Consider the following 55925-nt stretch of genomic DNA (forward strand, 5'->3'; position numbering starts at 1 on the left):
TCCGCCCCCCGCGCAGACCTCGCGGCGCGGAATCATGCGCCCCTTCAACAACTTCCTCGAACGGTGGGTTCCCTCCGCCCTGGTCTTCGCCATCGTCCTGACCATCATCGTCGCAGTCCTGGCCCTGCTCCTGACTGATTCCGGTCCCGTGGCCATCATCAAGGGCTGGGGTGACGGGCTTTCGGGACTGCTCGCCTTCATGACGCAGATGGCACTCATCCTGCTGCTCGGGCACATGCTCGCCAACACTCGTCCGGTGCGATTGCTTCTGGGAAAGCTGGCGCGGGTACCTCGATCTCCGGTCTACGCCTACACCTTCGTCTTCGTGGTCGCGGCGTTGGCAAGCCTCATCACCTGGGGGCTGGGCCTGGTGGTCGGCGCCCTGCTGGCACGGGAGGTCGCGGTGCAGGCGCGAAAGCGCGGCATGAAGGTGCACTTTCCATTGCTGGTGGCCGCCGGCTATTCGGGATATGTCGTCTGGCACATGGGGTATTCCGGCTCGGGCCCCCTGACCGCCGCCACCGAGGGCTCCTTCATGCACGAGGCGGCCGGCCGCGTCGTACCGGTCACCGAGACCACGTTCACGCCGTGGAACATGCTGGCTGCCCTGGCCGTCATCATCGTGTGCGGCTCGCTGTTCCTCCTGATCGCTCCCAAGAAGAACGATCCGGTGACCGAACTGCCCGGCGAGGTCGGCTCCGAAGCTTATGACCCAGGTGAAGAGGATGTGGTGACGCCTGCAGACCGCATTGATGCCTCGCGGGTTCTGACGCTGCTTGTCGGCCTGGCGCTGGCGGCCTACCTGGTCATCCACTTCTCCTCAGGCGGAACCCTGACGCTGGACATCGTCAACTGGTCCTTCCTGACGCTGATCCTCCTGCTGGTGCGCAATCCGTTCGAGATCATCCATCTGACTGCGAAGGCGGCGTCCAACGTCGGTGAGATCCTGCTCCAGTTCCCGCTGTACGCCGGGATCCTGGGCATCATGACAGTGACCGGACTCATCCAGGTGTTCTCCGACGCATTCGTGGCGATCGCGAACCCGACGACCTTTGGCATGCTCGCCTTCCTGTCCGCCGGGCTGGTGAACTTCTTCGTGCCCTCGGGTGGAGGTCAATTCGCGGTGCAGGGGCCGATCATGCTCAACGCCGCCGATCAGATGGGCGTGGACCAGTCGATCGCGATCATGGCAGTGGCGTACGGCGACCAGTGGACGAACATGATCCAGCCGTTCTGGGCGCTCCCGGTGCTCGCCATCGCCGGCCTGAAGATGCGTGACATCCTCGGCTACACCTCGGTCACCTTGGCCGGTTCCGGAGTCGTGCTGCTGGTGACAATGCTGCTCGTGAGCCTGTGAGCGAGAGATGGTGAGCCTGAAGTCGCCGGCAGCAAAGGCGGCACGGACGGGAACGCCGACCTGACGACATGACACCGAAGCCGATCACGATGGTCGAGATTCCGCCCGGGTCCGCTGTCATCTCGGACCAGCGGACCGGTGAGAGCTGGACCGTCGATGTCGACGGCTTCCTCCTCGCGTCGACCCCGGTCACGGTCGGGCAGTACAGGTCACTCGCCGAGGCGACCGCGGCTGCCGATGCAGGCCAGGTGAGCGAGGCTGTCGGCACAGCCGAACCGGCCCGGCAGGGGTCCGGCGCCGACCGCGCTGACACCGCCGACTCCTTACCGATCACCGAGGTCTCCTGGCTGGACGCCGTCGCATTCTGCAATCGGCTGTCGGAGAGCGAGGGCCGGACCCCGGCCTACCTGGTCCGCGACGGTGACGTCCGATGGATCGCGAGCAGCGACGGCTACCGCTTGCCGACCGAAGCCGAGTGGGTCCATGCGTGCCGGGCCGGCTCCTCGGGCCCGCGCTATGGCGACCTCGACACCATCGCCTGGTACCGTGCAAACTCTCGCGGATCGGCGCAGCCTGTGGGCGGCAGGGCTCCTAACGCATGGGGTCTCTACGACATGCTCGGCAATGTCTTCGAGTGGTGCTGGGACCTCTATGATCCGGCGGTCTACGGCACGTATCGCGTCCTCAAGGGCGGCGGCTGGGCGGATCCTCCATGGAGTTGCCGGGCCGGTGTCCGACGCCGCAGCATGGAAACCTTCGCAATCGACGACGTGGGGTTCCGAGTGGCACGTTCGTCAGCTCCGCGCTCTTCGTAAGCCGGCCCCGCGCTCCTCGTGCGCCCTCACCGCGTTCCTCGCGCGTCGGCCAATCCCTCGCGCCTCGCGGTCCAGCTTTCCGAGAACTCAGCGATGACCTCGGTGACGGTCCGGAGCAGCACGTCGAACCCGGGCTTCTCCGCCGGAAAGTGACCGCAGCCGGGCAGCTCTACATAGCGCGTCTCCACTGGCAGACGGTCGAGGTAGTTGCGGCTGACCTCGGGAGGCGTCCAGCGGTCCTCTGCCGGGTGGACGAGCACAACCGGAGCCCCCGCATACTCCTCCGCGGGCACCGCCGGGCCGCCTTCGAGCAGTCCGGCGAACCAGCCGAGGGGCATCCGGACTCCGCCGCCCCGGCCATCTGCCATCACCTCGGCGCTGAGGGCGGGGTCGTTGGAGACGTCTTCCATCGGAGTCACGAGCTTCATCGGGATTCGGGCCGATTCGGCGCGGCCGTGGACGGCGCTCACGAGCATGTTGCTCAGAGGCACCAGCAGCGGACTGCGGACCACGTGCTTCTGCACGTCCGGGTCCGAGAGGTCCAGCAAGCACGTCGCGATCACTGTGCTGACCTGGGGCACGACCGCGGCGACATCGAGCGCGAGCATTCCGCCCATGCTGGCGCCCAACAGAATGAGCGGTCTGTCGTCCTCGGCGAGCAGCCCTTCGACCAGGTCGACGAGCAGGTCCTGCCAGTCGGCATAGGTGACGCGACTGTCGGCCAGCGGCTGCGTCCTTCCGTACCCGGGAAGGTCGGCGACCGTGACGTGGGCGCCGAGGTGCGCGATGTGGGCTGCGATCGGCCACATCGCCGCCGTATTGCCGCCGCCGCCATGGATGATCACGACACGCACGTCTGCCCTCGGGTCGCCGATGTGTTCCCGGTGTACGCACCAACGCCGCCAGCGCCAGACGTCGGAGGTTCTCCGGGTACCCGAAGGGACCGGACGGAAGTGCTTCTCGTAACGGCTGTCCAGTTGAGGGGCAGACATACGGCGACTGTAGCAACGGTGCGTGCGACGCAGGGTCGCTCTTTCGACCGCCGGCACTCCCAAGCCATGCGAGAATATGCAGTTTATGTCAAATATCCTTGACATGATGTCGCATACTCATTACATTCAAGGTGTCACATATCTTTGACACCCAGGAGGATCGATGTCTTCCGAACCCACACGTTCCGAACACACGCCATCCGCGCGCTCGCCCTCCGGTCACCCGCCGTCCGAGAAGGCTCGGATCAGCCTGGCTCCCGAGGAGCGCAGCGCCTGGATCATGCTCGTGCTTGCCGTCATCGGGTACCCGATATACCTCGCCCTGCTATTCACCGGCCCCTCCGGTACCGCCGAGCGCGGATCGACCGCCGCCGGACCGGAATTGACCGACCTGTCATTCGCCGGTCCGATGCTGTGGACCATCGGCGGCTCGGTCGTCGTCTCGGTCATCCTCCACGCCGCCTCCGGAGTCTTCACCGACGGTGAGGCCGGCGGTCGCGATGAGCGCGACCGCCAGATCGGCCGCTGGGCCGAGCTCATCGGTCAGTCGTTCGTCGTCACCGGAGCACTGTCCGGTTTGGTCCTCGCGATGCTGCGCGCCGATGTGTTCTGGATCGCCAACGCGATCTACCTCTGCTTCTTCCTCTCCGCGATCCTCGGATCGATCGCGAAGATCATCGCCTACCGGACGGGGTTCTCCGCGACATGGTGAGGAGGCGACGCGTTCAAGGAGACGCAGTGAGGGGGGGCGACGTGGTGAAGGCGACCCGCGTGCGCAACGACATCCGCAGGCTGCGCTTCGAAGCCGGCGAGGTGACCCAGGCCGCTCTGGCCAAACAGGTCGGAGTCACCCGACAGACCCTGATCGCCATCGAGCAGGGCCGCTATGCACCGTCGCTGGAGACCGCATTCAGGATCGCGCGGGCCTTCGGGGTCGGACTCGAAGACGTGTTCCAGTACCCCTCCGACAATGAGGATTGAGAACAATGACTGCATCGACGACAACCACAATGAACGCCATCGTGCAGACTCGCTACGGTGGCCCCGAGGCACTCGTCAGGGCCGAAGTCCCCGTCCCAGCGCCCGGACCGGGCGAGGTGATCGTCCGCGTGGTGGCCGCAGGGCTCGATGCCGGGCTGGTCCACTTGCTCGAAGGTCGGCCGCGTCCGGTCCGCTGGGCGATGCCCTTGCGCGGGACCCGAGTGCTCGGCAGCGACTTCTCCGGCACCATCCACGCCCTCGGCCCGGACGTCAGCGGACTGGCCGTCGGCCAGCAGGTGTTCGGCACCGCCCAGATGGGGGCCGGGTCCCTGGCTGAGTACGCCCGCGCGCGGGTCGACAAACTGGCGCCGAAGCCCGCGGGACTGAGCCACGAGGAGGCCGCCGCAGTGCCGGTCTCGGCGACCACCGCACTGCGCGCAGTCCGTGACGCCGCACAGGTGCAAGCCGGCCAGCGAGTGCTGATCCTCGGCGTGGCCGGCGGTGTCGGGCACTTTGCCGCTCAGCTCGCAGTCGGCCGCGGATCAGAGGTCACCGGCGCCTGCAGTACGGCCAAGGTCGCGCTGGCCGAACGGCTCGGAATCGCCCGGGCAATCGACTATACGCGGAGCGATCCGCTGTCGGCCGGACCGTTCGACGCCATCATCGACACCGGCGGACATCGCAGTCTGCAGGATCTGCGCCGCGCGCTCGGCGAGCACGGGACGCTGGTCCTCGTCGGCTCCGAACCCGAAGGCGACCCCCTCGGCGGCCTCGGCCGAGGGTTGCGTGCCGCGCTGCTCAATCCGCTGAGCAGACAGAAGCTCGTCACACTGCTGTCCACCGAGCACCGCGACGCACTGCGCGACCTCACTGCCGAAATCGACGCCGACCGGCTGCGCCCGGTCATCGACCGCGTCTTCCCCCTGGCGGAGACGGCCGATGCCGTGCGGCGCCTCGGTCGCGGCAAGGGCACCGCCAAGACAGTGATCCGGGTGGCACCCAACTCCTGACTGCAACTGCCCTGCCGTGCCCTGCACTGCGACGACGACTGCCCTGCCCCGGGATGGTGACGGCGCGCAGTCAGCCGCGGCGCTTGAACTCCACCTCGACGAACGCGCACTCGCTGCCGGACAGGTTGCGGACGTTGTGGGTGCTGCCGACGGGACGCGAGTACGAGGCGCCGGGCACCAGGTCGTTGTCATACTCGCCGTCCGGCGTCTGGATCCGCAGCGTCCCGAACGATGTCGGGACGACGACGTATTCGAGTTCATGGGTGTGCATACCCGTCTGCGTTCCCGGCGGGAAACGCCACTCCGTCACCCGAGTGAACTCGTTGTCGATCTGCACAGTCGCAATCGCGGTCGTCTCCTGGCTCATGAGGCGATTCTAACCAGAGCCCGTGACCGGCGTCGCATCTCAGTAGGCCCCCGAATCTCAGCCGGCTCCCGCATCTCAGCCGGGCCCCGCATCGTCCGCCACGTCCGCCCCACTCGCAGCGTCCACGGCACTCACAGCATCTGCCCCACCCGCGGCATTCGCGGCGTCCGCCGAATTCGCAGCGTCCGCCGCGGCGATGAGCTTCATCATCGTCGAGTGGACGACGACGAGTTCACTCTCGCTCATCCCGAGGCGCGCGATCATCTGACCCGGGATCGCCTCGGCGGCTGTGCGCAGCTGCCGACCGGCGTCGGTGAGGACGAGCGCCAGCGATCGCTCGTCGGCTTCGTCCCGCCGCCGTTCGATGTAGCCGAGCGCCGCCAGCCGCTTGGTCAGCGGGGAGAGCGTGCCCGGATCGAGGTGCAGCCGTGCGCTGAGCTGCTTGATCGACAGCGGGGCGTGCTGCCACAGCGCGAGCATGACGAGGTACTGCGGATGCGTGAGCTTGAGCGGCTCGAGCACCGGCCGGTACGCCGCGACGACGCTGCGCGAGGCCAGCGAGAGGGCGAAGCAGACCTGGCTCTCCAGCGCCAGCGGATCGGCGAGGGTCGGCTCGTCGAGGGCCGGCTCGTCGAGGGCCGGATGGTCGAGGATCGGGTCGTTCACCGACTGGCTCCGATCACGCATTGCCCGACTGGCTCTCCAGCCAATTCTCGTGCAGCTGGCGACGTCGTTCGTACTCGCGCTTGAGCTGGACGCGGGGGTCCCGGTTGTCGTTGGTCGTGGCGGGGCCCACGATGTGCACGATGATGTACTGGAACCAGAAGCCCACCTTGTAGGCCCACCCGAAGCTGTCCTGACCACGCGGCTTGTCCACCGAGGTCTCCATTCAGTTGATCTGCAGAATTCAGCTGGTCTGCACGCAAATAGTTTGTGCACCAATCATATCGGCGGGAGCTTCCCCTGCGCTCACGGCCCCTCCGGGATCGCTCACGGCCCTTCCGGGAGCGGGCGCGATCACCGTTCGGCGCAGCCGCGATCAGCCGCCGGCAGAAGCCTCCTGCAGCGGCCAGACCTCGACAACGCCCTGAGCGACCGCGCACGGTGTGGCTGACACCATCGCAATCGCATCCTCGAGGCTCGCCGCCTCGATCAGCGCGAACCCGGCGACCGGAAGCGAGGACTGCATGAACGGACCGGCCGTGCGCTCGGCCCCGGAGTCATCGTGGTTCCGGACCTGGACGGGATGCCCGGCGATGCCCATGCGAACTCCCGCGGCGCGCAGGCTGTCGTCGTGGGCATGGGCCCGGTCGCGCACCTCGGGGGCGGTTCGGTCGTATCCGTCCTGATCTCCGTATCCGATGGTGACGAACATTGGCATGGTGCACATCTCCCTCTGCAGTCGAGCCACGAGCCGGGCGCGCGGGCCGGTCATCCGGCATCACCGGTCGCGCACCGTCCGCGGCGCCGAATCCCGGCTGTTCCAGTGTGCCGACAATCCGGATCATGCAACAGACCTGGACCCGGCACCCCGAATGCCCAGCCGGTGCGAGGCGACCCGGCACCCCGAATGCCCAGCCGGCGCGAGGCGACCCAGTGCCCCGAATGCCCAGCCGGTGCTAGCGTGGCCGGCAGCACGTGAGATTGTCATGCACACCGTGGAGGGGCAATGCGGATTCTGGTCGTCGGCGGCACCGGGACCATCGGCGCGGCGGTGGTGCAGGCGCTGACCGGCTCCGACACCGAAGTCATCTCCGTCTCCCGCTCCTCCGAGCCTGCGGTCGACATCACCGACACCACGTCGATCTCGGCGATGTACGAGGCAGTCGGCACCGTCGATGCCATCGTCTCCACCACCGGCGCTGCTCCCTTCGTCGCGACATCCGAGGCCACTCCCGAACAGTTCGCCGCCGGGTTCGCCGACAAGCTGGGCGGGCAGATCAACCTGACGCTGCTGGGACTGCCGCACCTGCGCGACGGCGGATCCATCACGCTCATCACCGGGATCCTCGCCCAGCATCCCGTGAAGAACAGCGTCATCGCCGGAACCGTCAACGGCGGGATCGAGGCGTTCGCCGTCAGCGCCGCCACCGATCTGCCCCGCGGCATTCGCATCAACGTGGTCAGCCCCAACGTCATCGAGGAGGCGCTGCCCAGTTACGGATCCGCCTTCCCCGGCTTCCATCCCGTGCCCGCAGCCCAGGCGGCCCAGGCCTTCGTCCGCTCGGTCCACGGAGTGGAGACCGGACAGGTGTTCCGGGTATGGCGCTGAGCAACGCGCGTGCATCGTCATGAGCGGCGCGGCAGGACGTGACGCGACTGGTCCCGCGCACGAGGATGACCGCTGGCTGGTGATCAACGGCAGGCGTTGGCGGCGGACCGATCCGGCGCTGCCCGCCGGCGTCGTGGATCGGCTGAAGTCACACCTCGGGCGCGGCCGCTCCGGGGTGCGCGCGGCGAAAGGTGCCGACGACGCCGAGGCGGTCCGCCGGGCACGCAGAATCGTGAACTTGGCGAACCACGGGCTCGGCGAGCGCGGGCCGTATTGGTGGGACGCGCCCGAACAGGATCGGCGGTCGCGAGCCGAGGAGGCGCTGGCAGAACTCGACGCGCTAGCCGAGGGCGGCCGCGCCGAGGGCCGCGGCGACGGTGCTACTTCGGATCGAGCCTCCTCCGCCCGGTAGTCTTCAGCGCTTCCGGCTTCAGTGCCTCCCTCTTCAGCACTTCGTCGAGCCTGCGATATTGGCCCTCCTTGACCAGGCGGTATTGGTCGATCCAGGAGGTGAGGGCTTCCAGCATCTCCGGGTTGAGGTGGACCGGTCGCCGCTGAGCGTCGCGAGTGCGGGTGACCAGGCCCGCCGACTCGAGCACGCTGATGTGCTTCGACACCGCCTGCTTGGAGATCACGAAGGGCTCGGCGAGCTCGTTGACCGTCGCCGGACCGCGGCTCAGTCGCGCAACGATCGACCGCCGAATCGGGTCCGCAAGCGCCATGAAACCCCGGTCGAGGCGGTTCTCCGCATCATCAGGCGTGCAGCTCTCCGCGTCATCGCCCACGTGCACTCTCCCTGCTGGTCGCCCGATCCTGCAACAGGTCCAATGGGCAGGAGACAGCACCATCCCTCCTGCCACTGAGGCGCAGACCCTCAATCAGGGTCACGCCGCCGACTTCGCAAGGAGCTCGTCGAGCTGCTCGTAGCCCTGCTTCATTCCCTCCTCCATGCCCGAGGAAGCCATGCCGTCCCGAGCCTCCACTGTCGGGTAGACGGCGTGCCCGGACAGGCGGGTTCTGCCGTCGCCGAGGTCCTCGAAGGTCAGAGTCTCGATCGAGACGACGTCCGGGAAGCCGAGGAACTCGAAGGTCTGAATGACCTTGTCGTTCTCTCGCACGGTGTGGAACGTGCCGCGGAACTCGTACCTGTCCCCCGTCGGGGCGACGTGCGTGTATTCGTAGCCTCCGCCGGGGCGGAAGTCGAAGCGCCCGACTTCCATCTCCAGGTCGCGCGGACCCAGCCATTGGCTCATCAGTTCGGCCGAGGCGTGGGCTCGGTAGACATCCGCGACCGGGTAGTCGAACTCGCGGGTGAAGTCGATGAACGGGACGCCGTCGGGAACGGTGACCTGCAGTGCGCTGCTCATGGGATCCTCCTTGATTCCTCCGGTCGCTCCAGGGGCGACAGGTGCGGTGGCAGTGCTCGATCGAGAGGTCGGGTGAGGCGTTGAACTGTCCTCTCGCGCGGTTCGCACAGTGAAGTCCTGATCGCCGCGACCCGATCCTCTCAGCAACCAAATCGTTTATCAACGATTTGGTTGATAACAAGTGTGCGCCCGTCGAATGCTCGTGTCAATACCCTCGTGTCTGAACGTCCGAGCAAATGCCTCGTGCCTGAAGGCCGAGTCCATACCCGCGTCCCGGAAGGTGATCCAATCCAAAGGTTCGTGCCTGGCAGTCCGCCCCCCTGTGGAGCCCCACCGATGAGCACCGCCATCTCACCGGTGACCCGAGGATGACGGCTGTGGAAGGGCGACCATCACGTCTGAACCTCGTGAAACCATGTCCTCATGAGCTCCGAAACCCCGCTGCCGTATGTGGATCACGACGCGATCGTGCGCTTCGTGGGCAGAGCTGCCGCGGACCGCGCCCGGGTCTATTCGGTCCGATCCGCCGTCCGGGAGATCCACTGGGACGCGGAGCACTCCGAGCTGCTGGCCCGGGTGCAGGGCACGGACCCGGAACCGTACTCGACGCGCATCCTGCTCTCGGAGATCAACGCCGAGGGAACGAGGGTAGACGACAGAACGGGAGAAGACGACGGAGCGGAGGAAGACAGAGCGGGAGACGGCAGGGACGCGATCGGAACCGAAATCACGCGTCGTTCAGCTGAAGCAGACGCGGCAGACTTCCCCGAGAATGCGGATGGTCATACCGGGAGCAACCAGGGCTGGGGCCGGCCGCAACGACGGCAGCGCAAGCCCGATCGCCTGCTGCGGTGTCGGCCCATCGCCTCGCACTGCAGCTGCTTCGTCGGCCTGGAATGCAAGCACGCCGCCGCCGTCCTCTACTCGGCCAACCTGCAGGCGCTCCAGCCGCACCTGGCCCGCCTCGACGCCGATGACTCGCGCCTCGACGCCGATGACTCCCGGGCCGACGACGGTGAATCCCGGTCCCCCGCTGGTGATTCCTGGACCAATGGCAACGATTCCGAGGGCCATACTGGCCATTCGCGGGCCGACGACGGTGATTCCTGGCCCGACGGCGGCGAATCCCCGACCGGGGTCGGCGCCTTCCTCGCGGATTGGACCACCACCATCAACAGCGGCGGCAGCGCGGTTGAACGCCCTGGCACCACTGCCAGCCCAGGCACCGACCCGTCTGAAATCTGGGGCGGCCCGAATGCGAGCGACCCGAGTAGCGGCAGCACCGGCACCGTGAGCCCACCGACCGCTCCCCACTGGCGCTCCGTCCTGAGCCAGGTGACCGCGCCCGCCGCCCCGGTGATCCCTCCGACTCCCCTGGCGATCGGCTTCGAGCTCAAGGCGCCGCCGTCGCGCGCCTGGTACGACCCGAAGTCCACCGGTCCGCTGGCCGTCGAGCAGATCCTCGGCGGAGCGGAGGCGCTCATCGAGATCCGACCGCTCAAACAGGGACACAGGAACCGCTGGATCCGCGGCGGACTGGACTGGCGCAACTTCCTGCATTCGGGCGCAACCTACAACTTCGACCCCGAACAGGTGGCGCTGCTCGGGCAGCTCTACCGGCTCAACCTCTCCGAGCGGCAGGGCTACCCGGCCGGGGACGGCAAGGCGCTGACGCTGTCCCAGTTCAGCACGTCGCTCGTCTGGTCCCTGCTGGCCCAGATCCGCCAGAGCGGCATCGAGTTCGTCGGGCAGGGCAACGTGGGCACGGTGGCCCTCGGCGCCTCGGCGCAGGTGCGGCTCGACGTCCGCGCTGCCCGCGATGACAGCACGGGCCTGCCCCCCGAATTCGACGAGGGTGACCTGTCGGTGCGCCCGTTCGTCGAGATCGACGACACCGTGCTCGCGTTCCCGCGCCCCATCGGCACCACCGGCTTTGCGGAGGTGCAGGCGTCGGTCCTGGGCACCCGGAAGGCGGCAGTCGACCTGCTGATCGCACCCCTGGCGGCACCCGTTCCCCAGGCGGTCGGCCACCTCCTCGGGCAGCCGCCGCTGCGCATCCCCCGCGCCGAATCCGAGGAGTTCCTCCACGAGGTCTACCCGCAGCTGCGCACGGCCATCCCCGTCGTCAGCGACGAATCCGTTGACCTCCCCGAATTCGCGCCGCCCAATCTGCGCCTGCGCGCGGAGTTCGGAAAGGGCGATGCGCTCACCCTGCGCTGGTCCTGGGAGTATCACGATCCGGATCGGGAAGTGCCGATCGACGACTCCGGCGACGAACGGCGCGACACCGAGGTCGAAAGGACGGTGCTCGACGAGCTCAAGCAGTTCTGGCCCTCCCTCGGCGAGCGCGAGCGCGAGGATCTCACGGGCATCGACACCGCGGAGTTCACCGAGCACATCCTGCCCGAACTGGAATCCCAGGAGACGGTGGAGGTCGAGATCTTCGGCGAGCGCCCCGACTACCGGGAGGCCCGTTCGGCGCCGCGAGTGAGCGTGAGCACCGGTGAGACGAGCCAGACGGATTGGTTCGACCTCGGCATCGAGATCAGCATCGACGGGCGGGTCATTCCGTTCGTGTCGGTATTCAAGGCGCTGGCCAATGGTCAGGACAAGCTCCTGCTGCCGGACAAGACCTACTTCTCCCTTGATCACCCGGCGTTCGAACCGCTCCGGAAGCTCATCGCCGAGGCCGAGGCGCTGGGCGAATGGGAGCCCGAGGCGCCGAAGATCAGCCGGTACCAGATCAGCTTCTGGGACGAGCTCGAAGAGCTCGCCGACGAGACCGAGCAGGCCTTGAGCTGGCGTCGGCTCGCCGACGGCCTGCGGGATCTCACCACCGTTCCCGAGGTGCCGGTCCCCGATTCCGTTCGCGCGCAGCTGCGCCACTATCAGGTCGACGGCTTCCGCTGGCTGGCGTTCCTCTACGATCACAGCCTCGGTGGGATCCTGGCCGACGACATGGGACTGGGCAAGACCCTGCAGACGCTGGCCCTCATCGCACACGCACGGCAGCAGGGCGGCCCTCACTACGGCGCAGCCGGGACTGCCCACTTTGGGACGGACCCTTCTGGGAAGGACCGCTCCGGGAACGACCACTATGGGCATGGCCCCGCTGAGAAGGAACCTGCGGGGAAGGATCCCTTCACGGCCGAACGTCGCGCCAACGCATTCGCCGGCATCGAGGCGTCGCCCATTGTCATCGACGAGGACGGCCGGCTGATCCGGCCACCGTTCCTCGTCGTGGCGCCGGCCTCGGTGGTCTCGGTGTGGCGGTCGGAGGCCGCGCGCTTCGTGCCCGACCTGCGGGTGAAGGTGCTCGACACGACCTCGAAGAAGCGCGGCACCACGATCGTGGACGAGGTCGCGAACATGGACATCGTCGTCACGTCCTACGCCCTGCTGCGCCTCGATCAGGCGGAGTTCGCCGCCCTGGAGTGGGACGGGCTGGTCCTCGATGAGGCGCAGTTCGTGAAGAATCGGCAGTCGCGGGTCCACCTGGCGGCCAAGTCGATTCCGGCGCCGTTCCGACTCGCGATCACCGGCACTCCGATGGAGAACTCCCTCGAGGACCTGTGGTCGCTGCTGTCCATCACCGCGCCCGGGCTGTTCGCCTCGGCCTCGAAGTTCCGCAGCGAGTACATCCAGCCGATCGCCTCCGGCCGTGCGCCCGAGCGCATGCAGCGCCTGCGGCGGCGCGTGAAGCCGTTCATGCTGCGACGCAGCAAGAACCTGGTCGCAGCGGACCTTCCCACCAAGCAGGAGCAGGTGACCCGAGTCGAGCTGCTGCCCAGACATCGCAAGCTCTACGAGCAGGTGCTGCAGCGAGAGCGGAAGAAGGTGCTGGGACTGGTCAAGGACCTCGACCGCAACCGCTTCATCGTGTTCCGATCGCTGACGCTGCTGCGCATGATGGCGCTCGACCCAGTGATCGTGGACGAGAAGTACCGGGGGATTCCATCGAGCAAGCTCGAAGCCCTGTTCGCGGACCTGGATTCGATCGTGGCGGAGGGTCACCGGGTGGTGGTGTTCAGTCAGTTCACGTCGTTCCTCGGGCGGATCGGCGAACACCTGACCGCCCGAGGCGTCGCGTACGACTACCTCGACGGCGCCACCCGCAGCCGGGCGAAGGTGGTCGAGAGCTTCAAGACGGGCACCGCCCCGATCTTCCTCATCAGCCTCAAGGCCGGGGGTTTCGGTCTGACCCTGACCGAGGCGGATTATGTGTTCCTGCTCGATCCGTGGTGGAACCCGGCTGCTGAGGCTCAGGCAGTCGACCGCACCCATCGAATCGGGCAGACGAGGAACGTCATGGTGTACCGGATGGTCGCCGCAGGGACGATCGAGGAGAAGGTGCTGGACCTCCAGCAGAGGAAGCGGGAGATGTTCACCAGCCTGATGGACGACGACACCGCGTTCAGCGACACCATCTCCGCGGCGGACATCAAAGTCCTGTTCGACAGCTGAACGAACTGGTGCTCTCCGCGCCGGCCAACCAGCCCGCCCGCCTGACCTTCGACGGCAGCCGTACTGATCGCTGTCAGCTTGGTGCGCGGCCGCGGTTCGAAGCGAAATGGCCTGCATTGGCTCCAGAAAGCCTACTGGGCGTCGGGAAGCCAACTGAGCGTCGTGAAGGGCCGGAATCGGAGGCTATCCGGCCACCGCGCGCCCCAGCCGGTGCCGGCCGAAGAACAGCACCCCTGCCACCGCGAGCAGGACAGCGCTCAGCAGGTACGTCCCTGCGGGACCCAGGTAGGTGAACCCGAAGCCGCCGAACAGACCGGCCAGTGCCAGCCCCGTGTCGAAGCTCATGTTCCACGCCACGCTGCCGCGGCCCGCGCTGCCTGCGTGCTGGAAGGCCATGATGAGGCTGGCCGACTGGACGGTCCCCACCCCGAGGCCCAGCACGACCATGCCCGCGACGAGACCCCATCCGGGAGATGCGGTCATCGCGACCAGGATGCCGACGATGAGGATCGCGATCCCCACGTGATACACGAGGGTCGGGCGAATGCTGTCGCTGATGGCACCGGATGCGAGCCTGCTGATCACCGAGGTGCCCTGCATGGCGGCGATGTAGAGCGCAGGGTTGATGGTCTCGGCGCCCGGTCCGAAGGCGACGATCATCCCGTAGGCGGTCATCGAGATCAGGAACGGCAGCAGCACCGTGAGCAGCGCGACGATGTCGGTCCCGCCGGGTGTCGCGGCGCCACCTTCGGCAGCGGCAGGCGCGCGCCCTGCGCCACCGGACGCCCCTGCGGAGTTGCCTGCGGACTCGGCGGAGGCCTCCGCCGGTTGCCCTGCCAACTCAGCAGGTGCCTCGGCGGGGTACCCTGCCGACCCGGGGGACGCCTCGGCGGCGTGCCCTGCAGACTCGGCAGGCGCCTCGGCGGGGTGATCCGGTTCAGCGCGGAGCGCGGTGCGTCGTCGGCGGACGGGAATCGCGAACACCGTCGGGACGGCGAGCAGCAGCAGCGCGCAGGCCACCAGGCGGAAGCTCCACAGCGGGATCACGCCCACGAGCCACAGTCCCGTCGGTGCCCCGATCGCGGCGGCGCCCGAGGTGACCGCTCCGAAGGCGCCGAGCGCGCGACCGACTCGGGCGGGGTCGGTCGTCGAGGGGACCGCGGCGGTCGCGAGCACCACCAGCAGCCCGAATCCCACGCCTCCGGACAGACCGCCGACGACCAGCGCGGTGAGCGCGTGCGGGATCAGCAGGCTCAGCATCTGGCCGGCCACCTGCAGCGCGATGGCGGTGATCGTCGCCGCCCGCAGCCCCCATCGCCTGTGCAGGGCGGGGGCAGCCGGCTGGGCGGCGATCACGGCGACCATCATGGTGGTGAGGATCGCCCCTCCGGCCACCGATGACAGTCCTCGCAGCTGGCTGACGGTGACCATCGTCGAGTAGGTGAGGAAGAAGCCCGAGAAGCCGAAGGCTGCCGTCCACATAAGACCCAGCAGTGCGGGAGTGAACGTGCGGTGAGCAGACCGAGCAGAGGGCATGCCACGACCATAGGACACGGGTCGGGATCGGCGCGGGTGAATGGAACTTGGGGCAGCACCGGCGCGGGTGCGTGGCATGCAAGGTCTGCCAAGATCAGGAGCACGGCACGACGGCAGCTTCGACGAGTCGCTGCCGACCACGGATAAAGATCTGCAGGCCGCTGACGAGTCTCTTCCGGCCGCTCACCGGGCCCGCGAGCCGACCACGAGCCGACCACGAGCCGACTACGAGGCGACTACCCGTTCGGCCCCCAGCACTCCTCTGAGCACCACTGGGTCGAACGGCGTGCTCGTGCGAAGCACGCTCATCGCACCACTCGGTTCCAGCACGATGCACAGCACCTGGGCAGGATCGCCGATGCCGGCGCGGCGCAGACAGCTCACGATGTCTTCGTGGGACACGTGGGTCTTGCGCATGAGGTCCGCCTGCGGTCGCCCGTGAGCGAGGACGACTGTGGGCTGGGCGTTCACCGCCCGCCGCACGCCCACGTGCTTGCGCACGATGCCGAAGAGCGCCTCGCAGCACAGCAGGGTGACCAGTCCGATGATGCCGGCCGTCAGCGTGGGCGGGTGTCCGAGGACCACTCTGCCGGCGACAGCGCCCAGCATGACGCCGACCACCATGTCGAATCCGGTCAGTCCCGACAGCACTCGTGCGCCGAAAATCCGCACGAGCAGCAGAAACACCAAGTAGATGACGACGGAAGAGAACACGACGATCGGAACCCGCCACAGCTCGATGCCCAGCGTCTGCAGCAGCTGATCCGAGGTGATGGTGAAGGCTTCCATGGCCCACACCCTACTGAGCGCGAGATGGGGCACCCCCCGCGAGATTGGGTATCCTAGACCCTCAGGACCCGTGCCGCTCCTTCCATTCCTCCCAGTCCCAGGACTCCAGGAAGCGCTGTCCGGCCCGCTCACCGGCGTCGAACAGGCGGAGTTTGTCTGCTCGCGAGAGGTTGAAGTCGGTGGCGCTGTGGCCACTCGTGTCGACGAAGATGGTGCGCGCCGCAACCTTCGGGTCGTCGATGTGGATCTGATCGTGGGCATTGATCATTGTCGACAGCAGCGACACCGCGAACTCCACTGTTGTGCGGTTCGGGCGCCACGCGGTCTTCGCCGTCGCCCGGCCGGAGAGCTTGACCCCGAACGTCGGCCACCGAGCCGGCCGCAAATCGGTCCGGTCGAAGATCGAGACCGGGAAGCTCGACAGGATGCCGCCGTCCACGCACAGCACCGACCGTCGGCCGACCACCTTCGGATCCGCCGGCAGCTGCACGGGTCGGAAGAAGAAAGGAATCGCAGCCGAGGCGCACACCGCATCGGCGACCGGCTGCGCATCAGGGTCGACTCCCAGCAGCGGCTCGTAGTCCCAGGGCAGGCGCAGCATCCTGCCGCGCGACACGTCGGAGACGATGACGACGAGCTTGTACCTCCGCTCCAGGGGCAGGCAGCTGCCTGGATCGTCCTGTCGGAGATCGGCCCAGGTGTGCACACCTCGGGCGGCGAGCAGCTCGGTCAGGAAACGGTGCAGCTCCCGTCCGCGGTACATGCCCTGGTGGAACAGCAGGCCCACGGCCTTTCCGAGCCACGGGGCGAGACGGAACACCGGACCGAGATCCTCGAAGTCGCGGAAGTCCTTGGTGAGCATGATCGTCTTGAGCTCCTCCGTCGAGGTGCCCGCCGCCGCCAATGCACCGACGATGGCGCCCGCGGAGGCACCGGCGATGCGCTGGAAGGTGTAACCGTGGGGTTCTGCGGTCAGGGCGCTCAGTGCCCCGATCAGTGCAGGCAGCTTCGCCCCGCCGCCTTCGAGCACCAGATCCGCCTGGGCCATGTTCGCCTCCAACCGCCCTCGCCGTCGCCATTGACCTGGCCCGCCCTGGTTCCTCAGTATGACACCCGCCCTGGTCAGATGGGTCGAACTGACGCCCCAGGTCGGAAGAACCCGCTGGGCGGGCCCTTCCGTCTGAGGAAACCTCCCACGCTCCGGCCTCGGCAGACGAAATATTGGACCTCTTGAAATAGTGTGTGTTACACAGTATCGTGTCGCTTATGAGTGAGGACCATGAAGCTGCCCTTGCGACTCATCTGCAGGAGTTGCGGCGAGGCACTGTCGTGCTGGCGAGCCTCGCGGCCTGTCGCAGTCCCCAGTACGGCTACTCGCTGCTGAACTCCCTTGCCGAGGCGGGTCTGCAGACGGAAGCCAACACGCTGTATCCGCTGCTGCGCCGGCTGGAGAAGCAGGGTCTGCTCGAGTCCGAATGGGTCACGGAAGACCCCCGGCCGCGCAAGTACTACTCGCTCACCGACAGCGGTGCCACCGTTGCCGAGGCGCTGCGCACCGAGTGGCTGTCACTCACCTCAAGTCTCTCCGCTCTCTGGAAGGAAACGGGATCATGAGCGCTCTCACCGACAAGTATGTGGACGCCGTCGTCCAGCATCTTCCCGAACCCAGCCGCAACGAGATCGCCGAGGAGATCTCGGCCATCATCTCGGACATGGTCGAGGGCCGTCTCAACGACCAGCACCGCGCCGATCCTGAAGTGATCCGATCGGTCGAGCGCCAGACACTCGAGGAGCTCGGCGACCCGGCGGCGCTGGCGCGCCGCTACGCCGACCACCCGCAGCACCTGATCGGCCCGAATCTGTACCCGGTCTACGTCCGGCTGCTGCAATGGTTCCTGCCGATCGTCGGCGTCATCGCCTTCGCGATCAACGCCCTCGTGTACTCGCTCACTGCGCCGGTGGTGGCGATCGGCGACTTGCTCGGAGCGAGCATCGGCAACACCGTCGTCGCGCTGCTGAGCTGGTTCGCCTCCATCACCATCCTCCTGGCCGCTGTGGAGAGGATTGTTCCGCAGGAGCACCTCGCCCGCTTCCCCGGCAGTCGGACCCGCGCCTGGAGCGTTGATCAGCTGGATGAGAGCGTCTCACCGGGAGCGTCGGTGCGCAGCGAATCCGTGCTGTCAATCGTGTTCCTCGTCCTCTTCGCCTCGGTGCCGCTGCTGCCGACGACGCTGTTCTACGTCGGACACCTCAACGACGGCAGCACCTTCGTCAACCCCGACCTGTGGCCGGGATGGATCCTGGGATTCTGGGCGCTGATCGCCGTGCTGATCGCAGTCGAGGTGTGGAAGCTCATCGTCGGCAGGCTGACGCGGTCCTTGGTGGTGACCAGCGTCGTCGTCGATGTGCTGGCCGCGGTGCTCCTCACCGTGGCTGTCCTCACCCAGCAGGTGATCCATCCTGACCTTGCTGCGGCAAGCGGGCCGGGAGGAGCGGGAGGAGCGCTCGAATGGGTACTGGTCGCCGCAATCTGGTTCGTCACCGTCTGGGACCAGATTGCGACGATCCGCGCGTATCGCTCGCGGCTCACAAACGGCGGTGGAGCGAAGCGGGCGGCGAGGCGGGTTGCGAGGCGGCGACGCTGAGCTGCAATCCGCGGCACGGCGCGACGGACCCGGTGAACTGTAATCGGTTGCGAAGCACGGCGGACGGCGGCAGCGAGTGGTGCAGGCGCCATCGGCTGGCGGGCACCTCGAGCCGAGCGAGCACCTCGAGCCGAGCGAGCACCTCGAGCCGAGCGGGCGCCCCGAGCCGAGCGACGAGTGACGAACGCACCGATCGTCGCCCCGGTGAGCCGGTGCCAGTCGCCGATCTCGACGGCCAGGCCGAACCCGGTCAGGGTGTTGACACCGCGCAAGCAGCCCAACCGCCGGACCACGTCGGTGAACTCGGAATCTGCCGCCATCCCTGCGATCGACTCATCGAGGCGATCACGTCGGGTCTCGGCGAACAGCACCGTCTCGTAAGCGGAGTCGTAGGCCAACTGCAACGCAGGCGAGCTGAATCTCTGCCGGGCCAACCACGCGTGATGGGCAATCGTCCACGTCTTCCCGCCGGTGTAGACGATCCCCTGCCGCAGCAGCAGCTTCGAGACCCTGTGCCGGGCCCGCATCAGATCCCCGCGGCAGTCCTCCCGGGCCCGCACCAGATCACGGGCAGTCTCCTGACCAACCGACGGCACCGCCACCGGCGTGTACTCGTCCAGCCGCAGCAACCGGGCCAGATGCACTGCGTCCTTGGCATCGGTCTTGACCCGATCACCAGCCGGGCGCTGCAGCTTCGACGGGGCAACCACTTCGCAGCGGACACCGGCAGCGGTCAGGAACCGGTAGAGCCCGAATCCGGTCGGCCCGGCCTCGTACGCCACCGCAAGCGGTCCTGGAAGATCGAGCAGCCAAGAACGTATGTGTTCGAAAGACGGGGTCACTCGCGTTTGGAACAGCTCACCCGTGACACCATCGATCGCTGCCGCAACGACAGATCGTGCGTGCACATCGAGTCCTACGATTGCACGCTCGGTAAACACCGGAGCCTCCCACAGCTGTCGGCAAGGCCGGGCAAGGGGCTTCTTGTCCCGGTAACCCACGAGAATCTGTGAGTGAGGCCCCGGCCCGCAACCCCATCAAAGGGGTCACTACATACCGTCTAGCCGATCCCAGAACAGGCCCCCAGAGCCACTCACCTCGGTGGATCGAGGCTTAGGCCTGCCGGTCCCGGCGCGAGCCTATGAGCCGTGACGAGGCTGCGCGCCGTGATTGACTTGCCGGTACGGAAACTGATTCACTTGCCACTATGGAAAATAGACCCACCACCGGACCGACTGTTCGACCCTCCAATACGCAGGCGCAACAGCTCCTCCGTGAGCTGGAGTTCGACCGGGCGGCCCTGGCCGGGCGGCTCGCAGCTCCCGGGTGGCTCTACCCGCTCTTCGCACTGATCGTCGCCGGCTACGTGGCCACACCAGCCCTGCGGTCAAGCGAGCCACGCAACGCGGTCGTAGGAATCCTCATCGTCGGCACCATCGTTCTGCTGTTCGCCTACCAGCGGTTGTCCGGCGTGCGCATTGGACGCATAGGTGTCCGGGGCGGTGCGCTCCTCGGAGGCCTGCTCGTGGTGACCCTGGTGTTGCTGAGCACGTCCTACGGCCTGGTGGCGTCCCTAAGCGCGTGGTGGGTGCTGGCGCCAGCGGCAGTGTGTTTCGTGGTGGTACTGATCGGCGGTCGACGGTTCGACCGCCTGTACCGAGAGGACCTAGGTCGTGGTCGCTGAGGCCGCCTTCGACCAGACCATCCACGCCCCCCTCCGGCTACGCATCTGCGGGGTGCTTCGCCACCTCGACGAGATCGACTTCGCGGTACTGCGCGACACCCTCGGTACCACCGACGCCACGTTGTCCAAGCACCTGAAAGTGCTCCTCGAGGCCGGGTATATAGCGATGACCAAGAGCCCGTCAGCGACCCGCCCCGATGCACGCCGACTCACCTGGATCAGACAGACACGGACCGGCAGGCAAGCCTTCGACGCTCACATGGAAGAACTCCGGCGCATCGCGGTCGGGCCCTCCGATACCACAGCCGACCCCCAGTCAAGCCGACCGCCGTCTCAGGATGGCCCGGTCAAGTGAAGACGAGCCCGCCGGCAGGGTAAGCGGGTCTTTGGCAAGCCCACCTGCCACTCCGCGGACCGCGCCAGCCTTGTCTGGCCATCCAGGGTGGTCCCCGCTCCGCGACACCGCGTGCGTCAATGACCCATCCTCTTACGGCGCAGTGTCGACGTCCCCTGGCCGATTAGTGAAAAGCACTTCTGACATCAGTGCCGTCGACTTCTGAAACCGACACCGGTAGTTGCGACACTGGCGAATGAGACAGGCGATTGAGACAAAACGGCGCCTCGGCTGCATTGGCAAACCCCCGCAAACGCGCGGATCTATAGGTACCCGTTCACAGTGTCCCGGTGATGCCTCGGGCATCGCATCAACGGAACGTTATATGCGACGGTGGTTTGGTGGTCTTGACTCCCGTCCCGGGGAGCAGTGGGTTCGTTTGGTGAGATCCGCTGCACGCGCTGGTGTTCGTCCTGTGGTTCCGCGGTGGCGCTGTCTTGATTCTGGGTGGTGCATGACGAGCGCCGAGTAGTGTCATGTGGCGATCGATCGCAGGATCTGACGGGCTACTAAACGGTCGATGCCCGGGACGGCTGTGCCGCGGATGACCCATCGGCGCAGGAAGCGCTGGGCCCTGTTGGCGGGCAGGAACGTTGAGGCCGCACGCCGGCCGGAGGCCTGAGCCGCTTCCACGACCGGCCGCCACCGCTGCTCGAAGGCGACGAGGGCTGGTGTGATGTCTCCCGGTGTGTCCACCGGACCGAGAATCTCACCCAGGAGGGCCGCGCCAGCAATCGCCAGGGAACCGCCCTGACCGGCGAGCAGGGACACCGCGCCACTGGCGTCCCCGACGAGGACAACGCGCCTCCTTGTCCAGGTTGGCATGAGGATCTGAGCGACGATGTCGTCGTAGGGGTGCTCCGGGCACAGGTCCAGCAGCCGATCGACCGAGGCGCCCAGCCCGGTGAACTCGCGGCGGAGCCGCTCCCGAGGCGAGTCGGAACCGGGCCCGTCGAGGTGCTCGGGGGAATCCCGGTACACCAGGAAGGCTGCTACCTCGTTGGTGCCCACACCATAGAACCCGGCCGTGCGCCCGATGCTGTCGGTGAGCACGAACCGGTTCTCGAAGCGGGCGTGGAGCTCGGCATCGGGGGCGATGAATGCCGCGGCCCGCATGCCCAGGGGACGCAGGTACTGGCGTTCTAGGCCAAAGAGGTCGGCCCGGACTCCGGAGTGGATGCCATCGGCGCCGATCAAAACGTCGGCGTCCACCTGGGCATCCGGCGAGCCGTTGACGGTTACGCTCACGCCGTGGTTCTCGACCCGCATCCGCGTGGCCTGGGCCCGGTAGTGGATCCGCACGCGTCCGGCGGGGACGTCGTCCAGGGCGTCCAGGGCGGCACGTTCGATGTCGGGCCGCAGCAGGCTCAGGACTTTCCCGCCGGCAAGGCGGGAGAACTTACGGTAGTCAAGCCGTGCGGTCTTCCGGCCCGCGGGGTCGACGTATTCGACGGCCTGGACTCGGTAGGCGGCGGCGGCCAAACGCGCGTACAGGCCGATTCGCTCGGAGGCCTCCACGCCGGGGCCAAAGAAGTCCATCATGTACCCGTCCCGACGCGGTCCGGGTGATTTCTCCAGAAGTTCAACCTCCCAGCCGGCCAGGCCCAGTTGGCGGGCAACGACGAGGCCGGCGATACCGGCCCCGATCACGATGGCTTTCATACTCGTCATCTCCTGACACGATCACTGAATTCGAAAGGGCGTCTAACCCAACGGTGTGGTCTTCTTCCGGAGTCGGTCGCACAGACTGCCGGGGCCCTGGTCATGGGCCCAGGGCGCTGCGGTGTTGCCGGCCGTGCCCGGTGAAGTGTCGAGGGAACAGGGGACGGATAAGCCTGAATCCACCGATGTGGGGTAAGAGCCGCTCAGCGTTTTAAGGGCGGAATGCCCGTCTGATCAGAGAGAATAGGACTTGTCGAGGGTTCTGTTCCACCATGATGAGAGGGCATCCCGTAGATGCAAGTTTCCCATACCCCGGCTGCGGTGTCTGCCTCGTTCGATGACCCGAATCTCGTGTCGGCTGCCGGGCTCGTCCCGGTCATGCGACTTGCCCAGGATGCCGGTCTGGGCCAGTTGGCGCAGCAGTGGCTGAGCGTGCCGACGGACAAGGGCGCGAACGCCGGGGCCAAGGTCTCCTCCTTGGTGGCCGGCATGGTCGCCGGAGCGGATTCGATCGACGACATGGCGGTGCTGCGCCACGGGGCGATGGCCAAGCTGTGCCACCGGATCTACGCCCCGTCCACGCTGGGCTCGTTCCTGCGCGCGTTCACCTTCGGCCACGTCCGCCAGCTGGACGCGATCGCCTCCCGACTGCTGCAAGGCCTGACAGGGCAGGCTCCGCTGCTGGTGTACGAGAAGGACCGGTACACGTTCCTGGATGTCGATGACAGATCATCGAGGTCCACGGCCACGCCAAGCAGGGCTCCGGGTACGGGTATTCCGGAGCCCGGGGCCTGAACGCGATCCTGGCCACCGCCAGCACGAAGACTTCAGCTCCGGTGATCCTGTCCCAGCGGCTGCGCCGCGGAGCTGCCGGGTCCCCACACGGGGCCAAACGGCTGGTCCGGGATGCGTTGGCCACCCTGAGACGACTGCGCGGGATGGATCAGGCGCCGGTGCTGGTGCGCGCGGACGCCGCCTTCTACGGCCACGCCACCATCAGCACAGCCATTACCGCCGGAGCTGATGTGTCGGTCACCGCCCGGATGGACCCGGCGGTGAAGAAAGCCATCGCCGACATCGGCGAGGACGCGTGGACGGGCATCGAGTATCCCCAGGCGATCTACGACGAGGACACCGGAACATGGGTCTCCAAAGCGCAGGTCGCTGAGGTCGACTTCACCGCGTTCACCTCCAGGAAGAAGAGCGAACAGGTTCCCGGTCGGCTGGTGGTGCGCCGGATCCCGGAGCTGAACCAGGACAAGAAGAACGTGGGCCAGCCCGGATTGTTCGATCTGCACCGGTTCCACGCGTTCTTCACCACCAGCACCCTGGACACCGTCACCGCGGACAAGACCCACCGCGCACACGCGGTCATCGAGCAGGTCAACGCGGATCTGAAGAACTGCGCCCTGGCCCACCTGCCCTCCGGGGTCTTCACCGCCAACGCCGCCTGGCTGGTGCTCGCGGTGATCGCGTTCAACCTCACCCGAACCGCCGCGACCATCACCGGCCCCGGACTGGCCAAGGCCACCACAGGAACCATCCGCCGCAAGATCATCTCGATCCCGGCTCGGATCGCTTCCTCCACCCGCCGGATCACCCTGCACCTACCGCAGGGCTGGCCCTGGCAGGTCCAGTGGACCACGCTGTTCAACCACGCCCACGGGCCGCCCGCCACCGCGACGATCTGACCGCCGACGCCGGCACCGGCTCGAAACGAGGAACCCTAGTGGAACACCCCGGACAGCGAGGTCCGGAGATCAGCCGCGCCCACGACCCAGAAATCCCGCCAATCCAGAATCAGTCATCGAGACCGAACCGGGTCGGTGGATCGAGGCTTAGATACCCCATAAGTACGATTCACGCATGGACCTGCAGATAGATCCTTTCGCCTCCTTCCTTGTGCTATGGCCTCCGCCGGTATCTCCATCTGGGCGCTGGTTGAAGCAAAACGCGCACCGCTCCTAGAACGCACTCGGAACCATCGAGACCATCGTGCGTAACGCTCTAATCGAGACTGTGAGAAGTTTCGAGCCTCTCGAAACCGCACTCAGGATGGGAGACGAAGTTCCGGAGGTCCCCGAGGCGCTTCGACTGCACGGCGAGCAATAGAGGAGTACGGTAGCCGGCTCCCTGAGTACAAGTGGACGCTGATGTTGCTCGATGCGGAGCTAGAGGGAGTGCGGGGGGGCGTGGGAGAACACCTTGAACGATATGACCACCGCGACATGGACGCAGAATCAAACCACGGCGCGTGAATAGTGGGTAAGCGAGGCTAACCGCGAGGCAGGGCAACAAGAGCAGTACCACGCGGACTGGGAGGCGCTACAGAATCGAGCGCGCGAAACGAGCACTACATACCGTCTAGCTAGACCCGGTGCTTGGCCTCCTGCGCGCCGGCTTGGTCGCCAGCCGCGTGCGACACGGAGGGGCCCCGTCCATCGCCCCTGCCGCGTCACGCTTATAGGTGCTCGGCGGCATGCCGACGAGCTCGGTGAAGCGGGTGCTGAAGGTGCCCAGGGACGAGAAGCCGACGGCGAAGCAGACGTCGGTGACACTGAGGTCACCACGGCGCAGCAGCGTCATCGCCCGCTCGATGCGGCGGGTCATGAGGTAACTGTAGGGCGGTTCGCCATAGGCCAACCGAAATTGCCGGCTGAGGTGCCCGGCCGACATGTGCACTCCGCGAGCGAGCGCCTCGACGTCCAACGGCGAAGCGTACTCCCGGTCGATCCGATCCCGCACTCGCCGCAGCAGCACGAGATCGCGCACATCCTGACTGCCGGCCGACATCGTCGTCACATCAGCGATGTTCTCATGATCGGGACGAAACCCGGGGGTGAATCGGACGAAACCGGGGGGCGGCCGCTGCTGCTGATGTCTTTGGTGGCCGCTGCTGATGGCGGTGGCGGCCAGCGACTCGGCTCCGGCGCCTCGGCTCCGGTTCCGGCTCCGGTTCCTCGATTCCGGTTCCGGCTCAAGCTCCGATTCCGGTTCCGGCTCTGGCTAGGGCTCGGGCCCAAGGGCACAGTATTCGGACAGCTACGCGGCTCGTCACGGTTTCGCGAACTCCTCGGCGTCACGCGTCGGGGCCGCCTCGCGCATGAACTGCTGCCAGGTGGGACCCGACACGGTGGCACCGAAAACCTCGCGGGGCATCTTCCCATCGGAGTTCTCCCGCCAATCCCTGGCACCGCGGGGATCTCCGGTCCACACCGCCGTTGAAATACCACTGGTGAAGCCGACAAGCCAGGTCGAGCCGACTTCGAAATTCGTCGTGCCGGTCTTGGCCGCCGCCGGCTTTCCGATGTCGAGGCCGTCTGTGGTGCCGCCCTCGAAGGTCTGCGACAGCGCGTACGCCACTCCGGCAGCGACCTTCGGATCCAGCGCGTCCTCGCACTCGGGCTCGTTGATCGGAAGCTGACCGCCCGCCGAGTCGGTCACCTCGAGGACGGACCGAGGAGGGCATCGGGTGCCGCTGCCCGCGAACGCGGTGAAGGCCGACGCCATGGTCAGCGGGGAGACCGAGACGGTGCCCAGGACCGACGACGGGTAGAGCAGCTGCTGGGTTCCGTCGTCCGTCTCCACCTCGTCCAGGGCCTCACCCGCGCCCGTCGTGACACCGAGCGCACTGGCAGTGTCGCGGATGTCGCACATGTCGAGTTGAGAGGCCATGTCGGCGTAGGCCTTGTTGACCGACTGCTTGGTCGCGTCGAGCACCGTCATTTGGTCGCTGACTTCGTCGGAGTCGCCCGCGTTGGCAGGGGCATAACCCTTTCCGGCGTAGTCTCCGGAATCGCACGAAGCAGTGAATCCGGTGTAGTTGTCGGCAGTGCCATCGACCTTGTCGTCGAGACTGCGGCCGGAGTCGAGCCATTCTGCCAGCACGAAGGGCTTCCACGTGGAGCCGGGCTGGTAGCCGGTGCCACCCCCGTAGGCCTCGTCGACCGAGAAGTTGACGACAGTCGACCCATCTCCCTCCTCACCAGCGGGGTCGTACTCAGTGTTCTGAGCCATCGCGAGGATCTCGCCCGTGTCAGTTGCCATCGAGACCAGGGCGTGTCCGGCCCCAGAGGGATCCCCGACAGGAACCTGCTCATGGACGGCGTCCACAGCCTTCTCCTGCAGCTGGGAATCGAGCGAAGTGCGAATGACCAACCCGCCGCGCGTGAGCAGCTCTGCCCGCTCCTCGGCGGTCTTGCCGAACTCGGGAGAATGCAGGACCACGTGCTGGACGTAGTCGCAGAAGTAGGCAGCGTCCCCGGCCGCGGCACAGCCGTTGGGCCGCTCCGAGACCTCGAGCGCGAGGTCCTGCTCGACTGCCTCATCGTGCTCAGCCTGCGTGATGAAACCGTAGGAGAGCATCTGCCCCAGCACCACGTTGCGCCGCTCCAGGGTCTCCTCCGGGTTGGACTGCGGGTTGTAGACCGAGGGATTGCGGACGATACCGGCCAGGGTCGCTGCCTGCGCGATGTCGAGTTCGGCGGAGGGGATGCTCCAGAACTGCTGCGCTGCCGCCTCGACCCCGTAGGCGTTCGGGGAGCCCGAGTACGAGTTGATATTGAGATAGCGAGCGAGGATCTCATCCTTCGAGTACTTGTTCTCGATGGCGGCGGCGAGCTTCATCTCCCGCAGTTTGCGGGCGTACCCGGCACCACCGCTGCGCTCCTGCGCCTCCTCGACGCCTTCCTCGTCGCCCTCTGCGTGGCTGTTCTGGATCAGGACGTTCTTCACGTACTGCTGGGTGAGGGTGGAGCCGCCCTCCTGGTCGTCGCTGAGCACATTGGTCACGATCGCACGTGCGATTCCCTGCAGGTCCACTCCGTCGTGCTCATAGAACCGATGGTCCTCGACGGCCAAGGTCGCGTCCTGCATGTGCTCGGAGACCTTGTCCAGCGGCACTTCCTCACGGTTCTGCCAATAGAACTCGGTGAGCAGCTCGCCGTTGCGGTCCTCGATGCGCGACGGTTCGGCGAGAGGCCGCTCCTCCAGAAAGTCCGGCAGCGCTCCCACCACGTCCTTCCCGAACTGGGCAGCCGCCGCGGAGACGCCGACGAACGGCAGGCCCATGCCCGCAATCACGAGACCCAACAGCACGGACATGCTGAAGAACGAGGCCCAGCGGTGAGTGATCCGGCGGTTCTCCAGCTGCGCTTTGCGGTTGCTCATGGGAAGGGGCTCCTCACGGGATGCCCTCTACAGTACGAGAGCACCCCCGGCCCTGACCACAGTTCTTGGTCACAGTTCGGCCGCCGAACCGGATTGCCACACACGCCGGTTCTCTCGCTGCCGCGCCTGTGCCTCGGCAACCTCCCGCTCAGGGTTGTGCGAATTCACGAGCTTCCCGCGTCGGGGCTGCTTCGCGCATGTACTCCTGCCAGGTGGGACCGGACACGGTGGCGCCGAACACCTCACGCGGCATCTTCCCCTCAGAATTGGCCCGCCAGTCCCTGGCTCCGTCGGGATCACCGGTCCACACCGCCGTCGAGATTCCGCTGGTGAAGCCGACGAGCCAGGTCGAGCCGACCTCGAAGTTCGTCGTGCCGGTCTTGGCCGCGGCCGGTACTCCGATGTCGAGGCCTTCCGTCGTGCCCCCTTCGAAAGTCTGTGACATCGCATATGCGATCCCGTCAGCGACCGCCGGGTCGAGGGCGTCCTCACACGCGGAATCCTCGATCGGCAGCGGCTCCCCATCTGCCCGCTTCGCCTCGAGGATGGGCCGGGGCTCACACCGACTGCCGCCGTTCGCGAACGCGGTGAACGCCGATGCCATGGTGAGCGGGGAGACCGAGACGGTGCCGAGGATCGACGACGGATAGAGCACCTGCTGCGAGTCGTCCTCCATCGTGACCTCCTCGAGGGCGTCACCGCTTCCGGTCCGCACACCCAACGCGCTCGCGGTGTCGCGGATATCGCACATGTCGAGCTGAGAGGCCATGTCGGCGTAGGCCCGATTGACGGACTGCTTGGTCGCCTCCAGCACCGGCATGCTGCTGCTGGCACCGTCGGAGTCCCCGGCGTTGGCGGGAGCGTATCCCTCACCCGCGTAATCGCCCGGCTCACAAGAATTGGAGAATCCGGTGTAGCTCTCACCGGTGCCGTTCACGGTATCGGTGAGTTCGCGGCCCGAGTCCAGCCACTCGGCGAGGACGAACGGCTTCCAGGTGGAGCCGGGCTGATATCCGCCACCGCCGCCGTAGGCCTCGTCCACCGAGTAGTTGAGAACCGTCGAGCCGTCCCCCTCCTCACCTGCCGGGTCGTACTCAGTGTTCTGGGCCATCGCGAGGATCTCCCCGGTTTCGGCCTCCATCGAGACCAGGGAATGGCCGGCACCCGAGGGATCACCGACGGGCACCCGCTTGTGAACCGCATCGACCGCCTGCTCCTGCAGCTGCGCGTCGAGCGAGGTGCGGATCGTCAAGCCGCCCCGCTTGAGCAGCTCGACGCGCGCCTCCGGGTCATCCCCGAATGCAGCCGAATGCATGACGGCGTGCTGGACGTAGTCGCAGAAGTAGGCGGCGTCCCCCGCCGCGGCACAGCCGTTGGGCCGCTCCGATTCTTCCAGTCCGAGATCCTGTTCGACTGCCTCGTCGTGCTCCTCCTGGGTGATGAACCCGTAGGTGAGCATCTGACCGAGAACGACGTTGCGCCGTTCCAGCGTCTCTTCCGGGTTGATCTGCGGGTTGTAGAGCGATGGATTGCGCACGATCCCAGCAAGCGTGGCGGCCTGCGCGATGTCGAGTTCGGCGGAGGGGATGCTCCAGAACTGCTGCGCTGCCGCCTCGACCCCGTAGGCGTTCGGAGAGCCCGAATAGGAGTTGATGTTGAGGTAGCGGGCGAGAATCTCGTCTTTCGAGTACTTGTTCTCCACGGCAGCAGCGAGTTTCATCTCCCGCAGCTTGCGGGCATATCCGGCGGCACCACTTCGCTCCTGCGCCTCCTCGACTCCGTCTGTGTCTCCGTCGGCGTGGTTGTTCTGGATGAGGACGTTCTTCACGTACTGCTGTGTGAGGGTGGAGCCGCCCTCCTGCTGGTCGGTGAGGACATTGGTGGCGACAGCTCGTGCTACGCCTTGCAGATCAACACCGCCGTGCTCGTAGAACCGGTGGTCCTCAACCGCTAGTGTGGCGTCCCGCATGTGGTCGGAGACCTGATCCAGCGGCACTTCCTCGCGGTTCTGCCAGTAGAACTCCGCGATGAGCTCACCGTTGCGATCCTCGATTCGGGAAGGCTGGGCCAGGGGCCGCTCCTCCAACGACTCGGGCAGCGCCTCGAAGACATCGATCCCGGCCTCGGCCGCCGCGACCGAGGTGCCGACGAACGGAACGCCGAGACCGGCGACGACGAATCCCAGCAGCATCGAGACGGCGACGAACGAGGCCCACAGCTGGGTGATGCGGCGTCTCCACAGGCGATGCGCCCGATCCTTCAGCTGAACGGACCAGCTGTTCATGACAAGGCTCCTTCACGTCGACAGCCTCCACCCTACGAAAACAGAAACGCAGGGGCCACCACCGTTCCCGAGGCGCCAGCACCTCTGCGAGGTCTCCCAGGCAGGGCTGTGGTTCCCTTCAGGGCTGTGGTTCCTTCGGGACACGGTTTACTCCGGGTCATCAGGCGCCCCCAAAGGTGACCGTCGGACACGCTGCCGTCGCACACAGGTGGCCGTCGGACCAGGTGACTGTCGGACGAGTAGACGCGACCGTGCATCACGGTCCGCCGAATGAGGAGTCGCTCCCTCATCGTGGATCAGAACGGGGGCACATCGGGCCGCTGTCGAGTCGGTGGCGGCGGCTGCCTCACTAACGACAACTGGTTCTGAACGTGGTCGCTCACGCTGTCCAGGTACTCGGGCATTGCCGGGCCGATCCGGCTGCGGAACTTCGCATGGAATATCGGCTCCTGCGCCGGGTCCACGCGGCTCGGGGGAATCCACCCGGGCAGCCCGCCGAGCAGCACCACCTGCCACCCGTTTCGGTCGTGCCACCCGTGGTGAAATCCGCACAGCAAGGTCATCGAGTTGATGTCGGTGGGCCCACCTCGGCTGTAGGGCACCATATGATGAGCCTCGCAGTACACCGGCGGCACCTCGCAATCCGGGAACGTGCATCCCTGATCGCGGGCCGCAAGCGCCGTCAATTGATGTTTGTTCGCGAAGCGATTCTCGGTCCGCAGCGCCACCGTGCCCCGCTCGTCATCCCAGGTCTGCAGATAGACCTTCGCGGCGCACAGATGGGCAATCGCCTCCTCCACCCGTACCGGAGCCCGATACTGAGTTGTGGCCGTGCCTGTTCCACGCGCAACTTGTTCCGCCGTCGCCGAGATGACCAAGGCATAGGCCGGGCCGTGTGAGTTCCGATGCACTCCGGCGTCCTTCACCAGCGCCGCAAACGCGTCGTACCGCTCCAGTCGAGTGCTCCGCTGGTCCAGCACGAAGAGCGACGACACCCCTGAAGGTTCGCCTGTTGCGGTCACCCCGATGCCGTTCGGCGGTGCGTCGAACGGGTCCGGTGGGTCCTCCCGGTTCAGCACCTCCTCACCAGAGCCGAGACGGTTACCGGGATCCGATTCGGCGGTGGCCCTGGCGCCGGCACCACCGAACGTACCGCCGACCGCACCACCAAACGTTGCGCCGGCCGCACCGTCAACCGTTGAGTGAGAGTCTCCGGTGTCACCGCCGCTGTTCGATTCCCGGGGGCTTACACGACTCTCCGCGCTCTTCGCAGTGCCACCACCGGTCGAGCGTGTGCTCTTCACGCGATCCTCGATCAGCGACAGCAGCGTCGTGCCGGTCATCGCGTCGAGGAGGCCCCGCACCCGGTAGTCGCCGGACTCCAATGCCGTCAACGTCAATGAATAGCTCTCCCGATCCGGCACATCGCGGGGGCAGGCCCCATCCGGATCCAGATGGTCGACGATCCGGCGACCGACCAGTCCGAGCTCCTTCACCGATAACCGATCCGCCTGCTCGACAAGCAGCGCTTCAGCGCCTTCCCAGTGGCGTGCCCGCACGGCAGGGGGCAGTCGATTGAACGTCGACAGCATCGCCTGAACCTGGTCGGTGTTCAGATCGCCCTCGTGCACCTTCGACGCGATCAGCGGAAACTCCGGGGCCTGGGCCTCGCCGGTCAGCGCCACCCTCTCGCCCAACCGGCGGGCCATAGCCACGCGTCGAGCCGCCTCGGCCGAAGACACCTTCAACTGCTGCATCACCAGCGCCTTCGAACTGCGCACCCCGAAGCCTTCGGGCAGACCACTGCGTTCGAACCGGGCGAGCAGCGATACTGACAGCGAATCCGTCACCCGCCGAATCGCCTCAGTGGCTCTTAACACCGCCACCACCTCGACATCAGCGAAGGCACCGACGGTTTCCCCGACTTCGGCCGACACCACTGACAGGGAATCGAGGAGACCCAGAAGTGCCGGACAGGCAGAGCCCAGATGCTCCCGCGCAGCTCGATCCACCAGACCACGGAAATCCGCTGAGTTCGGTGCTGCGGCAGGTGCCTCTCCGTCCGAGCCCGCCTCCGACTCCTCGCTGGTCACCTTTGGAACCTGCGCACCAGAAATCGGCGAGTTGCTCGCCGCCTCGGCCCGAGACTTCTCTGCTGGCTCCGGACGGCTGGGCGGCTCTGCCTTCGCCACCATCGCCGCCAGTATCTGCTTCACATTCTCCGGAGTGACCATCGTCATCGACGACCACTCCAACCGAACGGCTGACAAGGACAGAAACGGGATTGCATCGACGCTCCTCTGCTCGTGCCTCCATTCTATCCTAATTAGAACTGAATTAGAACAGCTCCCTCGAAATTATCTGGTTCTGCACTTTCAGTTCATTAGCTCTGCCCCTCGACGCGGTGCGACAACGCGCTTTCGACCCGGATCTCAGGACCAGAGGAGCCTTGACCTATATTCGGTCATGTGTTCGAATACAGGTATTAATCACCAACAGGAGCGAGGCGGATTGAGCGATGAGATGGAGCGAGCAGAGCACCCTCGACGCGCCGGGTGTAGTCAGCGTCAAGGGATTGCTGCGCACTGTGCGCACACCGGAATTCGCCGACATGACTTTCCACGAGGTATTGGCGAAGTCCGCCTTGAACAAGGTACCGCCGGCGAGCTCGATGCCGTTCCGATGGACGGTGAATCCCTACCGCGGATGCTCACACGCCTGTGTCTACTGTTTCGCCCGTAACACCCATCGCTACCTGGACCTCGACACCGGAGCCGACTTCGACCGGCAGGTGGTGGTCAAGGTCAACGTCGCCGAGGTTCTCGCAGCCCAGCTCGCCAAGCCCAAGTGGGGCCGCGAGCACGTGGCATTGGGCACCAACACCGACCCGTACCAAAGGGCTGAGGGCAGGTACGGCCTCATGCCGGGGATCATCACAGCGCTCGTGGAGCACCGTACGCCGTTTTCCATCCTCACCAAGGGAACGCTGCTGCGACGCGACCTGCCGCTGCTCGCGCGGGCTGCCCAGGAGGTGCCTGTCGATCTCTCGATGTCGATCGCGATCTATGACGAAGCGCTTCAACAGGCTGTCGAACCGGGCACTCCGACAACGGCTGCACGACTTGCCACGGTGCGCGCGGCTGCTGACCTGGGTTTTCGGGTCACCGTGTTCCTCATGCCAGTGCTGCCCTACCTCACCGACTCTGTCGAGCACCTGGAGACGGCGCTCGACAGCATCGCAAGGGCTGGAGCGGCGCGTGTTGTGTACGGCGCCCTGCATCTGCGGCCGGGCGCGCGCGAGTGGTACCTGGAGTGGATCGACCGGGAGCATCCGCACCTGGCTCCGAAGTACCGCGAAATGTATGCGCGATCTGCTTACGCTCCGAACGCGTATCGGCAGTGGCTGGCGCGGCGGATCGACCCACTGGTCGCAGAACACGGGTTGAACGCTCGGGCTGACGAGGAGTACAACCCCACACGTTCCCGGTCGAATCAGACACGCGCACGAGCACAGCATGATTCAGAAGACGCGAAAGCGCTGGAGCTGCGGACCCAGCGCGCTGGGTCACGCGAGGATCGAAACGCGGCACCGACTCTGTTCTGACTTCCCAGGGAAGCAGCTCTGACTTCTCAGGGCTGCAGTTCTGACTTCCCAGGGCCGCAGCACGGGCCCTGTGCCCCGCGCCGGCTCCAGGCGCCCAGGTCAGGTCTTGCGGTCCCGTGTCTGCCCTAATCCTCGAGTCGGCCCTGCATCTCGTGGTCGACCCGAGAATGCGAACCAGCTGAGCTACGAATTCTGATCACTTTCCAGCGGACGCGTGCTCGGGCGCAGGTAGTAGGCGCCGAGTGAACCAGCGAGCGTGGCAAACACGGCGACTGAGTACACCGCGAGGACTACCTGCATGACTTTGGAGAATGCATCAGTGGCGGAGATTCCGCTTCCGGTGATGGTTGCCATAGCTGCTTCGTGCAGCACAGTGCTGAAGTCGGTGTAGGAGCCGACGGCGTACAGAAGCTGACTGGATGCCAGGATGACGACGAGGGTCACGGCCGCCAGCCAGCCGATGCGGCTGGACAACAGCCGCTCAGCTGACCGTGAACCACGCACCCCTGCTGAGACGATGCCCCCGACTCGCGCAAGGCGGGTAACACGGAGCGCACGAAGCGCCTGCAGCCCTCGGAAGAAACGGAGGAATGGAATGAGCAGAAAGATGACCTGCCACCAGTTCCGACGCCAAAACGCTGTCGCGAACCGAGCAATATAGGCTCTCAAGACGAACTCTGCGACGAACAATGCCCAAGATATCCACCCCGTAATCGCGAGGATTCGACTCCAGCCGGGTTCCGTCACCAGCAGCTGTCCGAGGACAACGAACAGGAACAGAACTCCGAGGAACCCCATCGGTCGATCGAGACGGGCGGCGAGCGCCTCGGCCGCAGCCACCTCGGCTCTCGTCGCCGATTCGTCCTCACGCACTGAGGAAGTCGCGGAAGGAGGCCCAACCGGTGACCGGGGAGGATTTCCCGGTGACCGAGGAGGCCCATCCGCCGATCGCTTCGAGTTGTTGCGCAATGCCCTCAACTCCCCCACGGGTGGCTCCACGGTCGGCAGTCCCGAGCATACTGGGTTCATGATCCCCATCTTCATCGACTGCGACCCCGGAATCGATGACGCCATCGCCCTCGGGTACGCCCTGTGCCAAGAGGATCTGAACATCACGGGCGTGGCTGCGAGCGGCGGCAACGGCGCCACTGCACAGGTGCTCGACAACGCGCTGAGCTGGCTCGCGCTCGCGGGCAGAACTGACATCCCGGTCCACCGAGGGGCCGAGCAGCCGTTGGCGGGCGCGACCGAGTTCGCCGAGGAAACCCATGGGCCGACTGGCGCCGGGTACGCGAATCTCCTCGCCGACCGCACGGCTCTGAGCACGGTCGGTGCAGCGACAGCGTGGGTCGAGGCGGCCCACGCCCACCCCGGACGCCTCGTCGGCGTACTGCTGGGGCCCGCGACGAATCTCGCACTCGCCCTCGACCTGGAGCCCGAACTGCCACGACTGTTGCGCAGACTCTTCGTCATGGGCGGCTCGTTCAACTATCGCGGCAACACCCACCCGACGACCGAATGGAACACCACCTTCGACCCTGAAGCCGCCGCGCGCATGTACCAGAGCTTCGGGGAGGCAGAGCAGCTCCCGGTGATCGGATCCCTCGAAGCGACCGAGTCCATCGTGCTGAGTCCTGATCGTCTGGAGCGCACGGTGAGGGGCGCCTCGGGAGCGGCTGCCGGCTGGCAACACTGGCTCGAGCATCTGACTGAGGCGCTGCGGTTCTACTTCGAGTTCCACGAGTCCGATGGGCACGGGTATATCGCCCACATCCACGACCCGTTCGTCTTGGCGGCCGCCGTCGAATGGGCACGAAGAGCGGATCGGCTCGTTGAGTCCGGTCCCGAGGGAGCTGACCCCGAGGAGCACTTGAGCCCCGAGGAATCCGGAAACCCCGAGGAACCCGGGAGCTCCTTGGAACACGGAAACCTCGTGGAACCCGAGAGCCCCGAGGAACCGGGAAACCTCGAGGAACACGGAGACATCCCCTGGTCCCGGACCATCCGAGCTGCCGTTGACGTCGAACTCCACGGGTCGCTCACGCGCGGCGAGACGATTGCCGACTGGCTCGGCCGCTGGGGACGCGCACCCAACGCGGAGCTGATCAAGCGCATCGACGCAGGGGCCTTTCTCGACCATCTGGAGAAGACCCTCGCGCGAGGACCAGCACCGTGGCCGGCACCCAGTCTTGACGCCGAGGCGCACCCCGGTTGACGACACCGACCCACAGCCAGCCCACGGCCGGCCTGCCTCAGGAACCCGAGGTGGGAGCCTTCTCCAGAGATGCGTAGGCGCCCCGGAAGAACAGCAGCGGATCGACGTCCTCCAGAGCGTGCATGCCCTCCACTTTTCCGACGACGATCGTGTGGTCCCCACCGTCGTACTCGGCGTACAGGGTGCAGTCGATCCACGCCAGTGCAGCATCGAGGATCGGATTGCCGAACTCGGACGGTCGGTGCTCGACGCCCGCGAACTTGTCGATCCCGGACTTCGCGAAAGTCCGCGCGAGCTGCTGCTGGTCGGCACCGAGGATGTTCACGCAGAAGCTCCCCACCTGCCGGATCTTCGGCCAGCTGCTGGAGGTTCGCGCAGGGTTGAATGCCACCAGCGGGGGCTCGAGCGACAGGGAGGTGAAGGATTGGCAGGTGAACCCAGCGGGCCCCTCGGCCGCGTCGGCGGTGATGATGGTGATGCCGGAACAGAAGCTCCCCATCACCTCACGCATGCGCTCCGGCGAGATATCGGTGTAGCCGCTCATCGGATCTCCTCTCGGTACCCGTCTACTGCACTTCGCGTCTTCTGCACTTCCTGGTGCATTCGCGTCTCCTGACAATTGTCCTGCGGTTGCGAGACGATCCGCCAGTGCCGCCGGCCGGACAGATCGAGCGCGGCGCAGTCGCCTGACGACGAACGTGAACGGCCGAACCAGACCGACCGCCCCGGCCGTGCTGGACCAGTCAACTCCGCCCAGCCGGGCGGGCTGGTCTCATCGGACTGGACCTACCCGGCTGGCCGATCAACCGCAACACGCCTCGGGATCAGGCCCGTCCCATTTCGGCGTTGTACTTCTCCGTCATCTGGCCGACAGCCGCAATGTGCTCCTCGGCCTTCTTGTCTCGCACCGCACTGGCGCGCTCGGACGCCTCGATCATCGGCTGCGCCTGCCCCTGGAAGTAGGGCATCACATCCTGCGCGAAGAGCTCGAACGACCGCTTCGTCGCCTGCGGGTTCGCCCAGTCGTGACCCTGGATCAGCAGGGTCCCGAAGCCGCCTGACTGATCGACGAGCCGCTGCACCTGGTCACGCGCCTGCTCGGCGGTGCCGATGACGCCCACACCGGACGAGTTGATGAAGTCGATCATCTCCGTCTTGTTGCTTCCCCGAACGTCGAGCTGGGGGAACGCGGCAATCTTCTGGAAGTACTTGAACCAGAACTCGATGCCGTGCTCGACATCCTGGTACGCCTGCTCGACAGTCTCGGCGATGTGGAACGGCCCGACCAGCCGCCACTGCGAACGGTCGACCTGATCCGCGCGCCCTGACTGCTCGGCGAACTCGTTGAGAATGCCCCAGTGGTGCGCCAGAGCATCGAAGCCGTCCGCTGTGAGAGTCGCTCCGATGGACAGCAGGCCGATGCCGAGTTTGCCGGCCATCCGGGCACCGGTCGGCGAGGCGACGGCCGCCACTGCCACGTCGAACAGCGGATCCGAATAGGGCGCCATCTGCAGCCGCGCCTCGTGCAGCTCGTGGGTGCGAGTCTTCGCAGTGACCGTCTCCCCGCGGAGCAGCCGCATGATGATGTCGGCGTTCTCCGCGAGCAGCTCACGAGTGTCGACCTGCGTCAGCCCGAGCATGGCTGCATCCGTGGGCAGCGACCCCGGCCCCATGCCGAGCATCGCCCTGCCGCGGGTCAGGTGATCGAGCATGATCATCCGGTCGGCCACCCACAGCGGATTGTGGTAGCTGACCGACGTGACGCCCGTGCCGAGCTTGATCCGCTGAGTCCGCTCGGCGGCAGCGGCGATCATGATCTCCGGGGAGGCATAGATCTCGGAGCCGGCCGAGTGATGCTCCCCGAACCAGGCCTCATCGAATCCGAGCCTGTCCAGATGCTCGATGAGCTCGAGGTCGCGCTGGAGGAGCAGTGTCGGATTCTGACCGGGCTCGTGGACGGGAGCGAGGAACGTGCCGAACTTGATGCGAGCCATGCGACTCAACCTCCTGCAGATCGATACCAGTGATGCATGTCACGGTATGGGGAGGAGGCCACGTCCGATAGTCCTCGAAAGAGGACATTCACGGAAGGCGGCACCTGCAGTCAACGACCGCGGTGCTGCGACGCCGAAGTCGGCACTGCATTCACCGACGGCGATGCTGCATCGCGGCCGCGAGCATGGAGCGGTTGGTCATGCCGGTGGCCGCGAAGATTCGGCTGACGTACTTCTTCACCGTCATCTCGGTGATATTCAGGCGTTCGGCGATCGCCGCGTTGGTCAGCCCGGCGCCGACCAGTTCGGCGACCTCCCGCTGCCGCGGGCTCAGAGCAGCGCGGACGTCGGAGACCGCATTGTCGGCATCACTGTCGGCATCACTGATTGCGAGGTGCCGGCAGCCGGCCCGCAGATGCCGAGCCAGCAATCGCATCGCCACGGCGTCGTCGGTGCTCCACGTCCGGAGCTCGTCGAACATCCCCACGATCGCCTCGCCGTCGGCGAACCGCAGGTGGAGCGCCGAGCCCGGCCCGATCCCGCCTCGCTGCAGAAGAGCTTCGACGTAGGAGCGATGCGGGGCAGGCAACTCGCCCAAATCGTCGAGCGCGGCGAATCCGTGCTGGGACAGCAGCCGCCGAGCCCGGGGCAGGGTGAAGACGTCCTTGTCGAACCACTGCTGCTGGTACTCGCGGAGCGTTGCATCGGAGATGCCGATGAGGAACGGCGAGGGGTCCGCGAACATGTCGGCGTAGGACTGTCCGAAGAAGAAGGTGACGTTGCGGACTCCGAACTCCCTGGCCAGGGAATCGGTGAGCGTCTCCTTGAGCTGCTGCCCGCTCGCGGCATCCTGAGCTGCCTCGAGCACGGTGAAGATCTTCCGCAGATGAGCCGACGTCAGGACGGACTGCCACGCGGGACCGCCTGCTGCTGCACCGGGTCGCGGGCGTCGAGGCGGGCGCGGGGCCGCTGCCTCCGACCCGCGATCAGTCCGAAGGGCGGCACCCCCTGCCTCCGCCCCGCGATCAGTCCGAGGGACGGCAATCCCTGGATCCGACCCGCGATCAGTCCGAAGGGCGGCACCCCCTGCTTCCGACCCGCGATCGGCGCGCGCCTCGGACGTCTCTGGCGCGCTCACCGGTGCAAGCGGTCGAGCTGCAGAAAATGCAGAGATCATCGTCGATCCTCTCCTGCCGTCTCCGAGCTCCGCAGCGTCTTCGAGCTCCGCAGCATCTTCGCCGGACGGGGTGCTCTCATGAGCCGAACGGGTGCTCCTATGAGTTGAACAAGCTGGAGCAAGTGTAGGAACGAAAGTTGAGAACTGCGAAACCTCCCGAGGCGTTGCGCTGCGCTGTCCCTCTCACCCCGCACCCGTCCGGCCCGCTCACCCCGCACCCGTCCGGTGCTTCTGCAGGCTCAGCACCATCGCGATCAGAGCCGCTGCCGCACCGCCGAGCACGATCCCCCGCCAGCCCCACGCCAGGACCACGCCGCCGACCACGGGCGCCAGCGAGATTCCGAGGTACATCGCGGTGGAGTACCACGACAGCGTGATCCCGGAGAGCAGCGGCCGCAGCATGACCAGCCGGTGCTGAACGGCAACGGTCGCCGCCATCCCGGACACGCCCCACAGCGCGAAGGCGATCGCAGTGCCGAGGTAGGAGTCGCGGGTGGCCAGCAGCAGGAGGAAGGCGAGCGCCTCGACGGACAGCATCACGACCATCGTCGGGCGGTTCCCGAACGCGTCCGTGAGCCAGCCCCCGATCAGGTTGCCCGCGACACCGCAGACTCCGAAGATGAGCAGCAGACTGGCCAGCACCGTTCCGTCGCCGCCGGTCACTCCCGCGGTCACGGCGCTGCTGAAGATGTAGACCAGGTTGAAGGCCAGGATGATCAGCGTGGAGACGATGAGCATCGCAACGATCGGCCAATCGCCGAGCACACCGAGGCGCTGCCCCAGCGACACCACCGGGCCGCGGTCGACCCCACGCAGCAGCACCGCGACGACGACCGCGAGCACCGCGCCCGCGAGGGCCAGCAGGCCGATCGGCAATCGCCAGCCGGTGAGCTCTGCCATGGCAGTGCCGAGTGGGGAGCCGAACGCGATCGACAGCGTGAAGCCCAGGCCGACTGCGGCCATCGCGCGCGCCTGCCTGCCCGGACGAGCCAGGCGAGGTGCGGTCGCAGTGGCCAGCGGGACCAGCGAGGCGCCGCCCACGGCCGCGATCGCGCGGCCGATCACGAAGACGCCGAACCCGGGGGCCACCGCCGATATCCCGGTGCCGAGCGCGAAGAACAGCAGGCCCGCGGCCATCACCCGCTCGGGCCGGAGATGTGCACACGTCACCGAGATCACCGGTGCCAGCACGGCGACGATGATGGCGTACACGGTGATCGCATAGCCGACGGTAGTCGGCGTCACATCGAGCGAGACAGCGATATCTGGCAGCACCCCCGCGAGCACGAACGCGTTCGTGCCGATGACGAACAATGCGAGGGCGAGCGCGACGATCCGCGGTCCGGTACGGCGAGGTGATTCCACGGTCATCTTTCGAGAGTCATGGGCAAGCAGCCGGCCGGGTCCGAGGCGCCCGCGCGCACCAATGCGCCCGCACCTACCCGTGATCACCGGCCGATCACTCAAACAGTCAGGATGTACTGTTTCGACTATCTCACAGAACCGAGCTGAATACCGCAGGAGCCACCCCGGACGTAGCTTCAGATCCCGTGTTCCCCGAAGGGCGCCCCCGACCCGACCGCCCCTGTCCAGACCGCCTCAGCCGGCGCCCCAGCACTCGCGTCGCCCGACGGGTCCGCGGCAGCCGCGACCGTCCATCGCTCCTCGGCCACCTTGAGGTCCTCGCCGGATTTCAGAGCGTTGCGCAGCTCCAACTTGTGGACCTTGCTGATCGTCGAGCGCGGCAGCACGGACACGAAGTGGACCTCCCGCGGCACCTTGAAGTCCGCGAGACGCGTGCGGCAGGCCTCGATGATCCGCTCGGCCGCTCCCGGCTCAGGGTCCTCATCGACGACGAAGACCACCGGAACCTCCTCAAGACTGGCGTCCGGCTTGCCGACCACCGCGATCTCCGAGGCGCCCACCGCCTCCTGCACGACCCGCTCGATCTCCGAGGCGGCCACGTTCTCGGCCCCCACCCGGAGCATGTCCTTGGCCCGGTCCACGAAGGACAGCGTGCCGTCGGCGTTGGTGCGGACCAGGTCACCGGTGCTCATCCAGCCGTCGTCGTCGAACGCCTCGGCGGTGGCCTTCGGATTGTTCCAGTACTCCGCGAACAGCGAGATGCCGCGGATCCCGCGGATGAACAGCTCACCGGCCTCCCCCAGCGCGGTGGGAGTCCCGTCGGCCCGGCGCACGGCGATCTCGTACTCCGGCGCGACCCGGCCCATGTTGCCGGGGAAGCCGGACGCCGCCCCGGGGACACCGGTGGGCTTCCCGTCGGAGATGGTGCCGTGGCTGACCGTCTCCGTCATCCCCCACCACGCGATCGTCGAGACGCCGCACTTCTCCTCGAGGAGCGGATTGGTCGCTCCGCCGCCGAACACGCGGTAGGAGTGATTCGCCGGCGGTGTCGAGGCGAGGACCGCCCGCGTCGACAGGCCCATGAGCGACACCCAGGTGCAGCCGTGCTCCACGGAGATGTCCCAGAACCGGCTGGTGGACCACTTGGGCAGCAGGACGAACCGGGCGCCGGCCCAGATGCTCGCCAGCACCGAATACCCCATCGCATTGGTGTGGAAGAGCGGCATGTAGACGAGGTGCACGTCGTCGCTGCGCAGGCCCTCGTGCAGGGCGTTCACCCGCCCCGACCAGAGTCCGTTGGCCTGTGTCCACAGCACTCCCTTGGGCCGGGAGGTGGTCCCCGAGGTGTACTGGATGCTCAGCGGAGCGGCCGGGTCGACGGCCGGCCGTTCGAGGCGCCGGCCGGGCGCCGGGAGCGCCTCGAACGCCTCGGGCCCGGTTGCACTGACGATGCTGATCCATTCGAGCCGCCGCTGGTTGGTGCGCTGGTCGGCGCGCTGGTCGGCGTGCTGGTGGGTGCGCTGGTCGGCGCGCTGGTCAGCGCGTTGGGAGTCGGCGGCGCGCATGGTGTCGGCGAAGCGCTCCTGGGTGATCGCTGCGCGAGCACCGCTGTTGTCGATGAAGTAGGCGAGCTCATCGGCCGATGAGCGGGAGTTCGTGGTCACGGCGACTGCATGGATCGCAGCGCAGGCGAACCATGCCAGGAGGAACTCCGGACAGTTCTCCATGTGGATGATCACCCGGTCGCCCGCCTCCACGCCGCGTTCCTGCAGCCCGGCGGCCACCGCCTCGGCGTCGGCGACGAAGGCCTCGTACGTCCAGGTCCGGGACTCGGCGTCGAAGGGCTGCCACGTGAGCAGCGGCTTCTGCGGCGATCCGGCGGCGCTCGCGCAGAGCATGCTCCACACGTCCATTCCCAGGAACGGGTGGACGGGCGGCAGTGCGGCCTGGGAAGCGGACGGTGACGGCATGGATCTCCTCGGTGTTGAGCGGCGACGACGGCGCCGCTCAACCTGGGTGGAGTGCACGGCCGGGCGGCACGCACACTCGGGCTGCGCCGTGCCCGGGAATCAGGGGAGGCGCACACCCTGCCCCATTGCAGTGTGTGCTCTCTCACATAACCAGCCGATGCCAGAACTCGTCAAGGCGGCGGCCGTCAGGCGAGACTCAGGACTCATCGTGCTGCTCCGCCGTCCTCATCCTGCTGCCCGATCCGGCTGCCAGTCCTCGTCCTGCTGCCGGTCACGGCTGCCAGGCGGGGTCCCTCCCGATGAAGGCGGCCATCCGATCCTGCGGGGACGCGTCGTCGGACACCGGCACCCGCGGGCCGAACTGCCCGCTCACCCGCATCAGCTCCTCCACCTCCGGCGGGGCGGACGCGATCTGCTCGCACCGGTGCGGGTCGAGCGCGATGTCCTGGCCGGTCGCCTTCGCAAGATCCCACGTGTGCATGAAGATGTCGTCGGTGTAGATCGTGTCGATCGCCTCGGCCACGGTCATCTCGCCGAGATGTTCGTTCGCCACCGGCGCCGACGCCTGCTCCGGGTCGTCGAGGATCGCCTGGATCGCGTCCCGGTGCGCCTCCCAGGCGCCCGCGGGATCCTCGTCGAGGCCGGGCCCCCGGTTCAGCCTGACCTCCGAGCTCGACTCGATGAAGCCCGTCGACCACTCCACCAGGTGTCGGAGGACGTCGCGCGCAGTCCAGCCGGCGACCGGTGATGGAGAATCCCACCTCTCGTCCGGGACGGCGCGGACCACCTCGGTGAAGGTCGCGGCGGTCTGCCGGTGCCTCTCTGCCGGTTCTGGACGCCGACTGCTGTCGGGATTCATGGCGTGTCCTTCCGGTGCTGGGGAGACCATTGTGCGCCCGTGCGCGAGTCGGCAGTCAACGGCTGCGCGGCCGGTCGGCGCCCGCGCGGGGGCGGTCAGTCAGCGCCGGGCGGGGCGGGCAGTCAGCGCCGGCGCGGCCGGTAGGCGCTCGCGATGACGGACACGGTCACCGGACCCGACACATCGGGCCGGCCGCCCTCACTCCGCCAGTCGCCACCCAGATGACGGGCGCTCGGCGTCATCCCGATGAGGTCGAGCGCATCGCCGGCCGTCAACTCCCGCGAGTATTCGATCGGCTGCTCGGAGACGACCTCGAAGAACGGATCGAGGGCCCGTTGCAGCCGCTGCTCCTTGGTCGGGTCGATCCCGACCATTCCCGGCACGCGGTTGCGCAGTTCGCCGAGGTGGTTCTCGGCGGGCCGGACCACAATCAGGCGGCCGGCGGGGCGGAGGATCCGGTGGAACTCCTCGGGATTCCGCGGCGCGAACACGTCGAGGACGACGTCGGCCGCCTCGTCCGCGACCGGCAGCGTCCGGAAGACGTCGACCGTCACCGCGGCGGCCCGCTCGTGCACCCGAGCGGCGAGCCGCAGTGCCCGGGTCGAGCTGTCCAGCCCCAGCCCGCGGCTGCCGGGGACCGCGTCGAGGACGCCGGCGAGGTAGTAGCCGGTGCCACAGCCGACGTCGACGATCGTCGCCGAGGCGGTGGCGGCCGATCCAGCGGTCGGCACCTCCGTGAGTGGGTCCGCCGAGGCCGTCGCGGGGGCCATCGCGGAATTCTGGGCGGCCGGCGCCTCGTCCGGCGACTCCTCGCCGTGCCGCGCAACCGCAACCGACCCGCTCAAGCCGCACAGCGCCTCGCGGATCGGAGCATAGATGCCGGTGGCGAGGAAGCGGTCGCGCGCCCGGACCATGTCCGCGTCGTCTCCGCTGGTGGGCCGCTTTCCGGAGAGCAGGCTGACGTATCCCTGCCGGGCGACGTCGAAGCTGTGACCGGCCGGGCAGCGCAGCGAGCGGTCGACGGCCTCGAGGCGCTGGGCGCAGTTGGGGCAGCGGAGCACGTCGAGCACCGACGCGAGGGCGGGCGGAAGTGAACTACGCATGCCTGCCTCCGCTCGGCCAGTTCTCATTCCGTCAGCTTGATCAGCTTCATCGTGATCCGCGAGTCGACCCCCGACACCGTCTCGTCAGCGTACAGCTGATTCATCAGCCACGACTCGTAGGCCTCGGTGTCGCGGACTCGGACCCGGATGATGTAGTCCGGCCGACCGTACATCCTCCGGAACTCGATCACCTCGTCCATCGCAGCGATGCGCGCCTCGAACGCCTCGATGTTCTCGAGCGTGTTTGTCTCGAGGTTGGCGTGGATGATGACCTCCAGCCGCAATCCCATTGCCGCGGGATCGACCACAGCCCGGTAGCCGGTGATGATCCCCTCGGCTTCCAGCCTGCGCACCCGCCGCAGGCACGGAGCCGGGGTCAGACCGACCCGAGCGGCCAGATCCTGATTGGAGATCCGGCCGTCCCGCTGCAGGATTTCGATGATTGCTCGATCGAGAGTATCCATGCTGCAGACATTGCCCTATCGGTCCTGATTCCGGCAAGGATCGGCAATCAAATTTCGCAGCGAATTTCCTATGATCACGCTATGTCCGTCCTGCCGACTCTGCGACAAGTGATGAGACTGAGTGATTGGAGAATGCGCAGTTGAACGGAACGATGTTGGGTGAGGTCCTGGGGCCGATCCACGACCTCACGCTGGTGCTGGCGGCGGTGCTGCCGGTGTTCGCCTTCTACTTCGGCCTGGGTCGCCTCGCCTGCCCCGCGCACGAGCGCCTGCCGCTGCAGCGACTGCACGGGGAGGACGTCTCGGCGACCATCACCCGCGGCTGGCACTATCTCGGCGAGATCCGCCGGCGGTAGCAGGCCGCCCTCGCCAGAACGAGCAGCGCCTCGGGCGGAAACGCGCGGGCGGCCGGGCAGTGCCTCGCTACCCCACCACGTTGTAGCCCCGCGGCAGGGATTCACGGCCCGTCGCGGCAAGCAGCAGCGGGATCGCGGTGCCGCGGGCGGCGGCGACCCGGGCGGCGAGCTCCGCGGCCAGGCCGGCACAGCTGACGAGGCCCTGCGGAACCGGCAGCTGCGCGGCACGCGCGAGATCGATGCCATGGACAGTGAGCTCGAAGGCTCGGGTCCTGAGGTACTCGTCCAGGGTCAGCGGCCCGAACCGCGAGGTCACGTGGCGCTCGCCCGAGGCGCCGCTCAGCTCGGCCCGCGCCAGCTCCGCCGCTTCGTGCGCCGCCGCCGGCAGGTCGGTGAGCCCGGCCGCCTCCTCGCGTCCGCGCTGCAGCACTCCCTCGTGAACCCCCGGCGCTGACATGGCCTGGCAGAAGTACTCCTCAGCGGTGAGCGGGTCATCGGCCTGCACCGGCTCGTGGAGATACCTGACGACCATCGTCCAGGCGCGGATGGTGTGCGCCGCGAGCTCGTGGATGGTCCAGTCGCCCAGACCGGGGCGGGACCAGGCATCGTCGGGAATCGCATCGATGACGGACAATGTCGCCTCGGAGGCCTCATCGAACCAGGCGCGGACAGCTGACGGCTCCATGGCAGGAATGTAGCCCACGCAGCACCGCGGCGCGAGGGGCGATCTGCCGGCTGCCAGCGGCACCCTGTCACGCGTTTCGGTCCGCGCGCGGGATCAGCGGCACGGACAGCAGCGGCGCGGCCGCCACGATGAGGTAGGTCAGTGGGAAGCCGATTCCGGCGATGAGGGCACCCACCACCGGACCGACGGCGGAGCCGGCGATGAACTGCCCGGTGTTCTGCACGCCCAGCGCACGGCCGGACCACCGTGGACCGGCAGCCTCCGCCACCGAGGTGAACTCCAGGCCGTTGTCGGCCACGGACACCGCCGTGGCGAGAATGAAGATCAAGCTGCCGACGACCACCAGGCGCACCTCGGCCGCTCCGGCGAGCAGCAGCATGCACACGATCGCCGCGATCGCGACGCCGCGGAGCACCTTCACGCGATGCTGGGCGAAATCGCTGCGATAGCCCATCGCAATCCTGCCCAGGCCGCCGATCACCTGCGCCACCGCCATCAGCACCCCGGCCGTGGCCGCCCCCAGCCCGAGGCCGGAGATGAGCCACAGCAGACCGAAGGTCGAGAGCGTGAACTGCGGGATCACCAGGAGCGCCGACACCGCATGGATCCGCCAGAGGAAACTCGACTCCCGATAGGGGTTGGGTGCCGAGGCGGGTACCGCCTCGGGCGCGGGCTGAGGGGGCGGGTTGCGGATGGCGAACGCACATCCGATCGCCGCCACCGCTGCGGCCGCACCTGCAACCAGCAGCGGTGCGGGAATTCCGAAATCCCGTGCCAGCGTCGGCACCATCAGCGCAGCCGCGGCCATCCCCAGCGGCTGCGCGCACTGCCGGATCCCCATCGCGAGCCCGCGGCGGTGCCTGGGGAACCAGCCGACCACCACCCGCCCGCTGGCCGAATTGATGCTGCCGGAGGCCGCACCGGCCAGTGCGAGGAGCGCCCCGAGGGCGACGAAGCCGCCCGCCGTCGCCGCCAGCAGCGTGAAGGCTCCCGTGAGTCCGAGGCCGGCGACAATGACCCAGCGCTCGCCGAACCTGTCGGCGACGGCACCCCACGCGACGAGGGTCAGCACCAGGCCCAGATTCGGCGCAGCGGCCAGCATGCCCGCCTGCGGAAGCGGCATCCCCTGCTCGACCAGCAGCGGAATGAGGAACGCGGGAGCGGTGACGACGACGGTCGCGAGCGCCTGCGCCACGACGCCGGCGACGAGCACCACCCAGGCCCGAGGCGCCACCGCCTTCTGCTGTGCCGCCGCCCGTTCTCTCACGGCACCAGGATGCCACGAGTCCGCGAGGTGGGACGGACCGTCTCATATCGATCGCCGTGGCAGCCCATCAGAAGGGCGGGTGCGAAAAGCGCCCCGACCGTTCGGTCGGGGCGCAGAATCACATGTGCGCGGCGAGAAATCAGGCGCTCACGAGCTCCCGCTCATCAGCCTTGACCTCGGCCTTGTGCTCAGCCTGCTCAGCGGTGCCGTGCTCGGCCTTCTCGCTTGAGCCGTCCTCAATCTTCTTGTCCGCGCTGTCCTCGGACTGCTCAGCGGAGCCGTGCTCGGACTTCTCCGCCTCGTTGTCCACCTGGTGCGTCTCAGAGGAATGCGCAACCTCGATCTTCCGCGGCTTCGCTTCCTCCGCCACCGGGATCGTCAGTGTCAGCACACCATCCGCGAAATCGGCCTTGATGTTCTCCACATCAACGCTCCGGCCCAGCGTCAGCTGTCGAGCAAAGGTGCCGGTTGAACGTTCGCGGGTCAGCCACTGAATGTCTTCGCCCGCGACACCTGCGCGCTCGGCACGAACCGTCAGCGTCTTGTCCTCGACATCAACGTCGAGGGATGCCGGATCCACACCGGGCAGATCGAGCCGAACCTTGAAGCTCTCGCCTTCACGATACAGATCCATCGGCATCACGCGGTGGGCTGTTGCCGAGGAGAGCGATTCGAGAGCGCTCGACACGAGTCGGTCCATTTCACGTAGCGGATCAATTCGAACTGCCATACTTACTACCTCCAGTAACTTGGGTTTCCCGGACTTTCCGGACCCTTCACTTAATAGAACACAGTATCTGTTTGGTTTATTCCCACGATTCATAAAACTCTTTACTGTGAGAGCAGAGGCAACCGAGTGACTGCCTGGTACCGTCGGTCTCGCGCGCTTCCGCACGATCGAAGGACAGGTCCGGCAGATGGGCAGGGGCCGGCAAGCGGGTGGCAGGTGGGCAGGGGGTGGCAGGTGGGCAGGGAGCCGAGCGAGCACGGGGCGGACTCACCCGGACCAGGCTGGCGCGGTGTCGGGTTGGTCGCCCTCGGCGGGACGATCGGGACCGTGCTGCGCCATGCTGTCGGCGGTCTCATCCCGACCGTGGCGGGGCTTCCTCTCAACACATTCCTCATCAACGTCAGCGGGGCCTTCCTCCTCGGCCTGCTCGCCTCAGCGCTGGCGCTGAGAGGTCCTGACCGCGGACCCCGCCGCGAGCTTCGCCTGCTGCTGGGCACCGGCGTGCTGGGCGGCTACACCACCTACAGTCTGCTGGCCCTCGAAACCGCCTCGCTGATGCTCGAATCCCGCATCCTCGAGGCGCTCGGCTACGGGCTCGTCACAGTCGTCCTCGGAGTGCTGGCGAGCTGGGCCGGCATGCTCACCGGGCGCAGCGGGCGGCGGCGAGCATGAGCGCGGTGGCTCTGACTCTTCTTATCGGGATCGCCGGCGGACTCGGCGCTGCGCTGCGGCACCTGGTGGACAGCAGCCTGCCGGCACGCATCCATGCCCGCTTCCCGTGGGGCATTGTGGTGGTCAACCTCTCCGGATCGTTCCTGCTGGGTCTGGTGACCGGACTGGCGCTGAACCAGGAATGGACCGCCGTCATCGCCACCGGCCTGCTCGGCGGTTACACCACCTTCAGCACCGCCAGCCTGGACACTCTTCGCCTGGTGACCGAGAAACGGTACTCGACCGCGTTCGCTCACGGTCCGGGCATGCTGCTCGCCTCCGTCGCGCTGGCCGCAGCGGGAGTGCTGATCGCGGCGCGGTGAGCCCGATCAGGAGCGGGCGGTCGACCCGCCTTCGGAAGAGCCCCGCCGGGCGGCTGCAGCCACGCGTTTCCGCTTGAGTTCGGCGGTGACTACGGCGGCCCAGGCCGCGGAGAACAGGTAGACGATGCTCAGGATGAAGAAGTAGAAGAACAGGCCGAGCACCGCGGTGAATGGCGCCAGGATGGGATTGGATCCCCCGGCGAAGACCAGCTGAGTGGAGAGCAGGCGCAGGGCCGAGGATCCGATGCCCGCCAGCAGCGTCGCCCGCCACAGCGCCGCACGCGGCATCACGATGCGCGACGCCACCCGGAACAGCAGAACGGCGATCAGCACGTCGAGGACGAACGGCACCAGGATCGACAGCACGCGGGTGAGAGTCCATTGCAGACCGCCGGCGTCCCATTCCAAGAAGTCCAGCACGCCTTCGACGAACAGCGAGGATGCGAGCCCGATCACCCCCGCGATGAGCAGCATGACGCCCACCAGCACCATGACGGCCAGGTCGCGAAGCTTGACGACGAGGATGTTCTCGTCCATCAGAGGCTTGGCGAAGATGGTGCGGATGCCGGACCGCAGCCCCTGGATCCAGCTGAGCGAGGTCACGACCAGGACGATCAGCGAGACGACGAGCGTGGAGTTGAACCCCTGAGTGGAGAACAGCTGATCCGGGCGCGCGAGCCCTCCGTCGCCGGTGTCGATGACTCCCGGCAGGGCCCCGTCCACCGCGACGACGATCAGCTCCTGCAGCTCACGGTTCCCCCCGATGATGAGTCCCGCCACCGAGAAGCTGGCCACGACAGCAGCCGTCACGGAGAAGAACAGCATGTAGGCCGCCCCAGCGGACATCACCGTGCCGTAGCGGTACAGGAAGAGGTTCAGGACGCGCATCGGCCTGACGGTGTTCAACCGGGCCTGGAGCCAGCCGATGTGAGCACCGAGTGCGGCGAGCCGGCCCTGTTCCGTGCGCGCGCGCTCGAGCGCCTCGAGGGCCTCGACCTCACGTCGCTTCAGCGCATCGAAGTCGAGCGGGTTGACCATCGTCGGGGTCTTTTCGCGTCGCTCCATGCCGCTGAGGGTTCCCTTCGACGACGAGCCTCTGGGTGCCAATCCTATTGGGTGGCAGCGCTGCTAGCGGTCAGCGCCGGTGAGTGTCATCTCTGATGAGAGTCCCCTCCGAACCACCTCGCCAGGTGGTGTTCGAGCTCCCCCTGCTCCGCGCCCGCCCAGGCGACGTGACCGTCCGGGCGCAGCAGCACCGCCGGTTCGTCGAGCTCCTCGCTGGTATCGGCGACGCAGGTGACGCGGTCCGCCCACCCCTGCGTCGAGAGCCGGCCGGCCTGATCGACCAGCAGGCCGTGCCCTTCGTGCATGTGCTCGTACAGCCTGCCCCGGCGCAGTCGGATGTCGCGCAGGCGCCGACCGACCAGCGGCGTAGCACTGCCGAAGTCGTAGCGGATCCCGATCGCGGTGATCTTCTCGATCAGGCGTCGGTTCACCTCCTCGATGTCCATGAGCTCCGACAGCAGGCGGCGCACGGCCTGCGGGCCGGCTGCGGTGTCCATCAGCGCGGCCTGCGCTCGCGTGTTCTCGAGCACCTCGGCAGCGACGGGGTGCCGTTCCGCATGGTAGGTGTCGAGCAGGTCGGCAGGAGCCCACCCGTTGACTTCCGCGGCCAGCTTCCAGCCGAGGTTGACGGCGTCCTGGATCCCCAGGTTGAGACCCTGTCCGCCCATCGGCGGGTGCACATGCGCGGCGTCCCCGGCGAGCAGCACTCGGCCGACGCGATACTGCTCGGCCAGCCGGATGGCGTCGCCGAACCGTGTCAGCCAGCGCGGCGAGTGCACGCCGAAGTCCGTCCCGGCCACCGCGCGCAGCTGCCGGCGGAACTCGTCGAGGGTCGGCGGAATCGAGCGCTCCACGGCGACTCCGGCGGCCGGCACCACGATTCGATATCGGCCGTCCCCGAGCGGACCGGCGCCGAATCGGAGTTCGGTCCGGCGCACCTCGGCGACGACCTCGGCGATCCGGTCGGGCGCCTCGGTCGCCGCCATCTCGCCGAGCAGCATCTCGACCGACGCGGGCTCGCCGGGGAAGGCGACTCCGAGCAGCCTCCGAATCGTGCTGCGGCCGCCGTCGCATCCGACGAGGAAGCGGGATCGCAAACGGGTTCCGTCGGCGAGCGCGACCGCGGTTCCGCTCGCGTCCTGACTGAGTCCGACCACCTCGCGGCCACGGCGGATCTCGACGCCCGCCTCCTGGGCGCATTCGGTCAGGAGGCGTTCGAACACCGGCTGCGGAATCCCGAGGATGTAGCCGTGAGCGGTGTCGAGGTCCGCGGGCGGCGGTCGGACGATGCCGGCGAACATGCCGCCGAGGGGGTGCTGCTGGCCCAGCGCGAGGAATCGCTCCAGCAGGCCGCGCTGGTCGAGGATCTCGATGCTCCGGACATGCAGTCCCAGGCCGCGCACTGCCGCCGACGGCTCCGGGTCCCTCTCGAGCACCAGCACGCGCACACCGTGCAGGCGCAGCTCGCGCGCGAGCATGATGCCGGTCGGACCTGCGCCGCTGATGATGACGTCGAACATGGTTCCCAGCCCTCCCCTCAGGCGTCGAGTGTGCGCCGTGCACCGGGTCTTGCCGCAAGCCCCCAGGCGAGCGGTAGAATTGAAGCAACACGGGGCAGCGAAGCCCCAAGGAGATTCCCATGAGCATCTACGGCGACCGTATTCTGCCCCGCCTCATCAACGTCGCCTGCGGGGTGAAGACAGCAGATCCGCTGCGGAAGCGCACCTGCTCCGGGCTGCACGGCCGGGTGGTGGAGATCGGGTTCGGATCAGGCCTGAACGTGCCGTTCTACCCGCCCGCCGTCACGGAAGTGCACGCGATCGAACCAGCCGACCTCGGCTGGCGGCTCGCCTCCCGTCGCGTGCAGGCCAGCCAGATCCCGGTGCACCGCGCAGGGCTGGACGGACAGTCACTGCCGTTCGACGACGACACGTTCGACACGGCGCTGTCGACGTGGACCCTGTGCACGATCCCCGATGCGCACGCCGCACTCCAAGAGCTGCGCCGGGTGCTCAAGCCCGGCGGGACTCTGCATTTCGTCGAGCACGGCTTGGCGCCGGACGCGAAGGTCCGCACCTGGCAGCACCGGCTCGAACCGGTGCAGAAGCGGATGGCCGGCGGCTGCCACCTGACGCGGCAGCCGGTGGCGATGCTCGAGGCCGCCGGTTTCACCGTCACCGAGGTCGAGCACTTCTACGAGGACGGCGTCCCGAAGGTCCTGGGTGCAGATTCGCTCGGCGTCGCCACCGCCGCGGCCTGAGCTGGTCCGGTCCCCCGAAGCCGGCTGAGGTCGGGACTGGCCGGGAGGGCGCGGTCGCAGCCTGGTCAGGAGCGGCTGCCATCTGGTTATCTGGTCAGGACCAGCCACCCGGTCAGGACTGGCCGAACGACTCCCGCAGCGCCGGCTTGGAGATCTTCCCGGTCCCGCTGCGCGGCAGCTCGTCGAAGATGTACACGTGCTTGGGCTTCTTGTAGGAGGCCAGCACGCTCCGGCAGTGCTCGATGATCTCGGCCTCGTCCGTCTCCACGGAGGGGTCGATCAGCGACACCGCGGCGACCGGCACCTCGCCCCACTTCTCGTCGGGGACCCCCACCACCGCGGTCTCCTTGACGTTCGGATGCAGCAGGATCGCCTCCTCCACCTCCGGCGAGTAGATGTTCTCGCCCCCGGAGATGATGATGTTCTTGATCCTGTCCGCCACGTAGTAGAAGCCGTCCTCGTCCTTGCGCACGAGGTCTCCCGAATGGAACCAGCCGCCCTGCATCGACTCGGCGGTCGCCTCGGGATCGTCCCAGTAGCCCATCATCAGGCCCGGCCCCAGGTAGACGGCCTCGCCGACCTCACCGGTCGGGACGTCATTCATCTGTTCGTCGACCACGCGGATCCTCACCGCGATCGCGGAGACGCCCACTGACCCGATCTTCCGCTGCGCGTACTCGGGCTCGAGCACCGTGGTGACGGGCGACATCTCCGTCTGCCCGAAGGTCGACACGATCCGCGCCTGCGGGAAGCAGCGCGCCATCGCCTCGAGCGTGCTCAGCCCGGCCGGCTCCGCTCCCCAGCCCAGGTTCTCCAACGGGTGGGTGATCCCGTGGGCGTCCATGTGCTTGCACACCCGCGACCACAGGCTCGAGATCAGGTAGGTCTCCGTGACGTTGTACTTCTGCAGGTTCTCGAGGAACGCCTCCGGCGTGAAGGTCGCGTAGTAGGCGAGCACCGTGGTCCGCCCGGTCACCAGGCAGCGGAAGACATTGGCGAGGCCGGCGATGTGGAACAGCGGGGAGTTGACCAGCGTGCTGCCGCCGCCGGTGATCTGGAAGTGATACACCGCGACCAGCACCTGGGACATGATGTTCGCGTAGGACAGCATCGCGCCCTTGGGACGCCCGGTGCTGCCCGAGGTGAACACGATGACCGCGCATTCGCTCGCCGGGCTCTGCTCGATGAGGGGCTCGACGCTCGCCTCGGCCGGCGCCTCGGCCTCCCCCGCGAAGGCGAAGTCGAGGTCGGCCTGCTCGTGGACGGTGATGGGAACGCTCCCCTGCTCGACTACCTCCGAGGCGGTCGCCCGGTAGGCGTCCTCGTACACGAGGGCGGTCGGCGATGTGCGCTCGACGATCGGGGTCAGCTCGCGGACGGTCAGCCGGTAATTCAGCGGCACGGCGATCGCGCCGAGCTCCTGCGCCCCGAGCATGGCGACGATAGAGGCGGGGCGGTTGCTCATGAGGATCGCGACGCGGTTGCCGGGGCGGACGCCTCGGGCGTGGAGGTGGGCCGCGAACTCCCGGACCTGGTCATGGAGGCCGGCCCAGGTCAGGCGGAGCTCTCCGTGGATCACGGCGTCCTGGTCGGGGATCTCCGCCGCATGCCGCTCCAGGTGGTCCAGCCAGGTGTATTCGCGCGGACCCCGCGAGGACGGTGCCGAGATGTGGTGCTCCTGCTCCGGCAGCGTGCTCGCACCCGTCGGGGCTGCTGTGTCGGTGCTCGGCGATGGTGCTCGTCCGGCGGATATCGTCATTGTGGCCTCTCCCTTGAGACAAACGTCCAGTCATTCACGAGGGTCCCGGCAGCCGATCGGCCCGACCCTCAAGCATTTAGACTAACGCGAACACTCGTTCAGGGGAACATGAAGCAGGGAATTCGAGTCGGGGAATCAACCGGGCGAATCGGTGGAACAGCCTCTCCTCATCATCGCCGCTTGGCTTCCTGGCGGCTCACGATCTCGGTGATCCAGATCGGGGCGTAGGGCGAAGTGCAGTTCGGTGGGGTCGGGTAGTCCTTGAGCACTTCCAGCCGCTCGCCGATCGCGAGCGCGCGGGCGCGGTGATCGGGGTGGTGGATGCCGATCGTCGCCAGGCACTCGTTCATCGCCCACTGCAGCCGGTCGGGGGCATCCGTCATCTCGGCCTCGATGAGGTCGAGCAGCCGGCCGAGGTCCAGGCCTTCCGGGTTCCTGCTCACCCGCCGGGTGGTCAGCGCCCACCCGGCGCTCGCGACGGCAGGGTCGGGGTCGGCGAACCAGAGCACTCGCAGCGCCTCGACCTCCGGGTGCTTCTTGACCACGTAGTTCACCAGCCAGTCCTGCACCTTGGGCGTGCGCGCCTGCCGGAGCATGGAGTCGAGCTCGTCCCGCTCGAAGGCCTTCGGGCGGCTGATCAGAATGGCGAGCAGTCGCGCAGCGCTGTCCTCGGTCGCCCACAGCTCACGCGCGAGCTCGTGCTGGGTCTTGAGCGCCTTGGCCAGCGCCCGCAGCTTGGTCAGGTTCACGGCGTGGTCGTCGCCGTGGCGCTCGTTGACCTCGCGGATCCGCGGATCCGCGAGTGCCGCCAGTTCGGTCATCACGGAATCCACTGTCATGACGGTCACCCTATCCCTCGCGGTGCCCATCCCCGCTTTCCCACTGCGTGCGTTCCGGATTCCTCACGCTGCGCAGTCAAAGTCGAAGCAGGGTTCCACGGCGAGCAGCGGCAGCCCGATGAGGAGAGTGATCACGCAGACGAGGGCGAGGACAAGCGCGGTGACGGCGACTCCCCGGGCCTCACGCCCGCGGATGAGCCCCACGATCGCGAGCGCCGCACCGGCCAGCGCAAGGGGTCCGACCACCGGAAGCGCGATGACGTACAGCTGCCGCAGGATCGACAAGAGCACGGGCTGAGGCGCTCCCGTGGCCAGCGATGCCCCTCCCCAGAGCAGCGTCAGCCCGCCGCTGAGCAGCCCGGCCGCGAAAGCGAGGATCGCCACGATCAGCGCCGCGATCGACCACCCGCGCCGGGCAGGTGCGGGTCCAGGTGGAAGTGGCTGCGCCCCGGCGTAGTTCGCGTCGTACGGGTGAGGCCGCGCCTGGTGGTGGCTCATGCTGCAATCATTGCCCATTTCGCCGCAGCATCGGACTGGCCCACCGCGCGGGCCACGAGCTCCGCGATCTTCTCCTTGACGGAGTCGGTGAGTCGCGGGATGGCGTAGGAGGCGAGCCAGATGTCCCCATCGTCCAGCTGGGCGCTGTCATTGAATCCGAGCGTGGCGTAACGGGTTCCGAACTTCGCGGCGTCCTGCAGGAAGATCACCACGTTCCCGTCCTTCTCATAGGCGGGCATGCTGTACCAGGTCCGCGGGGTCAGCTCAGGGGCGAGTTCGGTGACGATGGAGTGCACGGCGACGGCGATCTCCTGGTCGACCGGCGGCATCTCGTCGATCCGCTCCATCAGGGCCTGCAGGAAGTCGGCCTTCTTCTTGCCGCCCCTCTCGACACGCAATTCAGCCGCGCGAGCCTTCATCGCCTCGCGCTCGGCTTCGCTGAAGCCGACAGAGCCCGTCGTGTCAGACATGATTGACCGTCCTTCGCAGATTCGGAAGCGTCCGTCGCCCCCGTCGAGAACACGCTAACCGTCAGGCGGACGATGTGCTTCTCGATTTCTGCTCGGCCGCGCGGCCCCGGGTGCTGCTGCGGGTGCGCGCGCTGGAGCTCCTGTAGGAGTGCACTCCTGGTCGCCGAGAACCACTACGTGAAGTGGCCGCGTGATGCGACCGGCGAGTCCGAGCATCACAGCGATGATGAGGAGAATCAGCCGAGGTCCTCGCCCGCGAGCGCTTTCGCTCCGAGTCGCTCTTCTTCGGCGGCCTCCCATACCTCGTAGGCGGCGTGGAGCGCCAGGACGACGATGAAACAGCCGAGGATCAGGTCCGGCCAGCCCGAACCGGTCCAGACGGTGATGATTGCCATGACGATGATGGCGACGTTGACCAGGACG

General features: G+C 67.2%; 52 protein-coding genes and 2 pseudogenes (2 of these 54 cut by a window edge). 19 read left to right on the plus strand and 35 right to left on the minus strand.

Annotation, left to right across the window (positions count from 1 at the left end):
• A protein-coding gene (locus LXN01_RS06410) for a short-chain fatty acid transporter (RefSeq protein ID WP_236863786.1) crosses the window boundary here: on the plus strand, positions 1 to 1357 show its 3' portion. Its footprint begins 17 nt before the window's first position; the window shows 1357 of its 1374 coding nt (coding positions 18-1374); its start codon lies off the left edge, out of view; the stop codon is at positions 1355 to 1357.
• A 68-nt stretch (positions 1358 to 1425) separates the two neighbouring features.
• Positions 1426 to 2172, plus strand: coding sequence for a formylglycine-generating enzyme family protein (locus tag LXN01_RS06415; protein ID WP_236863787.1), 747 nt, complete (start codon positions 1426 to 1428; stop codon positions 2170 to 2172).
• Positions 2173 to 2198: 26 nt separating this feature from the next.
• Here LXN01_RS06415 and LXN01_RS06420 read toward each other — a convergent pair whose 3' ends face one another.
• Positions 2199 to 3026: an alpha/beta hydrolase gene (locus tag LXN01_RS06420; protein WP_236863788.1), complete on the minus strand. Its 828-nt coding sequence runs from the start codon at positions 3024 to 3026 to the stop codon at positions 2199 to 2201.
• A gap of 301 nt (positions 3027 to 3327) precedes the next feature.
• On the opposite strand from LXN01_RS06420, the gene LXN01_RS06425 reads away from it, so the two are divergent.
• The 3 genes from LXN01_RS06425 to LXN01_RS06435 are packed head-to-tail and all read left to right on the plus strand — an operon-like array spanning position 3328 to position 5155.
• On the plus strand, positions 3328 to 3876 hold the full coding sequence (locus tag LXN01_RS06425; RefSeq protein WP_236863789.1) for a hypothetical protein: 549 nt from the start codon (positions 3328 to 3330) through the stop codon (positions 3874 to 3876).
• 41 nt (positions 3877 to 3917) lie between these two features.
• Positions 3918 to 4145, plus strand: a complete 228-nt coding sequence (locus LXN01_RS06430) for a helix-turn-helix transcriptional regulator (protein ID WP_236863853.1) — start codon at positions 3918 to 3920, stop codon at positions 4143 to 4145.
• 5 nt (positions 4146 to 4150) lie between these two features.
• Positions 4151 to 5155, plus strand: a complete 1005-nt coding sequence (locus LXN01_RS06435) for an NAD(P)-dependent alcohol dehydrogenase (protein ID WP_236863790.1) — start codon at positions 4151 to 4153, stop codon at positions 5153 to 5155.
• A 70-nt stretch (positions 5156 to 5225) separates the two neighbouring features.
• Here the strand turns inward: LXN01_RS06435 and LXN01_RS06440 are convergent, their stop codons facing one another.
• The 4 genes from LXN01_RS06440 to LXN01_RS06455 all read right to left on the minus strand — a co-directional run bounded on the left by LXN01_RS06440 (position 5226) and on the right by LXN01_RS06455 (position 6903).
• Complete coding sequence (locus LXN01_RS06440; RefSeq protein ID WP_236863791.1) at positions 5226 to 5522, minus strand: cupin domain-containing protein; 297 nt, start codon at positions 5520 to 5522, stop codon at positions 5226 to 5228.
• Between the two features lie 75 nt (positions 5523 to 5597).
• Entirely contained in the window at positions 5598 to 6209 is a 612-nt protein-coding gene (locus tag LXN01_RS06445; protein ID WP_336885237.1) for a MarR family winged helix-turn-helix transcriptional regulator, read from the minus strand.
• Positions 6202 to 6399, minus strand: a complete 198-nt coding sequence (locus tag LXN01_RS06450) for a hypothetical protein (RefSeq protein WP_236863792.1) — start codon at positions 6397 to 6399, stop codon at positions 6202 to 6204. The genes LXN01_RS06445 and LXN01_RS06450 overlap by 8 nt, the downstream gene beginning before the upstream one ends.
• 162 nt (positions 6400 to 6561) lie before the next feature.
• Positions 6562 to 6903 (minus strand): YciI family protein, encoded by a 342-nt coding sequence (locus tag LXN01_RS06455; protein WP_236863793.1) that lies wholly within the window; start codon positions 6901 to 6903, stop codon positions 6562 to 6564.
• 288 nt (positions 6904 to 7191) lie between these two features.
• Between LXN01_RS06455 and LXN01_RS06460 the strand changes: the two genes are divergently transcribed.
• Both LXN01_RS06460 and LXN01_RS06465 read left to right on the plus strand, forming a co-directional pair.
• Positions 7192 to 7794 (plus strand): short chain dehydrogenase, encoded by a 603-nt coding sequence (locus LXN01_RS06460; protein WP_236863794.1) that lies wholly within the window; start codon positions 7192 to 7194, stop codon positions 7792 to 7794.
• A gap of 19 nt (positions 7795 to 7813) precedes the next feature.
• The gene (locus LXN01_RS06465; protein ID WP_236863795.1) at positions 7814 to 8206 is read left to right on the plus strand and encodes a biopolymer transporter Tol; all 393 of its coding nucleotides are present in this window, start codon (positions 7814 to 7816) and stop codon (positions 8204 to 8206) included.
• Here the strand turns inward: LXN01_RS06465 and LXN01_RS06470 are convergent.
• Both LXN01_RS06470 and LXN01_RS06475 read right to left on the minus strand, forming a co-directional pair.
• Positions 8175 to 8516, minus strand: a complete 342-nt coding sequence (locus LXN01_RS06470) for an ArsR/SmtB family transcription factor (RefSeq protein WP_236863854.1) — start codon at positions 8514 to 8516, stop codon at positions 8175 to 8177. The two genes, LXN01_RS06465 and LXN01_RS06470, sit on opposite strands and share 32 nt — an antisense overlap.
• Before the next feature lie 162 nt (positions 8517 to 8678).
• On the minus strand, positions 8679 to 9161 hold the full coding sequence (locus LXN01_RS06475) for an SRPBCC family protein (protein ID WP_236863796.1): 483 nt from the start codon (positions 9159 to 9161) through the stop codon (positions 8679 to 8681).
• Between the two features lie 423 nt (positions 9162 to 9584).
• On the opposite strand from LXN01_RS06475, the gene LXN01_RS06480 reads away from it, so the two are divergent.
• Positions 9585 to 13625: a DEAD/DEAH box helicase gene (locus tag LXN01_RS06480; RefSeq protein ID WP_236863797.1), complete on the plus strand. Its 4041-nt coding sequence runs from the start codon at positions 9585 to 9587 to the stop codon at positions 13623 to 13625.
• Positions 13626 to 13808: 183 nt separating this feature from the next.
• Here LXN01_RS06480 and LXN01_RS06485 read toward each other — a convergent pair whose 3' ends face one another.
• From LXN01_RS06485 to LXN01_RS06495, 3 genes are all read right to left on the minus strand, one after another.
• On the minus strand, positions 13809 to 15161 hold the full coding sequence (locus LXN01_RS06485) for an MFS transporter (RefSeq protein WP_236863798.1): 1353 nt from the start codon (positions 15159 to 15161) through the stop codon (positions 13809 to 13811).
• 225 nt (positions 15162 to 15386) lie between these two features.
• Complete coding sequence (locus tag LXN01_RS06490; protein WP_236863799.1) at positions 15387 to 15950, minus strand: DUF421 domain-containing protein; 564 nt, start codon at positions 15948 to 15950, stop codon at positions 15387 to 15389.
• Between the two features lie 61 nt (positions 15951 to 16011).
• Entirely contained in the window at positions 16012 to 16998 is a 987-nt protein-coding gene (locus tag LXN01_RS06495; protein ID WP_236863800.1) for a patatin-like phospholipase family protein, read from the minus strand.
• A gap of 218 nt (positions 16999 to 17216) precedes the next feature.
• On the opposite strand from LXN01_RS06495, the gene LXN01_RS06500 reads away from it, so the two are divergent.
• Both LXN01_RS06500 and LXN01_RS06505 read left to right on the plus strand, forming a co-directional pair.
• Complete coding sequence (locus tag LXN01_RS06500; protein ID WP_236863801.1) at positions 17217 to 17564, plus strand: PadR family transcriptional regulator; 348 nt, start codon at positions 17217 to 17219, stop codon at positions 17562 to 17564.
• Positions 17561 to 18595, plus strand: a complete 1035-nt coding sequence (locus LXN01_RS06505) for a hypothetical protein (RefSeq protein WP_236863857.1) — start codon at positions 17561 to 17563, stop codon at positions 18593 to 18595. The genes LXN01_RS06500 and LXN01_RS06505 overlap by 4 nt, the downstream gene beginning before the upstream one ends.
• Before the next feature lie 551 nt (positions 18596 to 19146).
• Here the strand turns inward: LXN01_RS06505 and LXN01_RS06510 are convergent.
• A pseudogene (locus tag LXN01_RS06510) lies at positions 19147 to 19596 on the minus strand (IS110 family transposase); the annotation flags it as partial.
• A 206-nt stretch (positions 19597 to 19802) separates the two neighbouring features.
• Here LXN01_RS06510 and LXN01_RS06515 point away from each other — a divergent pair.
• A complete protein-coding gene (locus LXN01_RS06515) occupies positions 19803 to 20279 on the plus strand; it encodes a hypothetical protein (RefSeq protein ID WP_236863802.1) in 477 nt (158 codons plus the stop codon).
• The gene (locus LXN01_RS06520) at positions 20269 to 20634 is read left to right on the plus strand and encodes a transcriptional regulator (protein WP_236863803.1); all 366 of its coding nucleotides are present in this window, start codon (positions 20269 to 20271) and stop codon (positions 20632 to 20634) included. The genes LXN01_RS06515 and LXN01_RS06520 overlap by 11 nt, the downstream gene beginning before the upstream one ends.
• A gap of 513 nt (positions 20635 to 21147) precedes the next feature.
• Here LXN01_RS06520 and LXN01_RS06525 read toward each other — a convergent pair.
• Positions 21148 to 22335, minus strand: coding sequence for an FAD-dependent monooxygenase (locus LXN01_RS06525; RefSeq protein ID WP_236863804.1), 1188 nt, complete (start codon positions 22333 to 22335; stop codon positions 21148 to 21150).
• A 294-nt stretch (positions 22336 to 22629) separates the two neighbouring features.
• On the opposite strand from LXN01_RS06525, the pseudogene LXN01_RS06530 reads away from it, so the two are divergent.
• Positions 22630 to 24026, plus strand: a pseudogene (locus LXN01_RS06530) (IS1380 family transposase).
• Between the two features lie 673 nt (positions 24027 to 24699).
• Here the strand turns inward: LXN01_RS06530 and LXN01_RS06535 are convergent.
• From LXN01_RS06535 to LXN01_RS06550, 4 genes are all read right to left on the minus strand, one after another.
• Positions 24700 to 25128, minus strand: coding sequence for a helix-turn-helix transcriptional regulator (locus tag LXN01_RS06535; protein ID WP_236863855.1), 429 nt, complete (start codon positions 25126 to 25128; stop codon positions 24700 to 24702).
• 261 nt (positions 25129 to 25389) lie between these two features.
• The gene (locus tag LXN01_RS06540) at positions 25390 to 27504 is read right to left on the minus strand and encodes a transglycosylase domain-containing protein (RefSeq protein WP_236863805.1); all 2115 of its coding nucleotides are present in this window, start codon (positions 27502 to 27504) and stop codon (positions 25390 to 25392) included.
• A gap of 148 nt (positions 27505 to 27652) precedes the next feature.
• The gene (locus tag LXN01_RS06545; RefSeq protein WP_236863806.1) at positions 27653 to 29788 is read right to left on the minus strand and encodes a transglycosylase domain-containing protein; all 2136 of its coding nucleotides are present in this window, start codon (positions 29786 to 29788) and stop codon (positions 27653 to 27655) included.
• 296 nt (positions 29789 to 30084) lie between these two features.
• Positions 30085 to 32028, minus strand: coding sequence for an HNH endonuclease signature motif containing protein (locus LXN01_RS06550; protein WP_236863807.1), 1944 nt, complete (start codon positions 32026 to 32028; stop codon positions 30085 to 30087).
• A 278-nt stretch (positions 32029 to 32306) separates the two neighbouring features.
• Here LXN01_RS06550 and LXN01_RS06555 point away from each other — a divergent pair, with 278 nt between their 5' ends.
• Entirely contained in the window at positions 32307 to 33392 is a 1086-nt protein-coding gene (locus tag LXN01_RS06555; RefSeq protein ID WP_236863808.1) for an Rv2578c family radical SAM protein, read from the plus strand.
• Between the two features lie 183 nt (positions 33393 to 33575).
• On the opposite strand, the gene LXN01_RS06560 is transcribed toward LXN01_RS06555, so the two are convergent.
• Complete coding sequence (locus LXN01_RS06560; protein WP_236863809.1) at positions 33576 to 34265, minus strand: hypothetical protein; 690 nt, start codon at positions 34263 to 34265, stop codon at positions 33576 to 33578.
• A 154-nt stretch (positions 34266 to 34419) separates the two neighbouring features.
• Between LXN01_RS06560 and LXN01_RS06565 the strand changes: the two genes are divergently transcribed.
• The gene (locus LXN01_RS06565) at positions 34420 to 35607 is read left to right on the plus strand and encodes a nucleoside hydrolase (RefSeq protein WP_236863810.1); all 1188 of its coding nucleotides are present in this window, start codon (positions 34420 to 34422) and stop codon (positions 35605 to 35607) included.
• A 37-nt stretch (positions 35608 to 35644) separates the two neighbouring features.
• On the opposite strand, the gene LXN01_RS06570 is transcribed toward LXN01_RS06565, so the two are convergent.
• From LXN01_RS06570 to LXN01_RS06605, 8 genes are all read right to left on the minus strand, one after another.
• A complete protein-coding gene (locus tag LXN01_RS06570; RefSeq protein ID WP_236863811.1) occupies positions 35645 to 36151 on the minus strand; it encodes a flavin reductase family protein in 507 nt (168 codons plus the stop codon).
• Between the two features lie 280 nt (positions 36152 to 36431).
• Positions 36432 to 37601: an LLM class flavin-dependent oxidoreductase gene (locus tag LXN01_RS06575; protein ID WP_236863812.1), complete on the minus strand. Its 1170-nt coding sequence runs from the start codon at positions 37599 to 37601 to the stop codon at positions 36432 to 36434.
• Positions 37602 to 37752: 151 nt separating this feature from the next.
• Positions 37753 to 38469 (minus strand): response regulator transcription factor, encoded by a 717-nt coding sequence (locus LXN01_RS06580; protein ID WP_236863813.1) that lies wholly within the window; start codon positions 38467 to 38469, stop codon positions 37753 to 37755.
• A 516-nt stretch (positions 38470 to 38985) separates the two neighbouring features.
• Positions 38986 to 40149 (minus strand): MFS transporter, encoded by a 1164-nt coding sequence (locus LXN01_RS06585; protein WP_236863815.1) that lies wholly within the window; start codon positions 40147 to 40149, stop codon positions 38986 to 38988.
• 170 nt (positions 40150 to 40319) lie between these two features.
• Positions 40320 to 42113, minus strand: a complete 1794-nt coding sequence (locus LXN01_RS06590; protein WP_236863816.1) for an AMP-binding protein — start codon at positions 42111 to 42113, stop codon at positions 40320 to 40322.
• A 271-nt stretch (positions 42114 to 42384) separates the two neighbouring features.
• The gene (locus LXN01_RS06595) at positions 42385 to 42972 is read right to left on the minus strand and encodes a TIGR03086 family metal-binding protein (protein WP_236863817.1); all 588 of its coding nucleotides are present in this window, start codon (positions 42970 to 42972) and stop codon (positions 42385 to 42387) included.
• 122 nt (positions 42973 to 43094) lie between these two features.
• Positions 43095 to 44075, minus strand: coding sequence for a putative RNA methyltransferase (locus tag LXN01_RS06600; protein ID WP_236863818.1), 981 nt, complete (start codon positions 44073 to 44075; stop codon positions 43095 to 43097).
• A gap of 23 nt (positions 44076 to 44098) precedes the next feature.
• Positions 44099 to 44539, minus strand: a complete 441-nt coding sequence (locus tag LXN01_RS06605) for an Lrp/AsnC family transcriptional regulator (protein ID WP_236863819.1) — start codon at positions 44537 to 44539, stop codon at positions 44099 to 44101.
• Between the two features lie 140 nt (positions 44540 to 44679).
• On the opposite strand from LXN01_RS06605, the gene LXN01_RS06610 reads away from it, so the two are divergent.
• Positions 44680 to 44895 (plus strand): hypothetical protein, encoded by a 216-nt coding sequence (locus LXN01_RS06610; protein WP_236863820.1) that lies wholly within the window; start codon positions 44680 to 44682, stop codon positions 44893 to 44895.
• A 67-nt stretch (positions 44896 to 44962) separates the two neighbouring features.
• Here the strand turns inward: LXN01_RS06610 and LXN01_RS06615 are convergent, their stop codons facing one another.
• The 3 genes from LXN01_RS06615 to LXN01_RS16315 form a co-directional block, all read right to left on the minus strand.
• Positions 44963 to 45580, minus strand: coding sequence for a maleylpyruvate isomerase N-terminal domain-containing protein (locus LXN01_RS06615; protein WP_236863821.1), 618 nt, complete (start codon positions 45578 to 45580; stop codon positions 44963 to 44965).
• Between the two features lie 67 nt (positions 45581 to 45647).
• Complete coding sequence (locus LXN01_RS06620; protein WP_236863822.1) at positions 45648 to 46847, minus strand: MFS transporter; 1200 nt, start codon at positions 46845 to 46847, stop codon at positions 45648 to 45650.
• A 139-nt stretch (positions 46848 to 46986) separates the two neighbouring features.
• Positions 46987 to 47670, minus strand: a complete 684-nt coding sequence (locus LXN01_RS16315; RefSeq protein ID WP_336885238.1) for an Hsp20/alpha crystallin family protein — start codon at positions 47668 to 47670, stop codon at positions 46987 to 46989.
• 204 nt (positions 47671 to 47874) lie between these two features.
• On the opposite strand from LXN01_RS16315, the gene crcB reads away from it, so the two are divergent.
• Both crcB and LXN01_RS06635 read left to right on the plus strand, forming a co-directional pair.
• The gene (crcB, locus tag LXN01_RS06630) at positions 47875 to 48249 is read left to right on the plus strand and encodes a fluoride efflux transporter CrcB (RefSeq protein WP_236863823.1); all 375 of its coding nucleotides are present in this window, start codon (positions 47875 to 47877) and stop codon (positions 48247 to 48249) included.
• The gene (locus tag LXN01_RS06635) at positions 48246 to 48611 is read left to right on the plus strand and encodes a fluoride efflux transporter FluC (protein ID WP_236863824.1); all 366 of its coding nucleotides are present in this window, start codon (positions 48246 to 48248) and stop codon (positions 48609 to 48611) included. The genes crcB and LXN01_RS06635 overlap by 4 nt, the downstream gene beginning before the upstream one ends.
• A gap of 6 nt (positions 48612 to 48617) precedes the next feature.
• On the opposite strand, the gene LXN01_RS06640 is transcribed toward LXN01_RS06635, so the two are convergent.
• Entirely contained in the window at positions 48618 to 49676 is a 1059-nt protein-coding gene (locus LXN01_RS06640) for a YihY/virulence factor BrkB family protein (RefSeq protein ID WP_236863825.1), read from the minus strand.
• Between the two features lie 86 nt (positions 49677 to 49762).
• Complete coding sequence (rox, locus tag LXN01_RS06645) at positions 49763 to 51196, minus strand: rifampin monooxygenase (protein ID WP_236863826.1); 1434 nt, start codon at positions 51194 to 51196, stop codon at positions 49763 to 49765.
• A gap of 119 nt (positions 51197 to 51315) precedes the next feature.
• On the opposite strand from rox, the gene LXN01_RS06650 reads away from it, so the two are divergent.
• Positions 51316 to 51936: a class I SAM-dependent methyltransferase gene (locus LXN01_RS06650; protein ID WP_236863827.1), complete on the plus strand. Its 621-nt coding sequence runs from the start codon at positions 51316 to 51318 to the stop codon at positions 51934 to 51936.
• A 112-nt stretch (positions 51937 to 52048) separates the two neighbouring features.
• On the opposite strand, the gene LXN01_RS06655 is transcribed toward LXN01_RS06650, so the two are convergent.
• From LXN01_RS06655 to LXN01_RS16320, 5 genes are all read right to left on the minus strand, one after another.
• On the minus strand, positions 52049 to 53695 hold the full coding sequence (locus LXN01_RS06655; protein WP_236863828.1) for a class I adenylate-forming enzyme family protein: 1647 nt from the start codon (positions 53693 to 53695) through the stop codon (positions 52049 to 52051).
• Positions 53696 to 53865: 170 nt separating this feature from the next.
• Positions 53866 to 54534, minus strand: a complete 669-nt coding sequence (locus tag LXN01_RS06660) for a DNA alkylation repair protein (RefSeq protein ID WP_236863829.1) — start codon at positions 54532 to 54534, stop codon at positions 53866 to 53868.
• 63 nt (positions 54535 to 54597) lie between these two features.
• Positions 54598 to 55032 (minus strand): hypothetical protein, encoded by a 435-nt coding sequence (locus tag LXN01_RS06665; protein ID WP_236863830.1) that lies wholly within the window; start codon positions 55030 to 55032, stop codon positions 54598 to 54600.
• Positions 55029 to 55502 (minus strand): iron chaperone, encoded by a 474-nt coding sequence (locus tag LXN01_RS06670; protein WP_236863831.1) that lies wholly within the window; start codon positions 55500 to 55502, stop codon positions 55029 to 55031. Before LXN01_RS06670 ends, LXN01_RS06665 begins: the two co-directional genes overlap by 4 nt.
• A 236-nt stretch (positions 55503 to 55738) precedes the next feature.
• Positions 55739 to 55925 carry the 3' end of a DUF2127 domain-containing protein gene (locus LXN01_RS16320; RefSeq protein WP_336885239.1) on the minus strand. It continues 1061 nt past the right edge of the window, so 187 of the gene's 1248 nt are visible here — the last part of the coding sequence; the start codon falls outside the window, past its right edge; the stop codon is at positions 55739 to 55741.

Source organism: Brevibacterium daeguense (genome assembly GCF_021729135.1).
In the GTDB taxonomy this organism is placed as follows: Bacteria; Actinomycetota; Actinomycetes; order Actinomycetales; family Brevibacteriaceae; genus Brevibacterium; species Brevibacterium daeguense.

Excerpts from the sequence above, each read along its gene's own strand:
- LXN01_RS06415 (WP_236863787.1), top strand. The coding sequence starts at position 1,426 with ATGACACCGAAGCCGATCACGATGGTCGAGATTCCGCCCGGGTCCGCT.
- LXN01_RS06425 (WP_236863789.1), top strand. The coding sequence starts at position 3,328 with ATGTCTTCCGAACCCACACGTTCCGAACACACGCCATCCGCGCGCTCG.
- LXN01_RS06435 (WP_236863790.1), top strand. The coding sequence starts at position 4,151 with ATGACTGCATCGACGACAACCACAATGAACGCCATCGTGCAGACTCGC.
- LXN01_RS06440 (WP_236863791.1), bottom strand. The coding sequence starts at position 5,522 with ATGAGCCAGGAGACGACCGCGATTGCGACTGTGCAGATCGACAACGAG.
- LXN01_RS06445 (WP_336885237.1), bottom strand. The coding sequence starts at position 6,209 with ATGCGTGATCGGAGCCAGTCGGTGAACGACCCGATCCTCGACCATCCG.
- LXN01_RS06455 (WP_236863793.1), bottom strand. The coding sequence starts at position 6,903 with ATGCCAATGTTCGTCACCATCGGATACGGAGATCAGGACGGATACGAC.
- LXN01_RS06460 (WP_236863794.1), top strand. The coding sequence starts at position 7,192 with ATGCGGATTCTGGTCGTCGGCGGCACCGGGACCATCGGCGCGGCGGTG.
- LXN01_RS06465 (WP_236863795.1), top strand. The coding sequence starts at position 7,814 with ATGAGCGGCGCGGCAGGACGTGACGCGACTGGTCCCGCGCACGAGGAT.
- LXN01_RS06470 (WP_236863854.1), bottom strand. The coding sequence starts at position 8,516 with ATGGCGCTTGCGGACCCGATTCGGCGGTCGATCGTTGCGCGACTGAGC.
- LXN01_RS06475 (WP_236863796.1), bottom strand. The coding sequence starts at position 9,161 with ATGAGCAGCGCACTGCAGGTCACCGTTCCCGACGGCGTCCCGTTCATC.
- LXN01_RS06480 (WP_236863797.1), top strand. The coding sequence starts at position 9,585 with ATGAGCTCCGAAACCCCGCTGCCGTATGTGGATCACGACGCGATCGTG.
- LXN01_RS06485 (WP_236863798.1), bottom strand. The coding sequence starts at position 15,161 with ATGCCCTCTGCTCGGTCTGCTCACCGCACGTTCACTCCCGCACTGCTG.
- LXN01_RS06490 (WP_236863799.1), bottom strand. The coding sequence starts at position 15,950 with ATGGAAGCCTTCACCATCACCTCGGATCAGCTGCTGCAGACGCTGGGC.
- LXN01_RS06495 (WP_236863800.1), bottom strand. The coding sequence starts at position 16,998 with ATGGCCCAGGCGGATCTGGTGCTCGAAGGCGGCGGGGCGAAGCTGCCT.
- LXN01_RS06500 (WP_236863801.1), top strand. The coding sequence starts at position 17,217 with ATGAGTGAGGACCATGAAGCTGCCCTTGCGACTCATCTGCAGGAGTTG.
- LXN01_RS06505 (WP_236863857.1), top strand. The coding sequence starts at position 17,561 with ATGAGCGCTCTCACCGACAAGTATGTGGACGCCGTCGTCCAGCATCTT.
- LXN01_RS06515 (WP_236863802.1), top strand. The coding sequence starts at position 19,803 with ATGGAAAATAGACCCACCACCGGACCGACTGTTCGACCCTCCAATACG.
- LXN01_RS06525 (WP_236863804.1), bottom strand. The coding sequence starts at position 22,335 with ATGAAAGCCATCGTGATCGGGGCCGGTATCGCCGGCCTCGTCGTTGCC.
- LXN01_RS06535 (WP_236863855.1), bottom strand. The coding sequence starts at position 25,128 with ATGTCGGCCGGCAGTCAGGATGTGCGCGATCTCGTGCTGCTGCGGCGA.
- LXN01_RS06540 (WP_236863805.1), bottom strand. The coding sequence starts at position 27,504 with ATGAGCAACCGCAAAGCGCAGCTGGAGAACCGCCGGATCACTCACCGC.
- LXN01_RS06545 (WP_236863806.1), bottom strand. The coding sequence starts at position 29,788 with ATGAACAGCTGGTCCGTTCAGCTGAAGGATCGGGCGCATCGCCTGTGG.
- LXN01_RS06550 (WP_236863807.1), bottom strand. The coding sequence starts at position 32,028 with ATGACGATGGTCACTCCGGAGAATGTGAAGCAGATACTGGCGGCGATG.
- LXN01_RS06555 (WP_236863808.1), top strand. The coding sequence starts at position 32,307 with ATGAGATGGAGCGAGCAGAGCACCCTCGACGCGCCGGGTGTAGTCAGC.
- LXN01_RS06565 (WP_236863810.1), top strand. The coding sequence starts at position 34,420 with ATGATCCCCATCTTCATCGACTGCGACCCCGGAATCGATGACGCCATC.
- LXN01_RS06570 (WP_236863811.1), bottom strand. The coding sequence starts at position 36,151 with ATGAGCGGCTACACCGATATCTCGCCGGAGCGCATGCGTGAGGTGATG.
- LXN01_RS06575 (WP_236863812.1), bottom strand. The coding sequence starts at position 37,601 with ATGGCTCGCATCAAGTTCGGCACGTTCCTCGCTCCCGTCCACGAGCCC.
- LXN01_RS06585 (WP_236863815.1), bottom strand. The coding sequence starts at position 40,149 with ATGACCGTGGAATCACCTCGCCGTACCGGACCGCGGATCGTCGCGCTC.
- LXN01_RS06590 (WP_236863816.1), bottom strand. The coding sequence starts at position 42,113 with ATGCCGTCACCGTCCGCTTCCCAGGCCGCACTGCCGCCCGTCCACCCG.
- LXN01_RS06595 (WP_236863817.1), bottom strand. The coding sequence starts at position 42,972 with ATGAATCCCGACAGCAGTCGGCGTCCAGAACCGGCAGAGAGGCACCGG.
- LXN01_RS06600 (WP_236863818.1), bottom strand. The coding sequence starts at position 44,075 with ATGCGTAGTTCACTTCCGCCCGCCCTCGCGTCGGTGCTCGACGTGCTC.
- LXN01_RS06605 (WP_236863819.1), bottom strand. The coding sequence starts at position 44,539 with ATGGATACTCTCGATCGAGCAATCATCGAAATCCTGCAGCGGGACGGC.
- LXN01_RS06615 (WP_236863821.1), bottom strand. The coding sequence starts at position 45,580 with ATGGAGCCGTCAGCTGTCCGCGCCTGGTTCGATGAGGCCTCCGAGGCG.
- LXN01_RS16315 (WP_336885238.1), bottom strand. The coding sequence starts at position 47,670 with ATGAATCGTGGGAATAAACCAAACAGATACTGTGTTCTATTAAGTGAA.
- LXN01_RS06635 (WP_236863824.1), top strand. The coding sequence starts at position 48,246 with ATGAGCGCGGTGGCTCTGACTCTTCTTATCGGGATCGCCGGCGGACTC.
- LXN01_RS06640 (WP_236863825.1), bottom strand. The coding sequence starts at position 49,676 with ATGGAGCGACGCGAAAAGACCCCGACGATGGTCAACCCGCTCGACTTC.
- rox (WP_236863826.1), bottom strand. The coding sequence starts at position 51,196 with ATGTTCGACGTCATCATCAGCGGCGCAGGTCCGACCGGCATCATGCTC.
- LXN01_RS06650 (WP_236863827.1), top strand. The coding sequence starts at position 51,316 with ATGAGCATCTACGGCGACCGTATTCTGCCCCGCCTCATCAACGTCGCC.
- LXN01_RS06655 (WP_236863828.1), bottom strand. The coding sequence starts at position 53,695 with ATGACGATATCCGCCGGACGAGCACCATCGCCGAGCACCGACACAGCA.
- LXN01_RS06660 (WP_236863829.1), bottom strand. The coding sequence starts at position 54,534 with ATGACAGTGGATTCCGTGATGACCGAACTGGCGGCACTCGCGGATCCG.
- LXN01_RS06665 (WP_236863830.1), bottom strand. The coding sequence starts at position 55,032 with ATGAGCCACCACCAGGCGCGGCCTCACCCGTACGACGCGAACTACGCC.
- LXN01_RS06670 (WP_236863831.1), bottom strand. The coding sequence starts at position 55,502 with ATGTCTGACACGACGGGCTCTGTCGGCTTCAGCGAAGCCGAGCGCGAG.